Source organism: Methylocystis sp. S23, from assembly GCF_054106005.1.
In genome coordinates this window covers 1-55,402 of sequence record NZ_CM134185.1, presented here as the reverse complement: position 1 = coordinate 55,402, position 55,402 = coordinate 1, and the positions used below count along the sequence as shown (strand labels likewise).

Here is a 55,402-nt window from a genome sequence, read left to right as displayed (position 1 = left end):
GCCATAGGCCCAGCCGACCAGCGCGGCGCCGAGGAAGAAAATGACGCATCCAAAGGCGATGATCTTGAGAAGACCTTCAGGCATCCTTGAACCTTATCCTCAGCAAAACGGCCCGTCGCTACATCCGCGCTCGGGCCGTTTTTTCAGGCGACGCCTCAATCGCCGCCTTTTCAAAAGATAGGATCGCCGCGCCTTTCCGACAAGGGCGCCCGCAAGCGTCAGCTACATCCAGCCGTCAAAGCGCGAGACCGCCATGAGCGTCAGAATGCTGACGAGCTCCATGGCGAGGAAAAGGAGACTGGCTATCGGCGCGCTCATCTAGACGCTCCCTTAATCTAGCGGTTTCCGTCACTCGAATTGCTGGGCCTTTTGTTGATGTTTTCCGCCGTCATTGCTTCGCTTCGCTCGCAATGACGGCCGCGAATGAACGTCCGCCAAAAATCCGTCAATTCAAGTGACACAGGCGACTAGTCCCGCGCCGCCGCCTTGATTTCGGCCTTGGCGTCGAGCGGCCGATCGCTTTGGGCGACCACGGCCTTTGGCGCGAGCGAGGTCTTGACCGTTTTGCTTGCCTGGTCGACGCGGTGCTTGCCCGGCGCGCCAAGGCTGGTGGCGAAGCCGAGAGCCAGGAAGCCGACCCAGAAGGCCGCCGGGACGATTTTCGAATTTGCGAGCGTCATTTTAATCCTCCCGGTCCCAAATGCGTTTCTTGCGGCGAGTAGACTTCCGCAAGAACTGCCTGTGGAAAAGCGCCAGAGCGACGCTTGCCGGTGGCGCCAGTTAAAAGTTTTTTGACAAATGCGAGCGCGCCCCTGGTCGCGCGCTTGCGTGCTCGCCACATAAGTTCGTGGCTCCAGATCAGCGTCCGCACGTGGATCTATGAGGTTGCAAAAGACAGCCTTAATCGTCGTCTATGGCAGCCGCCGACATCAGCCAGCGGAAACCGTAAAATGACGAGCATCGCCTCAATCGGTCGTCCAACTCCGGTGGTCCGGAGCGGCCACGCGCAGTTGTCGATCATTCTAAAGGCGTCCGAGAAATCGACCCTCCAGACGCAGATCTTCGACCAGATCCGCACCATGATCCTCAACGGACAGCTACGCGGCGACGATCCGCTGCCCACGACCCGCGAGCTGAGCGCGCAGCTCGGCGTGTCGCGCAACACGGCGGTGCTGGCCTATGAGCGCCTGATCGCGGAAGGCTACATTCGCACCAAGCCCTATGTGGGCACATTCGTCTCGCCCGATCTGCCGGACACGGCCTTTCTGTCTTCCGCCGCCGAACGCGCGACGCCGGCGGCGCCTCGATCCGCCGAAGGCCCGCTGGCGGGCGGCGGGACCATTCGCACCATGCGCACGCACCGCCTCGCCGATCCCGAGCGACGGCGGCTCGCCGCGGACTTCTGGGTCGGCCGCCCCGATGCGCGCACCTTTCCGCTCAAGGCGTGGTCGCAGCATATAAAGGCGCGGCTGAAGTCGGCGGGCGCGAAGCTTACGAGCTACAACGATCCCGCCGGGCTGCTGGAGCTTCGCCAGGCGATCGCCAAGCATCTGGCGCCCGCGCGCGGCGTCGTCTGCGACCCCGAGCAGATCATCATCATCGGCGGTTGCCAGGACGGCTTCAATCTCGTCGGCCGCCTGCTGCTGACGCCGGGCTCGACGGCGGTTGTCGAATCGCCTTGCTATCAAGGCGCGGCCTTTGTGCTCGAAAGCTTGGGCGCGAAGCTGCATCCCGTGCCGATCGACCGCGACGGCCTCGACGTGACGCAGCTTCCGCACGTGACGGGGGCGCTCGCCTATGTCACGCCGTCGCATCAATATCCGATCGGCGTGACCTTGAGCCTTCAGCGGCGCATCGAGCTTCTCGCCTGGGCGACGCAATATGACGCCTATATCATGGAAGACGACTATGACAGCGATTTCCGTTTCGTCGGCTCGCCGCTCACCGCGCTGAAAGGCCTGGACCGCAACGAGCGCGTCATCTATCTCGGCACATTCTCGAAATGCATGGGACCCGGCCTGAGGCTCGGTTACGTCGTCGCGCCGCCGAGGCTCGTCGAAAGCTTCCGCCGCATGAAAATGTTGATGAACAACGGCCAGAGCTGGCTGGAGCAGGCGGCGATGGCGGACTTCATGGCGAGCGGCGAGTTCGGCCGTCATCTGCGCCGTATCCGCCAGCTCTATCGCGAGCGCCGCGACGCGCTGCTCGGCGCGCTGCACAAGAATTTCGGGGAATGCGAAATCTTCGGCGAACAGGCCGGCATGCATCTCGTCTGGAAGCTGCCGGAAGGATTCCCGAGCGCCGCCGAGGTCGAGGCCAAGGGCCTGGCCGCGGGCGTCGGCGTCTGCTCGCTGGCGACGGGATCGGCGCTGCGTTTCGATCCAAATGACGGCGGCGACCGTTTGCTGATGCTCGGCTTCGTCGCGCTGACCGAGAAAGAGATCGAGGATGGCGTCGCCCGGCTCGCGGGAGCGCTGAGGGGATGAAAACGCCTCTCGCCGTCAAACGGGGGCGGAGGGTCGGCGCGCGCGAAGCAAATTAGTCGCTGAGGAGGGCCCTGTCGACGCGCTGGCGCAAGGCGCGGCGGAGCGGCGGAAATCTCGGCGTGAAAACCGCGCCGTCGATACATTCCAGCCGTCCGAAGCGGTTGATGGTGTGGAGCCGGTTCCCCGGCCATCGCCCGCCGGGCGAGAGATAGCGCAGGAGCGACTGCCGGAACGTGTCGGGATCGAGCGCGTCTATGCGCATGATGGCGAGGTCTTTCCCGTAGCTTTGCGAGCAATCCTGCACCGGCCGCAGCAAAGCCCCGTTATGAAGCACGACCTTGCCGGCGGGCCGCGCATAACGCGGATCAATGAGCGCGGGCGATTGTCGGTGCGGCGTCCAGGGGCCGAACAGGCTCGGCGCGTGATGGATGGCGAGCACGTCCGAATAGCCGCCATATTGGTCGTGGACGACCGAGGTCATCCAATAGCGGCCGCCATGCCGGAAGATCGTCGCGTCGGCGGCTTCGACATTCTCGACGAGATGGGCGGCGGGCTCCCATTTTGCCGGAAAATCGACGCAGCGATAGAGGGTGATCGCGCCGGAGGTCGACGCCTCGGGGACCATATAGAGCTCGCCCGCTTCCTCGATCAGGAAGGGGTAGGAGAGATGCCAGCGCTCCTTCAGCGCGCAAATGGGCGCGCCGACCGGTCCGCAATCGTCGAAAGGCTGGTAGAAAATTTCGCCGAGACCCCGGCCGTAATCGAGAAGCTCGAAGAAGACGCCCCGCCGCCCGCGCCATTCGACCGGGAAAGGATCGGCGGAGAATGCGGTTTCCTGATCGGGCATGACGCGCCAGGCGGGTCCGGACAAGGAGCCGGTCTCGACGACGCCAGGGCCGTCAACATGCCGCCAGCCAATGCGCCAGTGCGGCGTGCGCGTGCATAGGCGATGAATCCACCTCAGGCGCTGAAAAACCATGTTGCGCGCGAAAAATGCGGCGGGGCGGCGCGGCGTCCTTTCGACGCGCCGCGCTGGCGCGTCCAAGGCCTCGTCGGGATTGGCGAGCGCCTTCTCGATCAGAAGACAGATACGGGAATAGACGGCGTCGAGGCCGCCGGTCAGGCCGTCCGCCGCTTCGAGGGAAGGGAGGCCTTCGGCGAGAAGGGCGCCGGTCGCGACGTCCTCCACCGCGAGGGCCGGCGCGGCGCCCGAGAGAATCGCCGCGACGGCGGCCTGATCCGTTGGATGTCCGTCGTAAAGCGGCCGCAAGACGCGCGCGTCGCCCGAGGCGGGCGCCTCGCCGGCGAGGTCGACGACGACGTCGGCGTCCGATCCGGGCGCGGCGTTCGCCGCGGGCCTTTCGACCTGGTCGCAAAGGGAGGGCTTTCCGCGCCGAAGCAGCATGCGCTCCAGCGTCAGCAATTGCGTCACGTCGCCGGGCTGGGCGTCGCTTCCCGGCTCGAAGCGGAACGAGACCGCCGCCTCGGGCCATCGCCGCGCCAGCGCTTTCCCCAGGCGTTCCTGCCAGCGCATGAACCGACTCGAGGAAGCGGCGATGACGATGTGTCGATAGCTCCGGCGGAAGGCCTTTGCGTCAAACGCGTCGGGCGCCTCGGGCTGGCCGCGATTTTCAAAAGCATGGCGGGATAGGGGATCGCAACGCGTCATCGGACAGCCTTCACCGAACGAAGCCGCGCCCGGCGGGTCGCCGCAACTCCCTTTGCATGAAAGGCGTCAGCCATGCCGCCCTCTCTCCCGCATTCGAGCGCGCATGAGGGCTAAATGCCGATCTCCGGCGGCAAAAGGCTATCTATCTTTCGTTATACGCCGCTTGAGAAAAGGATGGCTCCCCGAGTAGGACTCGAACCTACGACCTAGCGATTAACAGTCGCGTGCTCTACCAGCTGAGCTATCGGGGAATGTCGTGGTGGAGGGCGTATACAGGGCGTCGGTGGGTTTGCCAAGTCCTTTTGCGCCGCTTGTGGAGAACCCGATCAGGCGAAGGCTTCCGTCGTCATATTCTCCTGGAATTCCTTCCATGCGCGGTCGATGTCGGCGCGGCTCGGCAGGCCGGCTTCGTTGCCGAGATGCTGGACCTTGTGCGCGGAGGCGGCGCGGGCGAATTCGAAATGCGCGCGCCATGGGGCCTCGGGCCGGTCGAGATAGGAGGCGCAATAGGCGCCGTGAAAGACGTCGCCGGCGCCGGAAGTGTCGATGACGCGCTCCGGCGGCACATGGAGCGAAGGCAAATGCTGGGGCGCGCCGTCCTCGCCGTACCAGAAAGTGCCTTTCTCGCCGACCGTCACCGCGCCCACCCGGCATCCTTTCGACTTGAGCCAGGCCAGCATCTCCGGCTCGCTGAAGGACATCTGCTTGCAGAGCTGCTTCGACACGACGGCCACGTCGACGAAGTCGATCAGCTCCTCGATTCGAGGCCGCAACGCGCCGCCGTCGAGCGAGACGAGCACGCCGCGCTCTCGCGCCGCCTTGGCGTAATGGATGGCGGCGTCCGCCATATGCCCGTCGAGATGCAGCACGCGGGCGGTCGAGATGTCGAGGCGCACGAAAGTCTGGAGATAGTCGTCATCGCGGGCGCGCAGGATGGCGCGCTTGCCGTCATTGGGCAGCACGAAGGAAAGCGACGACCGCGCGACCTTGCGCGGATGCACCCGCACGCCATAGGCGTCGGCCATTTCCGCGAACATATGGCCGAGCCAGTCGCGCGCCTGCGTGGTGAGGATATGCACGTCATGGCCGAGCTTGGCGCAGGCGAAGCCCGCCGTGACGGCGTTGCCGCCAAAGCTCACCGCATAGTCGCGCGCGACCATCTTCTCGTCGCCGGCGGGCATTTCGTCCGCGAGCATGGTGACGTCGATATAGGCGTGGCCGAGAAAGAGCGCGTCCAAGTCGATCTCCGCTTTGCGGGAAGGGATTCCCCTAATCTCGCCGAACTGGATGGCGCGGGCGTGTCAGAGCGAGAAGCTCGCGCCGCAGCCGCAGGAGGCGGTCGCGTTCGGGTTCTCGACGCGGAAGGACTGGCCCATCAGATCGTCGACGAAGTCGATCCTCGCCCCCGCGAGGAAACCGATCGAGGCCGGGTCGATCGCGACGCGCGCGCCGTCGCGCTCGACGAGCGCGTCCTCAGTCTTCGGCGCGGCGTCGATGGCGAACTGATACTGGAAGCCCGAGCAGCCGCCGCCCTCGACCGACACGCGGAAGACGGCGCCGGGGGCCTCCTTCGACAGGAGCGCGACGATTCGCTTCGCCGCCTGTTCGGTAAGGGCTACCTCATTGACGATCGTCGCCGTCATCCTTCGTCCTCGTTGAATCCTTGCGTCCGTCCGGAATTGCGGGCTATGGGCCAAGATAGGCTCGATCTTCCGGCCTTTCAATGACTGGAGCCCGACCGTGGCCCTGCGGCAGCCCCTCGCGCCTTACGCCTGCGATGCGACGAATTCGCGCGGACGCCTCTACGCCGTGTCGCCCTCGCCGACGCGCAGCGCTTTCCAGCGCGATCGCGACAGGATCATTCATTCCACGGCCTTTCGGCGCCTCGCCCACAAAACCCAGGTCTTCGTGCCGCTCGACGGCGATCATTTCCGCACGCGGCTGACGCATACGATCGAGGTCGGCCAGATCGCCCGCGCCTTGGCCCGGGCGCTCGCCGCCGATGAAGATCTCGCCGAGGCGGTGGCGCTGGCGCACGATCTCGGCCACACGCCTTTCGGCCATGCGGGGGAGGAGGCGCTCGAGGCCTGCATGAAGCCTTATGGCGGATTCGATCACAACGCCCAGGCGCTGCGCGTCGTCACGCTTCTGGAGCGGCGTTACGCCGATTATGACGGACTCGATCTTTGCTGGGAGTCGCTCGAGGGCATCGTCAAGCATAACGGGCCGCTACTGGGGCCCAAGGCGCTCAGGCCGCTGCCGCGTTACGTGCGCGAATTCGACGCGCTCTATCCGCTGGAGCTCGCGACCTTCGCGAGCGTCGAGGCGCAGGCGGCGGCGCTCGCCGACGACATCGCCTATATCGGCCACGACATAGACGACGGCCTGCGCGCCGGTCTGTTTTCGCTGGAGCGGATCGCGGCCGGCGCGCCCTTCGTCGCCACGCTGCTGGAGGAGGTCGCGGCGAAACATCCCGGCCTCGAACGCGGCCGCGTGATCCACGAATTGGTGCGCCGGGTGATCACCCGCTTCGTCGAGGACGCCATCGCGACCGCGAAAGCGCGTCTTGAGCGGTTGGAGCCGCAAAGCGCCGCGGAGGCGCGTAACGCCGGCGAGGCGATCGTCGCGCTCTCGCCGCAAATGACGGAGGCGGAGCACGACCTCAAGCGCTTCCTCTTCGCCAATATGTATCGCCATGCGCGCATACTCGGCGTCTGGGAGCGCGCGCGCGACGCGATCTCGCGGCTCTTCCCGGCCTTTCTCGAAACGCCCGCCCGCATGCCGCCCGAATGGGCGACGCTCGCCGCCGCCGCGCGCGACGAGGCGGCGCGGGCGGTGGTGGTGGCGGACTATATTGCAGGAATGACGGACAGATATGCGCTCGGAGAAGTGAAGCGGCTATTTGGCGCATGAGCGCCCATTGCGCCGGGCCTGTGGCGGCGCTTATCCTCCCATTCGCTCTTTCGGCCTTGCGCCGCCGCACATTTCCAGGCGCGCGCTCCGCCAATGTTTTACCCGGGCTGATTTTCACGGAGGAATTGTCATGCTTCTCAAGTTCGAAAACCATCTGCCGCTTGCCGCGCTCGACGTCGTCACGACCGGACAGACCGGCGCCTGGGGCTCCGTCACCTTCAGCGCCGAGGCGCGCAGCGTGAAATATACCGACGCCGTCGCCGCTCCCGCCGAGCCGAACGCCTGGTGCTATATCCGCGCCGGATCGCAGCAAGAGCGGGCGTCCGCGCTCGAGAATTATCTCGGCCCGGTTCTCAACGTCGAACGCGGGCGTCCGCTCAAGACGGTATGGATCAACAAGCTTCCGTCGATGGACGCCGAAAAGCCCGGAGACGCGCGTTCGCTCGCCGCGCCGCCGATCAATCCGCTGCCGATGGATCTCTTCAACGACATCCCGCAGTTCAGGTCGATGAATTATCCGCTCGGCGTCGTGACGCATCTTCACGGCGGCAAGGCGCCGCCGACGTCGGACGGCTGGCCGCTCCATCCGGCGGGCTTCGAGGGCAATCCATTCGGCATGCCGTCGCATCGCACCTATTTTTATCCCAACGATCAGCGCGCCGCGATGCTCTGGTTCCACGATCATGGCATGGACAACACCGCGCAGCAGGTTCATGCGGGCCTCGCCGGGCTTTATTTCGTACGCGACGAATCGGACGCCGACATTTTCCATCTGATCGGCGGCGAGACGCAGGAGCTTCCGCTCGTCATTCAGGATCGCTGCCTGGAGGCGGACGGCGCCCATGTGAATTACCGGAAGGGCGTGCCGATCCAGACCGACGCCGGGACCGGCAAACGCAGCTTCAAGCGGCCCGAATTCCTTGGCGACGCTATCTTCGTCAATGGCCGGCCGTGGCCGCATGTGCATGTCAACCCGAAAGTCTATCGACTCCGCCTGCTCAACGGCTCCAACGCGCGAACCTATGCGCTGACGCTTGCAGATCCCGAGGGCAAGGAGGGCGGCAAGATCTGGTATGGCGATCTGCTTACGGCGATCGGCAATGACGGCGGGCTGTTTGGCCGGGCCGAGGCTTTGGCCGCGACCGACTATCTGCTGCTGGCGCCCGGCGAGCGTCTCGACCTGCTGCTTGATCTCACGCAGCTCGACCCCGCCGCGACGCCGTCGCTCAACCTCGTCAATCTGGCGCTCGCGGGATACGACCCCGCTGACCCGGAGGGCGAGCCGATCTTCCAGACCGACGCCGATTCGGCGCTGCCGCCCGGCGACGCCAAAGCGCTCGCCGCCATCGGTTTCACCCAGCAGGCCGACGGGCCGCACGCCAATCTGCCGCTCGCCAATGTGCTCCAGTTCAAGATCGTGCCGGCCGCGCATGCGCATGGCGCCGTCGATCCCGGCATGCCGCCCTTGGCGGGGCCGGCTCCGGCGCTGGATCAGGCGACGCTGAACAAGATCCTCCGCCGTCACGCCGATGACGACAGCTTCCACTGGGACGCCGCCGCGCCCGCGCTTGTCTCGAATCCCGCCTCCGCGCCGGTTGCGCGCAACCGTTTCGTGCTGCTGATGAACGACACGGCCGGGCTGGGCGATCAGAACAACCCGCCGACGTCGCCTTACACTGGCGGGCCGTGGCGCGACACGCAGATCTGGGAGCTTCGCCCCTCGACGGAGCCGGGCGGCGCTTCCAACTTCGTCGTCCCATTCGACGCCAAGCTTGCGGACCCCACCCAGAAGGGCGCTTCGGCCGCGGGCGTCGCCTATCAGGTGGCCCGCGCCTTCTTCTTCGAGCCGGAGGACCCGACGCCGCCGCATTCACGCCGCCATAAAGACCCGCTCTGGTCGCTCGCGACCGAGAATGTCAATCCGGCGGGCTATCCCCCGGTTTTCCGCTATGCGCATCTCTACCGCCACGCGCCGGGGCAGGGGCGCAAGGTCATCCAGCCGACGGAAGGGACCTATGAGCGCTGGTATGTCGCGAATATCGGCAACGATCCCGGCGACCTCGCCGACGGACAGCCGGACATGCATCCTTTCCACATGCATCTCGTGAATTTCGTCGTCACGAGCCGCTACAAGCTCGGCAAGGACGCCGGTGGCGGATCGGTCTTTCAGCCAATCCAGCGCCGGCTCGATTTCGACGGGATCGTGCGGCACGACACGGTGCGCGTCCAATCGAATGAATTGGTCGAGCTGCTCGTGCATTTCCCGGAAGGCTACGCCGGCCGCTATCCCTATCACTGCCACCTCGTCGAGCATGAGGACATGGGCATGATGCTGCATTTCGACGTTCAGCCCCGGCCGGGCGCCTGAGGCGGCGGAGATGCATTCGCGCGCGGGGTCTGCTAGACCCGCGCGCGAAGACCTCTCGGCCGGACCTCCATGAACATTTTTGACATCTTCCACGCCCGCATCGCTTCGATCCTCGACGGCCTCCAGGCCGACGGCCGCCTGCCGCCGCTCGATCTCGCGCGTTTCGTCGTCGAGCCGCCGAAGGACGCGGCGCTGGGCGATCTCGCCTGCAATGCGGCGATGGTCTACGCCAAGGAAGCCAAGGCGCATTTCGCCAGTCCGCGCGAGCTGGCGGTGGCGATCTGCTATGCGCTCGCGCAGTCGGAGGGCGTGGCGACCGCCGAGGTCGCGGGGCCGGGCTTCATCAACATCCGCCTGAAGCCCGGGATTTTCTCGCAAGTGCTGCGCGCCGCGCTGACCGACCCCGAGAATTTCGGCCGCGTCGAGAAGGGCAGGGCGGGGGCGCTCGCCGGCAAGGTCAATGTCGAATATGTCTCGGCCAACCCAACCGGCCCGATGCATGTCGGCCATGGCCGCGGCGCCGTCTTCGGCGACGCGCTCGCCAATCTCCTCGCCTTTTCCGGCTGCGAGGTGACGCGCGAATATTACATCAATGACGCCGGCGCGCAGGTCGATGTGCTCGCGCGCTCCGCCTTCCTGCGCTATCGCGAAGCGCTGGGCGAGACGATTACGATTCCCGAGGGCCTCTATCCCGGCGATTATCTCAAGCCCGTGGGCGAGGCGCTCGCCAAGGCGCATGGCGAGGCGCTGCTCGGCAAGAGCGAAAGCGAATGGCTGCCGATCGTGAAGAACGCCGCGATCGACGCCATGATGGACATGATCCGCGACGATCTCGCCGCGCTCAATATCCGCCATGACGTCTTCTTCTCCGAGCGCACGCTGCATGACCGCTCAAGCGGCCCGTCGAAGATCGACGCGGCGATCGAATGGCTGCGTGGGAAGGGACTCGTTTATGAAGGCCGCCTGCCGCCGCCCAAGGGCCAATTGCCCGACGACTGGGAAGATCGCGAGCAGACGCTTTTTCGTTCGATGGATTTCGGCGACGACGTCGACCGCGCGCTGAGGAAATCCGACGGCTCGCCGACCTATTTCGCCGCCGACATCGCCTATCACAAGGACAAGATCGACCGCGGCTTCGACACGCTCATCGACGTCTGGGGCGCGGACCATGGCGGCTATGTGAAGCGCATGGGCGCCGCCGTCGCCGCGCTTTCGGACCGGAAGGTCGCGCTGGACGTGAAGCTTTGCCAGCTCGTGAAGCTGATGCGCAATGGCGAGCCGGTGAAGATGTCGAAGCGCGCCGGCGACTTCGTCACGCTGCGCGAGGTTGTCGACGAGGTTGGCGTCGACGCGGTGCGCTTCATGATGCTTTACCGCAAGAACGACGCGCCGCTCGATTTCGACCTCTCCAAGGTCATCGAGCAGTCGAAGGACAATCCCGTCTTCTATGTCCAATATGCGCATGCGCGGGGGAAGTCGGTTTTGCGGCAGGCGCTGGCGGCCTTTCCGGACCTCGACGTCTCGCCGCAGGCGCTCGCCAACGCCAGGCTGGAGCTCTTGACCGACGAGGGCGAGCTTCAGCTTTCGCGCATGATCGCGCAATATCCGCGCGCGATCGAGGCGGCGGCGGCGGCGCACGAGCCGCACCGCGTCGCCTTCTATCTCCATGAGCTGTCGAGCGTTTTCCACGCCCATTGGAATCGCGGCAAAGATCAGCCACAATTACGCTTTGTTAATGCAACCGAGAGAGATTTAACGAGCGCCCGGGTCGCGTTGGTTTTATCCTTAACCGCCGTCCTGGGGTCGGGCCTGAGGCTTCTCGGCGTGAGCGCCCCCGACGAAATGCGTTGACGCGTGATTCCCGGCCGCCGGCCCGCCGCGCGACGCTTGACGATGAGCTCCGCGAACGGGAAGACGATCGAGGTGGATCATGCGTGAATCGTCCGTCAGAGGCCCCGCCATCGACCTCTCGGAATTCGAGCGGCGCATGCGGGGAGGGGAGCCGCCCAAGGCCGCCCCGAAAGCCGATCCATTGAGCGAGCTCGCCCGCCTCATGCAGGGCGAGCCGGCCGAGGCCGATCCGTTCCGCGAATTGCTGCCCGATCCGCGGGCGCGCCGCGCCGCCCCGCCGCCGGCGCCGGAATGGGACGCGCATCTGCGCGGCTCCTATGACGCGCCGCCGCCGATCCCGCCGGAGCCGCGTCACTATGACGAGAGCCAGCAACATTATGTCGCGCATGACGCGGCCTATCAGGATCAGGAATACGCCGATCAGCAATATGACGCCGCCTATCACGGCGGCGCCGAGGGCGGCTGGGCGGACGACTCGCAATATCTCGATTATGGCGCGGAGGAAGCGCTCGAGACCGGCGACGAGAGAGGCAATGGCGTCCGCAAATTCCTGCGGCCCTGGCACGCCGTCGCCGCGATCGCCGTCGTCGCCGTCGGCAGCATCGCCTGGGGCTTCATTCATCGCAATGGCGGGAGCGGCTCCAAGGAGATCGCCGTCATCAACGCGCCGGAAGGGCCGGTGAAAGTCAAGCCGAGCGCCGACGCCGACCAGGAAGCGCCGAACGCCAGCGGCGCCGCGGTGCTGGACCGCAAGGATTCGACGCCGGTGAAACAGGTCGTCACGCATCAGGAGCAGGCGGTCGATCCGACTGTCGCGCCCAAGGTCGTGAAGCTCGGCGCCGGCCCCGTCGACGCGCCGCATGAGCCCGCGCTCGGCGCGCAGCCCAAGAGGGTGAAGACCGTCACCGTGCGTCCGGACGGCAGCCGCGTGGACGACGCGGCGTTGCCGCCGGCCGTCGCCAAGACCGCCAATCCGGCCCCGGCCGATCCGTCGCTCGCCAAGGGCGCGACGCCCAAGCCCGAGGCCAGGACCGCCACGACCCCCGCCGCCAAGCCGAAACCGGCGCCCAAGCTCGCCGCGACCGAGCCGCCGCCTGCGGATGACGCCGCCGCCGCGCCGGCCGCGACCGGCGGCTACGCCGTGCAGTTCGGCGCCGCCAATTCGGAGGACGAGGCGCGCGCGCTGCTCAAGACGGTCGCCGCGAAATATGGCGTGAAGCCCACCTTCAAGCCCGCCAAGGTCGGCGACAAGACGGTCTATCGCGTCCGCGTCGCCGGCGTCAGCAAGGACTCGGCGAACGCCATCTGCAACAAGGTCAAGGCCGCCGGCGGCAATTGCTTCGTGGCGGGGAATTAAAGCCTTTTTCCCTCTCCCGCTCGCGGGAGAGGGTGCCCCTGCGTCAGCAGGGGTCGGGTGAGGGCCGCCCTCATCCGTCACCGCTTCGCGGCGACACCTTCTCCCGCAGGCGGGAGAAGGGAGGACTCTTTCCGAAAGAAAATCATGCGCGCCTTCATCTGCGGCCTGAAAGGTCTTTCCCTCGGGGCCGAAGAGCGCGCCTTTCTGCGCGACGCGAGCCCCTGGGGCGTCATCCTTTTCCGCCGCAATGTCGAGAGCCGCGAGCAGGTCGCGCGGCTGACCGCCGAATTGCGCGACGCGCTCGGCCGCCATGCGCCCGTGCTGGTCGATCAGGAAGGCGGGCGCGTGCAGCGGCTCAATACGCCGAACTGGCGCGCTTATCCGAGCGCCGCGCGCTTCGAGGCGGCGGGGCGGGACGCGGCGCAAGCCGAGCGGCTCGCCTGGCTCGGCGCGCGGCTGATGGCGCATGATCTGCGCGAGGTCGGGATAGACGTCGACTGCCTGCCGGTGCTCGACGTCCCGGCGGAAGGCTCCCACGCCATCATCAGCGACCGCGCCTATAGCTCCGATCCGGCGCGCGCCGCGAGGCTCGGCCGCGCCGCCGCCGAGGGGCTGATGGCCGGCGGCGTCGCGCCGGTGATGAAGCACATCCCCGGCCATGGCCGCGCCAGAGCGGACAGCCATCTGGAGCTGCCCGTGGTCGAGGCGGGCCGCGCCGAGCTGGAGGCGGTCGATTTCCCGCCTTTCGCGGTGAACGCCGACCTGCCGATGGCGATGAGCGCCCATGTCGTCTACATCGCGATCGACCCCGCCGCGCCCGGCACGCAATCGAAGACGGTGGTGCGGGAAATCATCCGCGGCCTGATCGGCTTCGATGGCTTGCTGATGACCGACGACCTTTCCATGAAGGCTTTGACCGGCAGTTTCCGCGAGCGCGCCGAGCGCGCCATCGCCGCCGGCTGCGACATGGTCCTGCATTGCAATGGCGACCTCGCCGAGGCTGGCCCCGTGGCCGAAGGCGCGCCCGTGCTGGCCGGCAAGGCGCTGGAGCGGGCGGAGAAGGCGCTTGCCTGCGTGCGGGAGATCGAGCCGTTCGACGTCGCGGCGGGCGTCGCGGAGTTCGAGGCCGCGATGGCGACGGTAGCCTGATGAAGTCTTCAGTGGCGCCGCGAAATAAGCGCGCCAATGGCGCTGTCACCCTCTCCCCGCTCGCGGGGAGAGGGCAGGGTGAGGGGCAAGGGATCGCCGCGAACTATCAGTAAAGTCAGAAAATTTCTAGTGTTCTTGAGAGATCGGCGCCCCCGACCCCGCCCCTCGCCCCAACCCTCTCCCAGCTCGCAGGGAGAGGGGGCGCTGTGATCCGTCAGTTACTTCGCCGCGCCGCCTTAGTGGCGCGCGCCGCTCGGCGGCGCTATCATTTCCATATGTCCGCCGTCGCCCTTCCGAAGCAGCGCATGAGCGCAGAAGAGTTCCTCGCCTGGTCGCAGACCCAGGCGGGGCGTTATGAGCTCGCGGGCGGGGAGGTGTTCGCGCAGGCGTCGGAACGCGCCGCGCACGCGAAGATCAAGGGCCGCGTCTACATGGCCCTCCATAATGCGACCCGATCCAAAGGCCTGCCCTGCCATGTCCTTCCCGACGGCATGGCCGTGCGCGTCGACGCCGACACCGTCTTCGAACCCGACGCCCAACTCTATTGCGGGCCGGAACTGCCGCCCGACACGATCATCGTCGAAAGCCCCGTCATCGTCGTCGAGGTTCTCTCTCCCTCGACCGGCAAGAACGACGCGCTCGGCAAGCTCGCCGCCTACTTCCGGCTGCCGAGCGTCGCGCATTACCTCATCGTCTCGCCCGACGCGCGGCTGATCTTCCATCATGCGCGGGGGGAGGGAGCGACGATCCTGACGCGGATCATCCGCGAGGGCGCGGTTTCGCTTGATCCGCCGGGGCTCGAGATCGCCGTCGCGGACATCTACGGAGAGTAGCGGCCGAGGTTATCCACCTCTCTATCTTGTGGATGGAGACGCCGAAGGCTCCGCCGCGCTTGCGGGGCCGCCGCAAAGGCCGCAATTTCCGGCGGACACGTGGTAAACTGCCTCGAGTCGCCGGAGAATCAATGGCCCAGGAACTCTCCTTCGATCTGTCCGACGAGCCGCGCGCGGAAGGCGAAGCCTTTCTCGTGGACGTCGACGGATTCGAGGGGCCGCTCGATCTGCTGCTGGAGCTGGCGCGACGCCAGAAGGTCGATCTCTCGCGCATTTCCATCCTCGCGCTCGCCGAGCAATATCTCGCCTTCATCGAGGCGGCGCGGCGAGTGCGGCTGGAGCTCGCGGCGGACTATCTCGTCATGGCCGCCTGGCTCGCCTTCCTCAAATCGCGCCTGCTCCTGCCGGAGCCGCCCAAAAACAGCGACGAGCCTTCCGCCGCCGATCTCGCCGCCGCGCTGGCCGAGCGCCTGCGCCGGCTGGAGCTGATCCGCCTCGCCGCCGACAGGCTGACCCAACGCGCGCAGCTCGGGCGCGACATGTTTCTGCGCGGCGGGCCGGAGGGGTTGGAGACCATCTCGCAGGCCCGCTATCAGGCGAGCCTCTTCGATCTGCTCTCGGCCTATGCGCGCCAGCGGCAGAAGAACGCCGTCGCCCGCGTCGTGCTGAAGCAGCGCGCGGTCTGGTCGCTCGCCGAGGCCCGCGAGGCCTTGGAGCGGCTCGCGGGCGTCGCGGCGGAATGGACCGTGCTCGACGATTATCTGCTTCAATATTGCGTGGACATGCAGACGGCGCGCACCGTCCGCGCCTCGTCCTTCTCAGCCTCGCTGGAGATGGTGCGGGAGGGACATTTCGACATCCGCCAGGACCAGCCCTTCGCCCCGCTCTGGCTGCGCCGCCGCGCGCCCGGCGCCGGGCCGGCCGCGGAAACGCCGTAACAGGAGGACGCGCATTGGCGCAGCCCGCTGAGAAAATCGAGCTTTTCGACGTCAATAGCGACGAGGCGCTAGCGCGCAACGAGGTCGCTTTGCGCGAGGCCGAGCGCATCGTCGAGGCCATGCTCTTCGCCGCGTCCGAGCCGCTGGACGAGACGGAGATGGCGCGCCGCGTCGCGGACGAGGTCGAGCTGCCGCAGGTGCTGGAGCGGCTGAAAGCGCATTACGCCAATCGCGGCGTGAACCTCACCCGCGTCGGCAGGAAATGGTTCTTCCGCACGGCGGCGGATTTGAACTGGATTCTCGCCCGCGAGCAGATCGAGGAGAAAAAGCTCTCCCGCGCCGCGCTGGAGACGCTCGCCATCATCGCCTATCACCAGCCCGCGACGCGCGCCGAGATCGAGGAGATTCGCGGCGTCGCCATCTCCAAGGGCACGCTCGACACGCTCTTGGAGACCGGCTGGATCCGCCTGCGCGGCCGCCGCAAGGCGCCCGGCCGGCCGATCACCTATGGCACGACCGACAGTTTCCTGATGCATTTCGGCTTGGAGCAGATCGGCGACCTGCCGGGCCTCGACGAGCTGAAGGGCGCAGGCCTCTTCGACGGCCGCCTGCCCAAGGGCTTCGGCGTGCCGCAGCCCTCCGACGACACGGCGCTGCGCGACGACGAGGAGCCGCTGGAGGACGACGCCCCGCAGGCGCTGGAAATGGATTTCCCGGAGGAGCCGGAGCCTCTCAACGATGATTGAATGTCCCCTCTCCCCGCGAAGCGGGGAGAAGGCCGGGGTGAGGGGCGAAGCCGATATGACAAGGGTTTCCAGGGCTTGATGCGATCACCGCAAATGACGAGCGCGCGCCGGCGTCGCCTTGCCCCTCACCGTGACCCTCTCCCCGTTGCACGGGGAGAGGGAAGCGGGGACGCGGGTCAGAAACCTATCACTTCTGTAGTCATTCGCCTTGTTTTTGCGGTCGGGGCCGCATAGTTTCCCGGTCAGGCGGCCGGCAGTCCCGGTCCATCTCGTAACCGGAGGTTCCCGCCATGGGCGGTCTGTCGATCTGGCACTGGATCATCGTCGGCGGCGTGGTCTTCATTCTGTTCGGCGGCAAGTTCAAGATCTCCGATGTGATGGGCGACGTCGCCAAGGGCATCAAGGCGTTCAAGAAGGGCATGGCCGAGGACGACGTGGCCGCGGCGCCGAAGGCCGTCGAGGAGACTCGCGCCATCGAGGCGGACAAGCCGGCGGACGGCAAGAAGGTTTAGCTATTCACCCTCCCTGGCGGGGAGGGTTGCGCTGAAAGCGCGGCGGGCGTGGAGCCTCGACCCGCGCCGTCGTCACCCCATTCCGAAGCGCCTCGCGCTTCGACCCTCCCTCGAGGGAGGGTAGGGCTGCAAAATGTTCGATCTCGACCCCGGCAAGCTCATCGTCATCGGCATCGTCGCGCTTATCGCGATTCCGTCGAAGGACCTGCCGCGCGTGCTGCGCACGCTGGGGCAGGCGACGGGGCGCATGCGGCGCATGGCGGCGGAGTTCCAGGGCCAGTTCATGGAGGCCATGCGCGAGGCCGAGCTCGCCGATCTCAAAAAGGAGATCGAGGAGACGAACAAGGCGATCATGGCCGACGCTAAGCTGGACGGCGCCTTCGATCCGCTGACTGAAGCGCGCAAGCAGATCGTCAATGCGATAGAGGGCGAGCCGAGGGCGCGGACGCCGGCCGAGGCGGTAAAGGACGACGATCCGGACGACGTCATGGCCGCCTTCGGCGCAGCGCCCGTTCCCGAACCTCATCCTGAGGAGGCGCGCGGCGCCGTCTCGGAGGATCGTTCGGATGGCGACTCGGCCGCACCCTCCAAGACGGCGGCTTCGCCGCCTCCTCCGGATGAAGGGGTTGGATCGGGCGAACGGGGCGCTTCGGAGAAGCCAAGAGAATGAACGAGGCCGACGAAGCGGAAATCGAGGCCAGCAAGGCGCCGCTGATCGAGCATCTGATGGAGTTGCGCGAGCGACTCATCAAGGCGCTGCTCGCCTTCCTCGCGACGTTTGTCCTGTCCTTCTTCTTCGCCAAGGACATCTACAACATCCTCGTCATCCCCTATACGCAGGTCGCGGGGCCCGAGGCGAAGCTGATCTATACGGCGCCGCAGGAATATTTCTTCACGCAGATCAAGGTCGCGCTCTTTACGGCGGCTTTCCTGTCCTGCCCGATCGTGCTGTCCCAGCTCTACGCCTTCGTCGCGCCGGGCCTCTACCGGCACGAGCGCGCCGCCTTCCGGCCCTATCTCTTCGCGACGCCCGTCTTTTTCGCCATCGGCGCGCTGGTGGTCTATTTCCTCGTGATGCCGAACCTTCTGCATTTCTTCATCGGCATGCAGCAGGCCAATGAGCCGGGCAAGGCGCAGATCGAGCTGCTGCCGCGCGTCTCGGAATATCTTTCGCTCATCATGACGCTCGTGCTCGCCTTCGGCGTGGTCTTCCAGATGCCGGTGATCCTCACGCTTCTGGGGCAGGTCGGAATCGTCTCGTCCGAGTTTCTCAGGGAGAAGCGCCGCTACGCCATCGTCATCGTCTTCGTCGTCGCTGCGATCCTCACGCCGCCGGACGTCTTCTCCCAGCTCGCCCTCGCGATTCCGGGGATGCTGCTCTATGAGGCGTCGATCTATTCGGTTCGCATGGTGGAGAAGAAGCGGGCCGAGCAGGAGGCCGCGGCGCAGGAATAAGCGGCGTCGCGCCGCTTGACCCTCTTTCGCGGCTGCGGGACAAAGACGCCCAACAGCCCGCCGTCATGGCCGGGCTTGTCCCGGCCATCCACGCGGCTGCGCCGTCATTGCGAGCGAAGCGAAGCAATCCAGAGCCATAATGACGCCCCTGGATTGCTTCGCTTCGCTCGCAATGACGGCCGCAGCGTGGATGGGCCTTTACCTTCATCCGCCCGGTAGCCCGACATGTACGACATCAAATGGATTCGCGAGAACGCCGAGACTTTCGACAATGGCCGCAAGCGCCGCGGGCTCGCGCCATTGTCCGCCGAGCTTCTCGCGCTCGACGAGGCGCGGCGCGCGGCGATCGGCAAATTGCAGCAGGCGCAGGAGCGGCGCAACGCGGCGTCGAAGGAAATCGGCGCGGCGATGAAGGCGGGCGACGCCGCCAGGGCGGAGGCGCTCAAGGCGGAAGTCGCGCGGATCAAGGAAAATTGGCCCTCGCTGGAGCAGGCGGAGCGTGACGCCGTCGCCGCGCTGGACGCCGCGCTCGCGAGCATCCCCAACACGCCGCTCGACTCCGTCCCGGACGGCGCCGACGAGAACGACAATGTCGAGGTTGCGCGCTGGGGCGAGCCACGCAAATTCGACTTTACGCCGAAGGAGCATTTCGAGATCGGCGAGGGCCTGGGGCTCATGGATTTCGAGACCGCCGCCAAGCTCTCCGGCGCGCGTTTCGTCGTGAACAAGGGCCCGCTCGCGCGGCTGGAGCGCGCCCTCGCGCAATTCATGCTCGACCTGCATACGGGCGAGCACGGCTATATCGAAGTGGCCCCGCCATTACTCGTGCGAGACGACGCCATGTTCGGCACCGCGCAATTGCCGAAGTTCCGCGAGGACCAGTTTTCTGTAATGGCAGGTCGGCAGGTCGGCAATCGGCAGTCGGAAGACGCGACTGCCGATTACTGGCTCATCCCCACAGCCGAAGTTCCGCTTACGAACCTCGTGCGCGAATCCATCCTCGACGAGTCCCAGCTACCGCTGCGCATGACGGCCGGCACCTATTGCTTCCGCGCCGAGGCGGGCGCGGCGGGCAAGGATACGCGCGGCATGATCCGTCAGCATCAGTTCTACAAGGTGGAGCTCGTCTCCGTCACGACGCCCGAGCAATCGCTCGACGAGCATGAGCGCATGACCGGCTGCGCCGAGAAAATCCTACAGGCGCTGGAACTGCCCTATCGCAAGGTCGTGCTCTGCGCGGGCGATATGGGCTTCGCCTCGCAGAAGACCTACGACCTTGAGGTCTGGCTGCCGGGACAGGGGAAATATCGCGAGATTTCCTCCTGCTCGGTCTGCGGCGATTTCCAGGCGCGGCGCATGAACGCGCGCTCGCGCGGGCCGGACGGCAAGCCGCGCTTCGTGCACACGCTCAACGGCTCCGGCGTCGCGGTCGGCCGCGCCATGGTGGCGGTGCTGGAGAATTATCAGGAGGCCGACGGCTCGGTGAACGTGCCGACTATGTTGCGACCCTATATGGGCGGGCTGGCGCGGATCGGCGGGAAATAAGCGGCGCTGCGTTAAGTTAGTTCGTGATGGCGCCCTCGCGCTTCGAGACGCCCGCTGCGCGGGCTCCTCCGCATGAGGGGCCTCTTCTTGCTCTCGTGTGGCGATTTCTTCTTGCGCTGGGAGAGAAGGCGTCCGCTCGCGCGAAAAAGCAGTTAGGCCTCATCCTGAGGAGCGAGCGAAGCTCGCGTCTCGAAGGACGAGGCCGCCGTCGTTATTTATCAGCAAAACGTCGCGGGCGGCGTCTCGAAGCGCGAGGGGCGTCAGCCCGCCGCTCACAATTCCTTATGTGTTCCGTCGCAGAGCGGCTCCTTCCTCGTGGCCTTGCAGCCGCAGAAGAAGGCCTTGCCGGTAGCTTCGGCCGTGTAGGCCACAGGCTCGATCCCCGTGCCCTTATGGGCGCCGTCGCAAAAAGGCTGCGTGGCGCTGCGGCCGCAGGCGCACCAGTAATAGGTCTTGCCCGCCTCGACATCGACGGGCATGGCTTTCTTCTGGAAGACGACGCGTTCGGTCATGTTTCTCCTCAGGCGGTTTCGAGCGCCGGCGCGTCGAGCAGGAATTTCTCCACCTCCAGCGCCGCCATGCAGCCGAGGCCGGCGGCGGTCACCGCCTGCCGATAGACTTCGTCCGCCACGTCGCCCGCCGCATAGACGCCGGGAATATTGGTGCGCGTCGAACCCGGCTCGACGGCGATATAGCCATTGGGCTTTACATCGATCTGGCCCTTGAAGAGCTCGGAGGCCGGCGCGTGGCCGATGGCGACGAAGACGCCGTCGGCGTCGAGCGTCCGCGTCTCGCCGGTCTTGACGTTCTTCACCCGCGCGCCGGTGACGGAAAGCGGGCCTTCCGTTCCGACGACCTCGTCGATCACGTGATCGAAGAGCACCGAGACGTTCGGCTGCTTATGCAGGCGATCCTGCAGCACGCGCTCGGAGCGCAGCGAGTCGCGGCGATGCACGAGCGTGACATGCGTGGCGAGTTTGGAAAGATAGAGGGCCTCTTCGACCGCCGTATTGCCGCCGCCGACGACGACGACCTTCTTGCCGCGGAAGAAGAAGCCGTCGCAGGTGGCGCAGGCGGAGACGCCGAAACCCTTGAACTTCTCCTCGCTCGGAATGCCGAGCCATTTCGCTTTGGCGCCCGTCGCGATGATCAGCGCGTCGCAAGTATAGGTTGCTCCCGAATCGCCGATGAGCGTGAAGGGCCGCTTGTCGAGCCGAGCCTCGACGATATGGTCGGAGACGAGCTTCGTTCCGACATGCTCCGCCTGAAGGCGCATTTGCTCCATGAGCCACGGGCCCTGCACCGGCTCCGCGAAGCCCGGGTAATTCTCGACGTCGGTGGTGATCATAAGCTGGCCGCCCTGATCGAAGCCCGCGATCAGCATCGGCTCCAGCATGGCGCGCGCCGTATAGATCGCCGCCGTATAGCCGGCCGGCCCGGAGCCGATAATGATGACGCGCGTATGGATGGGGGCGGACATTGGGAAGCTCGTGGGGTTGCGTCGTAATTTCCCTCTCCCCGCGCTTGCGGGGAGAGGGCCAGGGTGAGGGGCGAAGCGGACGATGACAAGGATCGTCTCTTCACGTCGCCTTTATGGAGGCTCGGGATCGCAGCCCGGCCCGGCCCCTCACCCCAACCCTCTCCCCGCTTGCGGGGAGAAGGGGGTCGAGCGCAATCTAGTCATTATGCGCCGCGCTGCAAGGCGCGGAAGGCGGCGTAGGCTTCCGCGATCCTTTGCGCGATGAAAGGCGTCGAATCGATCGGCTCGTATGTCCAATCGTCGAACCGGCAAGGCCACAGGCGAATGGCGCCGGCCTGCTCCAGCGCCTTCAGATAGGCCGTGACTTTCCGCCGCGTCACATAGGGCTCGATGACATGGACCGGGACGCCGGTCGCGACGGCCTCCCCCACCATATTGACGCTGTCGCCAGTGACGATGATCCGGTCGGCGTTGGCCAGCATCGAAAAGTAAGGATTTTCCCCGTCGCCCTCCCAGAACCAGCAATATGGCCGCGCAAGGGCGGCGCGCATCGCCGCGCGGGTTTCGGCGGATGTTCGTCGCGACGGCGTCGCCATGACGCTCGCGCCGGAGGCGATCAGGACGGCGGCAATATAGTCGAGGTCCTGCACGATCCCGCTGGCGTCGCCGAGGAGAAAGGCGACGCGCGGACGGGGCAGGGCGGCGATGCGCAAGTCCGGCGCGGCGCGCGCTTGCGCGAGGCGTTCGGGGGTGACGCGATTGGGGGGCGTGAGCGTCGAGACGACATTCGCGCCCGAGAGGCGGTCGTGGCGCGGGGCGACGATGAGGTCGGCCGTGTCGAGGCCGGTAGCGGGCGCGTTCACATAGACGGTGAAGGTCCGGCCGCCGGAATCGCGCTTGAGGCGGCGTAGCGCGGGGATCGTCCGCCGCCCGGCGGCGAGGGCGATGTCGGGAAAAGGCGGCGCGAAGGCCGTCGCGTCCCGTGGGTCGGGCGGGCCGAAAGGAGCGGCGAGATGGTAAAGCTTTCGTGGCGCCACGCGGCGGATGTCGGGCGCGAGGCCCAGGGCCTCGGCGAGACCAAAGGTCTGCGCCTCATGGCCGGCGCGGCCGTCGGAGAGGATACGGAGAGAAATTCCATGCGGGAGACGCGCCGACCCCCTCTCCCCGCTTGCGGGGAGAGGGCTGGGGTGAGGGGCGAAGCCGATCACGAAATCTTTTCCGTTGGCCCTGCAAATTGCAGGCGTTGCGCCTGTAGCCTTGCCCCTCACCCTAGCCCTCTCCCCGTTTCACGGGGAGAGGGAAAAGTGCCTGAAGCGCCATGAGGATGGTCTCGCAAACCGCGTCGATGTTGTGAAAGACCTCGTTGTTCGAGAAGCGCAGAATTTGAAAGCCCGCTTCCCGCAAGACCCTTTCGCGATGCGCATCGTAGGCAATTTCCTCCGCGGTGGAATGGGTTGCTCCATCCACTTCCACGACGAGGTTGCTTTCCCGGCAGACGAAATCAGCATAATAAGGTTCGACAGCTTCTTGGCGCACGAATTTGTAGCCCGCAAGCCGGCGCCCGCGCAGCTTGCTCCATAGGATCGCTTCGGCGGGCGTCTGCTCCTTGCGGAGATCGCGGCTGCGGGTGCGCTCGAAATGGCGGGCGCCGCGCATCGCTTACTCCCTCTCCCCGTTTCACGGGGAGAGGGGACGCCGCCCTTAGACGAATGCCACCTTCAAAATCTCGTAGCTCTTGCCGCCGCCCGGCGTTTTCACCTCGACCGTGTCGCCGACCTTCTTGCCGATCAGCGCGCGGGCGATGGGGCTCGTCAGCGACACGCGGCCGCTTTTCACGTCGGCTTCGCTCTCGCCGACGATCTGATAGGCCTTCTCCTCCTCCGTGTCCTCGTCCACGACGGTCACGGTCGCGCCGAATTTGACCGTCGCGCCGGAGAGCTTGGAGACGTCGATGACTTCCGCGCGGGAGAGCTTGTCCTCGAGCTCGGCGATGCGGCCCTCATTCAACGACTGCGCCTCTTTCGCCGCGTGATATTCCGCGTTTTCCGAGAGATCGCCATGGGCGCGCGCTTCGGCGATCTGCTGGATGATGCGCGGGCGGTCTTCCTGCTGCCGGCGGCGCAATTCCTCTCCGAGCGCCGCATAGCCGGCGGCTGTCATAGGCACCTTCTCCATTGCTTCGCTCTTCGCCTTTCCGATCAGTTGCCGGGAATAGGAACCACGCCCGCGGGTTTGACGCCGGCGCGGGTGGTCCCGAATCATATGTCCGTCGGTTTCGCCGCAAAAGCAGCGCCGGCGCCGGCTCCGGAGCGCTTCGCCGCCCCTGAAGCGGCGCGCTCCGGCGCCTGCCTCATAACTTCCTTGTTCTCAGTCGGTTGCGGGTTGAAAATAGTCCTGCAGCGCCCGCGCCTCTAGGTCTCCCGACACATAAGCCCGCACGCCCTGCGCCGCCGCGACCGCGCCGGCGAGAGTCGTATAATAGGGAACCTTATGCAGAAGCGCCGCGCGGCGCAAGGAACGCGAGTCGGCGAGCGCCTGGGCGCCCTCGGTCGTGTTGAAGACGAGCTGGATCGCGCCGTTCTTGATGGCGTCGACAATATGCGGCCGGCCTTCCGAGACCTTGTTGATCTTCTGCGCGGAAATGCCCTGCTCCTGCAGATAGCGGGCGGTGCCGCCGGTCGCGACCACGCTGAAGCCGATCTCCTTCAGGATGCGGACGGCGGGAAGAATGCGCGCCTTGTCGACGTCGCGCACCGAGACGAAGACCACGCCCTCGCGCGGCGCCTTGGTCCCGCCGCCGAGCTGGCTCTTCACGAAGGCCGCGTCGAAGGAGGTGTCGAGGCCGATCACCTCGCCGGTCGAGCGCATTTCCGGGCCGAGCACCGTGTCGACGCCGGGGAAGCGCGCGAAGGGGAAGACCGCCTCCTTCACGCCGATATGGTTCGGCCGGGTCGAGGGCAGCTTGAAGCTTGAGAGCTTCTCGCCCGCCATGACGCGCGCGGCGATCTTGGCGAAGGGCGCGCCGACGACCTTGGCCACGAAAGGCACGGTGCGCGAGGCGCGCGGATTCACTTCGAGGACGTAAAGCTCGCCGTCCTTGAGCGCGAATTGCACATTCATCAGGCCGACGACGCCGAGCGCCATTGCGAGGCTTCGGGTCTGCTCCTCGATCGCCGCGACGGTCTCCGGCGCGAGCGAGCGCGGCGGCAGGGAGCAGGCCGAGTCGCCCGAATGGATGCCCGCCTCCTCGATATGCTCCATCACTCCGGCGATGATCGCCTGCTCGCCATCGGCCACGCAATCGACGTCCACCTCGATCGCATCAGTGAGATAGCGGTCGAAGAGCAGGGGGTTCTTGCCGAGCACCATATTGATCTGCCCGGTCTTGTCGTTGGGATAGCGCGTCTTGATCTCGGACGGCACCAGGCTCGGCAGCGTGCCGAGGAGATAATCGTCGAGCTCGCCATTGTCGCGGATGATCGCCATGGCGCGGCCGCCGAGCACATAGCTCGGGCGCACGACGAGCGGCAGGCCGAGCTCGCCCGCGACGATGCGCGACTGCTCCACCGAATAGGCGATGCCGTTCTTGGGCTGTTTAAGGCTGAGCTTGTCGAGCAGGCGCTTGAAACGGTCGCGATCCTCCGCGAGGTCGATCGAGTCGACCGGCGTGCCGAGAATGGGCGCGCCCGTCGCGGCGAGGCCATGGGCGAGTTTCAGCGGCGTCTGCCCGCCATATTGCACGACGACGCCGACGAGCGTCCCATTCGATTTCTCGACGTCGAGAATCTCGGCGACGTCTTCATTCGTCAGCGGCTCGAAATAGAGGCGGTCCGACGTGTCGTAGTCCGTCGAGACCGTCTCCGGATTGCAGTTGATCATGATCGTTTCGAAGCCGGCGTCGTCCAGCGCGAAACAGGCGTGACAACAGCAATAGTCGAATTCGATGCCCTGGCCGATGCGGTTCGGGCCGCCGCCGAGGATCACGATCTTCCTGCGGTCGGAGGGTGCGGCCTCGCTGACCGGCGCGCCGATGAAAGGCGCCTCATAGGTCGAATACATATAGGCGGTGGGCGAGGCGAATTCCGCCGCGCAAGTGTCGATGCGCTTATAGACCGGCCGCACGCCGAGCGCGTGCCGCGCCTGGCGCACGGCCGATTCCTCGACGCCCGCGAGCGTGGCGAGACGCAGATCGGAGAAGCCCGCGAATTTCAGCTCGCGCAGGTTCTCGGCGTCCGTGGGCAGGCCGAATTTTCTGACCTTCTCCTCGAGCGCCACGATCTCCGCGATGCGCGCGATGAACCAGGGGTCGATCTTGCTCGCCTCGTGAATTTCGAGCTGGCTCATGCCGAGGCGCAGGGCCTGGCCGAGGACGAGAATGCGGTCCGGCGTCGGCGTGCCGAGCGCGCCGCGCAGCACGTTCATGTCGTCGCCCTTGCCGAGCCCCTCAATCTCGATCTCGTCGAGGCCGGAGAGGCCGGTCTCCAGCGAGCGCAGCGCTTTCTGAAGCGACTCCGCGAAATTGCGGCCGATCGCCATAGCCTCGCCGACCGATTTCATCGCGGTGGTGAGAACCGGCTCGGAGCCGGGGAATTTCTCGAAGGCGAAGCGCGGAATCTTGGTGACGACATAGTCGATCGTCGGCTCGAAGGAGGCGGGCGTCGCGCCGCCGGTAATGTCGTTGGCGATCTCGTCGAGCGTGTAGCCCACCGCCAGCCGTGCGGCGACCTTGGCGATGGGGAAGCCGGTCGCTTTGGAGGCGAGCGCAGAGGAGCGCGACACGCGCGGATTCATCTCGATGACGATCATGCGGCCCGTGCGCGGATCGACCGCGAACTGCACATTGGAGCCGCCCGTCTCGACGCCGATCTCGCGCAGCACGGCGAGCGAGGCGTCGCGCATGAGCTGATACTCTTTATCCGTCAGGGTCAGCGCCGGCGCGACGGTGATGGAGTCGCCCGTATGCACGCCCATCGGGTCGATATTCTCGATGGAGCAGATGATGATGCAATTGTCCGCTCTGTCGCGGACGACCTCCATCTCGTACTCTTTCCAGCCGAGAACGCTTTCCTCGATGAGCACTTCGTTGGTGGGAGAGGCGTCGATGCCGCGCTCGACGATCTCGATGAACTCCGCCTTGTTGTAGGCGATGCCGCCGCCCGTGCCGCCCAGCGTGAAGGAGGGGCGGATGATGGCGGGCAGGCCGATATCGTCCAGCGCGTCGAGCGCCGCGGTGAGCGTCTTGACATGGTGCGAGCGCGGCGTGTCGAGGCCGATCCGGGTCATGGCCTCGCGGAAGCGCTCGCGATCCTCCGCCTTGTCGATGGCGTGGGCCGTGGCGCCGATCATCTCGACGTCGAATTTCTTCAAGACGCCCATCTTTTCGAGCGAGAGCGCGCAATTGAGCGCCGTCTGGCCGCCCATGGTCGGGAGCAGGGCGAAGCCGCCGGGAACGGCGTAGCGCTCCTTCTCGATGATCTTGGCGACGAATTCCGGGGTGATCGGCTCGACATAGGTGCGATGGGCGAGATCGGGGTCGGTCATGATCGTCGCCGGATTGGAATTGACCAGAACGATCCGGTAGCCCTCCGCCTTCAGCGCCTTGCAGGCCTGCGTGCCGGAATAGTCGAATTCGCAGGCCTGGCCGATGACGATGGGCCCGGCGCCGATGATCAGGATGGTCGATATGTCGGTTCTTTTCGGCATGTTGGTCCGTAGCTGTCGCGGATCGCCCGCGCCCGCACCCCTCGCCCTCATGCTGAGGAGGCTCCGAAGGAGCCGTCTCGAAGCACGAGGGCGAGGGGTTGCGATCTTCGCCGGTTTCCTCCTCCTTCGAGACGCGAGCTTCGCTCGCTCCTCAGGATGAGGAAACCTTCGCCCGTCATTGACGCTCCCAAGCGCAAGGCGGGGGGCGCGCATAAAAAAAGGCCGCGTTCCCGGCCTTTTGGACCGGCACGCGTCCCGAGATGCCCGTCTTGCGGGCGGCGAGCGGGGCGCGCCCGGCTCGAAAGTCGAGGTCTGTCTAGACGAGAATGACGCGAGTGTGAAGGGGTGAGGCCGAGCTTTAACGGGCAAGCATGGGCGCGCGGGCGGGCTCGCCGCGTGCGCCGACGCACAAGACCTTTGACGTAACTGTGAAACAAGGGATTCATGGTTACGGCGCCGAAGGGTCCCGCCCGGAGAGAATTTATGTCAAGCCTGCTCGAGACCGGCCGGTGGACGGCCGTCGCCGTCGCGTTGCTCTCCACGAGCGGCGCGAGGGCGGAAGTTTTCAATGTCTGCTCGGTCCTGCCGACGCCGGACGGCTTCGTGGCCCTGCGGGACAGCCCGTCGCCCTCGGGCCGCCTCGTCGCGCGGATGCATCCCGACGAGGTCGTCGTCATCGATATGGCGCGCGGCGCTCCCGTGCGTTCCAGCGGTTGGCTCCGGGTCTCGCATTTTCCGGGCGCGGCGTTCCCCAATCCGGGCGACCCGGAATTCGCAAAGGTCCGCCGCGGCTGGGCGAAAGACAAGCTCGTCGACGAATGCGGTTAGTTCAAACCCAGGGAAATCCCGCCATGAAAGCGCATTCTCCATTCGTCGCGTTGGCTTTTGCCGGCGCGCTTTCGACGCTATCCGCGCCGGCCTCGGCGACAAGCTTCTGCAACCTCAAGAAAACGAAGGACGGCTTCGTCGCGCTGCGCGCCGGCCCGAGCCCCGATGCGAAGCTGCTCGCGAAAATGACGACCCGGGATGAAGTGATGGTCGGCGAGGGGCAGGACGGCAAATGGGTCGAGGTGACGTGGTGGCGCGGCGATGATCGGCTGAGCAAGAAATATGGCGGCCAAGGGCGGCGCGGCTGGATGAACGGCGCCCTGCTCGGCGAGCTTTGCGGCTGAGAAGGCGCCGCTGCGCAAGCGCGCGTCATGTCACAATATCAACATGATCGTCACAAGTTCGGAAAGAGTGTCGGCGGGCCGACTACTGTCGGAGCGCCGTCGAATATTTTCCTTTCGCACTTGCGAAAAAATCGAAAGGCGATAGCATCTTTCTCGCTGCTTCGGCGGCATTTCAATGACGCGCCGACAGACCGCGCGGGCGGTCCCCGCACAGGGAGTGTCTCGTCATCATGGCGTCGTCGGGCTTCGCGGCGTTTCTCAAGGATCCCAAACCCGTTGCGCGCGCTTTTGTCCGCCGCTACCGCATCGTCCTCTGGCTGGTGGTCGCGTCCATGTCCTTGACCGCGCTGATCATGCGGGAGAGCGAAGTCACGGTCGTCATTCTTGGCGTCAATCTCTTGCTGCTCTGGCTGGCGGTCGGCCTCTTCAAGAGCGGGCCGGCGGGCGTCTGGCTCGTCATTCTGGCCGAGATCCTCTCGGCGACGCAGATGCGGCCGAACCGGGGCGCGGCGCTGGCGTTGATCCTCAATCTGGCGCTGCTTCTCGTCGCGCTCATGGCCGCGCGTCTCGCCGCGGACAAGGACGCGGCGTAGCGGCCCGGAATCTCGGGCGGACGCCGGGACGCCCTTGCGCGGGCGCTCGCGCCCGCCCCATAAGCGGCTCGAAGGCCGCTTTGGAGACTGCCCCGATGAAATTGCCCGCCGCCTGCGCCGCGTTTTTGTTCCTCGCCTTGCCGGCTTCGGCGGAACAGAAATATGACCTCGCCAAAGTCGTCGCCGAATGCGCCGCCTGCCATGGGCCGGACGGCGTGGGGAACGACGTCGAAATCCCCAATCTCGCCGGTCAGCACGACCAATATATCTACATCCAGCTTCAGAACTTTAAATCCGGCAAGCGCCCGCACAAGGAAATGCGCTATGAGAGCCGCCATCTCTCGGATGAGGAGATGCGCGACCTCGCGCGCTATTACTCGCAACTGCCGTCGCGCTGATGATCCGCCAGCTCGCGACCTACGCCTCGGTCGGCGCCGGGGCGACGGCCGTCCATTACGCCATCCTCGTCGCGCTCGTGGAGGCGGGGGGCTGGGCGCCCGTTCCGGCGACGCTTTGCGGCTATGTCGCGGGCGGCGTCGTCGCCTATCTGCTCAACCGCCGGCACACTTTCGCGAGCGACAGGCCGCATGCCGAGGCGGGCTGGCGTTTCGGCCTCGTGGCTTTTGCCGGCTTCTGCGTCACTTTCGCGCTGATGAGCCTTTTCGTTGAGCGGCTCGGCGCGCCCTATCTGCCGGCGCAGGTCGTGACGACCGCGCTGGCGATGTTCGTGACCTTCGCGCTGAACAGGGTGTGGACGTTCGCCGAACGGTAAACCCGTCATTGCGAGCGGAGCGAAGCGATCCGGGGCCGCACCGCCGTTCTGGATTGCTTCGTCGGCTGCGCCTCCTCGCAATGACGGGCGATCGTATTGGGTTTCACCATGCTGGCGATGTTCGTGACCTTCGCGCTGAACGGGATATGGACGTTTGCCGAACGGTAAACCCGTCATTGCGAGCGGAGCGAAGCGATCCAGAGCCGTGATGACGCTCTGGATTGCTTCGTCGGCTGCGCCTCCTCGCAATGACGGGTGATCGTATTGAGCTTCACCCATGCGGAGCCCGAAGGCCGCGTCACGGCCACTTCACGGAAGGCGGCATCGACGAGAGAATCGAATCCACATTCCCTCCGGTCTTCAGCCCGAAGATCGTGCCCCTGTCGTAAAGGAGATTATACTCCACATAGCGCCCGCGGCGGACGAGCTGCTCCTCGCGCTGGGCCGGCGTCCAGGCCCTGGCGAAGTTGCGGCGCACGAGCTCCGGATAGATCGCGAGGAAGCTTTCGCCGACGTCCCGCGTGAAGGCGAAGTCCTTTTCCCAGCCGCTGGCGCCCGGATCGCCGGCGCTGTTGAAATAATCGTAGAAAATCCCGCCGATCCCGCGCGGCTCCTTGCGATGGGGGAGGTAGAAATATTCGTCGCACCATTCCTTGAAGCGCCGATAGTCGGCGACCGGATGGCGCTCGCACGCGGCCCGCATGGCCGCGTGGAAGTCGATCGTGTCCGGATCCTCCTGCGTGCGGCGGGCGTCGAGCACGGGCGTCAGATCGGCGCCGCCGCCGAACCAGGCCTTGGTCGTCACGACGAAACGCGTGTTCATATGCACAGCGGGAACGTTGGGGTTCCACGGATGGGCGATGAGCGAGATTCCGGTCGCGAAGAAGCGCGGATCTTCCGCCGCGCCGGGAATCTGCTTGGCGAATTCCGGCTGGAAGGTTCCGAAGACCGTCGAGCAATGGACGCCGGCCTTTTCGAAAACGCGGCCGTGGATCATGCCCATGCGCCCGCCGCCGCCCGGCGCGCCGTCATGGTTCTCGCGCGCCCATGGCGTGAGCTCGAAACGGCCCGGCGCGGTCGCCTCGGCGAAGGGGCCCGTCGCTTCGTTCTCCAGCGCCTCGAAAGCCGCGCAGATGCGCAATTGCAGCGACTCGAACCATTCGCGCGCTTCCTGTTTGCGGGATTCGAGCTGATCCTGCGCGGCGTCCATGAGCGTCTCCTTTTTGGCGCCCATCAACGCCGCCGACCGCGCCTTGTCAAATCTCAGCGATCCGGAACGTTGGCGACCTTCATCGGATGCGGCGCATGGGCCTCGGGAGAGGCGGCCACGGCTGCGAAGGCGGCGCCAAGGAACTCGGCCAGAGCGGTTTTCACATTGGCGCCGCGCCAGGTGAGCTTGGTTCTGTAGCAGGAACGCGGCTCGCCGATCGTCCAGGCGTTCCCCTCGGCCTTCGCCTTGCGCATCGCCTCCAGGGCTTCCGCTCTTAGACGCGGATCCTCGGTCATCTCGATCAGGCCGTCGGCCGCGAGATGCCGATCGGCGGCGTAATTCGCCTTCATCTCCGGCGTCGGGTTGGCGTAGTCGCATTTGAGGCCCGAGCCCTCGACGTAGAGCAGGCGGATCACCCAATTTTCCTTGAGCGACAAAATGTCGTTGGACAGCAGAAGCCCTTTCATGCTCTCCGGGATTTCCTTGCTCTCTTGCCCCGCCGCCGCAATATTCTCCGGCGACAGCCCGACCTTCACCGACGTCGCGCTCACCTCGAATTGCGCCAGTCGAGCGACGAGGCGGCCCGCGCCGTCGCGAAGGTCGCCGAAATTCGCGACGAGCGCATAGAGCCCGAAGCCCATGGCGAGGGTGAAAATTGCGCCGCGCAGCGAGTTGAAGAAGCGCTCGGCAATGAATAGCGAGACGCGCGTCGCCTGATAGGTCATCTCCGCCTCCGATGATTTATGAACGCCGCCTTAAAATCCGGCGGGCCATCGCACGCTAGGAGGCGGATTGCGTTTGCGCTGTGCGCGGACGCACAAGGCGGCGGAGGCTACAGGCGCCCGAGCTGGCGCAGCGCTTCTCCCATGACCATCGCCGCCGAGACCGCGACGTTGAGCGAGCGCGCCTGGGGCTGCATGGGGATTTTCACGGCGAGATCGGCGGCGGCGAAGACCTCGTCGGGCGCGCCGGCCGATTCGCGCCCCACGAGCAGTATGTCTCCGGGCTGAAAACCGCACCGGGCGTAGGACGCCGTCGCGCGGGTCGAGAGGAGAATGAGGCGCCGGGCGGCGCCCTGGGCGGCGCAAGCCGCGCGCCAGGACTGAAAGGCCTCGAAGGAGGGGTGCCGGCGGATCGTCGCCTGGTCCAGATAGTCCATCCCGGCCCGCCGGAAGGCGCGGTCCGTCACGGGAAAGCCCGCCGGGCCGATGATGGCGGCCTCGACGCCGAGGCAGGCGCACATGCGCAGCATCGTCCCGGCGTTCTGGGGGATGTCCGGCTGATACAAAGCGAGCGTGAGCGTCATGGAGGGAAACCGGCTGAAGTCCCAGAGAATTTGCGGCAAATCGCCGCGATTGTGCGTCGCAACGGAAAAGTCGCTGGAAGGGGTGAAGAATCCCGAGGTCGGCTTGTGGACATGCTGGCGGATTGGCGCCACATAAGCCGCGCGCGGAGAAGGCTTAACTATCGCCCGCCGCCCTGCCGCAAGGCCCCAGACTGGCGTGCGGAGCGAAAAAGTGGAACCATTGCTCCGAGTGGAGCTTGCGCTTGTCTTTGGAGCGCTCTTTATTCGTAGCGATTGGGAGAGGTCAGGCGTGAGCACCAGGAACGTCACAGAAAATACGCCGGCGGAGCCGAGCCGTCGAGACATTCTCTATATCGCGACGGGGGCGGCCGCCACGGTCGCCGCGGGCGGCATGGTCTGGCCGCTGATCTCGCAGATGAACCCGGACGCCTCCACCCTGGCGCTCGCCTCCACCGAAGTGGATTTGTCGGCCATCCCGGTCGGCCAGATCGTCACCGTCAAATGGCGCGGCAAGCCCGTTTTCATCCGTCATCGCACCCCCGAGGAGATCAAAACGGCGGCGGACGTGCCGCTCGCCGAACTCCCGGACCCCGAGCCCGACTCAAAGCGCGTCCAGAAGCCGGAATGGCTCGTGGTGATCGGCGTCTGCACGCATCTCGGCTGCATCCCCACCGGCAAGTCGGGCGAATATGACGGCTGGTTCTGCCCCTGCCACGGCTCGACCTACGATGTCTCCGGCCGCATCCGCAGCGGTCCGGCGCCGACCAATCTGGAAGTGCCGAAATACGCCTTCGTCAGCGACACGAAAATCAAGATCGGATAGGCATCGAGGCCTGCCCGCATTTCCCGCGCGCCTTCCGTCGCCATCGACGCATTCGAGAAAGTTCCATGAGCGGACATTCCCAATACACGCCCAAAAGCGGCTTCGCCCGTTGGCTGGAGCGCCGGCTGCCGATCATCAGCTTCATGCACGATTCCTTCGTCGCCTATCCGACGCCGAAAAATTTGAACTATATGTGGACGTTCGGCGCCATCCTGTCCTTCATGCTGGTGGCGCAGATCGTCACGGGCGTCGTGCTGGCGATGCACTACACGCCGGAGACGACGCTCGCTTTCGACTCCGTCGAGAAGATCATGCGCGACGTGAACTGGGGCTGGGCGCTGCGCTATGCGCACGCCAACGGCGCCTCCATGTTCTTCCTCGCCGTCTATATCCATATCTTCCGCGGCATGTATTACGGCTCCTACAAGGAGCCGCGCGAAGTGCTGTGGATCCTGGGCGTCATCATCTTCATGGCGATGATGGCGACGGGCTTCCTCGGCTATGTCCTGCCCTGGGGCCAGATGTCCTTCTGGGCGGCGACGGTCATCACCAATCTCTTCTCGGCGATCCCGGTCGTCGGGACCTCGATTACGACATGGCTGCTCGGCGGCTATTCGGTCGACAATCCGACCCTCAACCGCTTCTTCGCCCTGCATTACCTCCTGCCCTTCATCATCGTCGCCATCGTCGCGCTGCATGTCTGGGCGCTGCATGTGACGGGGCAGAACAATCCGACCGGCGTCGAGGTGAAGGACGTCAAGAAGGACACGGTGCCCTTCACGCCCTATGCGACGCTGAAGGACGGCTTCGCGATCGGCGCCTTCCTTGTCCTCTATGCCTGGATGACCTTCTTCGTGCCGAACTATCTCGGCCATCCCGACAATTACATCGAGGCGAACCCTCTGGTGACGCCGCCGCATATCGTGCCGGAATGGTATTTCCTGCCCTTCTACGCGATCCTGCGCGCGATCCCGAACAAGCTGCTGGGCGTCATCGCGCTATTTCTCTCGATCCTGATCACGGCGGCGCTGCCCTGGCTCGACAAATCGCCGGTGAAATCGGGCAGCTATCGCCCGCTGTTCCGCAAATTCTACTGGGTTTTCGTCGCGGTCTGCATCGGGCTCGGCTATCTCGGCGCGCAGCCGGCGGAGGGCGTCTATCTCTGGCTCGCCCGCTTGTTCTCCTTCTACTACTTCCTGCATTTCGTGATCGTCCTGCCCTTCATCGCGAAATATGAGAAGCCGGAGCCCTTGCCCGAATCGATCGACGCGGCCGTTGCGACGGGGAGCGCCTCCCATGCGTAAGGCGCGCCCCTTTTTGGCTCACCAGGACTCTTCGATGACGCGCAGACCGTTCTTGTCTTTCTTTTGGGGAGCGGCCCTGCTCGCCGCGGCTGTCGCGGCGGCGCCGGCTTATGCCGAATCCGGGCATCACGAGAAGAAGCCCGAGGTCCACGCCTGGAGCTTCGCGGGCGTTTTCGGCAGCTACGACAAGGGGCAGCTTCGCCGGGGCTTCAAGGTCTACAAGGAAGTCTGCTCGACCTGCCATTCGATCAAGATGCTGGCCTTCCGCAATCTCGGCCAGCCGGGCGGTCCGGAATTTTCCGAGAAGGAAGTCGCCGAGCTCGCCGCGACCTACAAGGTCAAGGACGGTCCGAACGATTCCGGCGAATATTTCGATCGTCCCGCGCGACCGAGCGACCGCTTCCCCCCGCCCTTCGCCAATGAGCAGGCCGCGCGCGCGGCCATGTCCGGCGCCTATCCGCCGGACATGTCCGTGCTCGTGAAGGCGCGCGGCTATGGGCGCGGTTTCCCGACCTTCCTGCTCGACGCATTGCCGGGCTTGGCTTATCAGGAGCATGGCTCGGACTATGTCGCGTCTCTGCTCAAGGGCTATTCCGAGCCGCCGCACGGCGTGACCGTGCCGGAAGGGCAGTTTTACAACGCCTATATGCCGGGCAATCGAATCGGCATGCCGCCGCCGCTCTCGGACGGCGCGGTGACCTATGACGACGGCGCGCCGCAGACGGTCGACCAATACGCCAGAGACGTGACGGCCTTCCTGATGTGGACCGCCGAACCGCATCTCGAGGCGCGCAAGCATATCGGGCAGGCCGTGCTCGCCTTTCTGATCGTCTTCGCGCTGCTGCTCTACTTCACCAAGCGCAAGATCTGGTCGAACGTCGCGCATTGAGGCGGCGCTTGTCATGCGAGGGGCGAAGCGACGAAGCAATCCTGAGCCGTGATGGCGCGTCTGGCGCAAGGGCCGTATCGCGCCCAGATTCCGGTCAGGAAAACAAGCTCCTCGCGCCGTCCACGACATATTGGACGGCGAGCGACGCCAAAAGCACGCCGACGAGCTTCTCCATCACGACGCTGGCCGAGGCGCCGATGAGGCGCTCGATGCGCGTCGCGAGGCGGCAGACGGCCCAGCAGATCAGGGTCACCGCCAAAATCGCGCCGATCAGCGCCGCGAGCCGCATGGGGTCGCCATGCGCCTCGCCGGCGATGAGCAGCGTCGCGGTAATGGCGCCGGGGCCGGCCATGAGCGGAATGGCGAGCGGGAAGGCGGCGACGCGTCCGCCATTTTCGCCGACGGCTTGCGCGGCGGCGGCCGCGTCGCGGCCGATGCGCACGCCCAGCACCATTTCCGAGGCGATCGAAAAGAGCAGCAGGCCGCCGGCGATGCGGAAAGCGGGGATTGTGATGCCGATCGCCCGCAGCAGGGCCGCGCCGCCGAGCGCCGCTCCCGTCAGGATGCAGAAGGCGTAGACGCAAGCTCGCGCCGCGACGCTGGCGCGGGCGGCGCGGCTATTGCCGGCCGTGGCGGCGAGGAAGATGGGCGCGAGCCCGAGCGGCTCCACGACGACGATCAGCGTCGCGAAAGCCGCGGCAAGCTCGTTGAAATCCGCCGCCGCCATGGGCCCTCCCGGCGGCGGCGCGCTGAAACGGGAGCCGCGCCGGGCGGGTGCCCGGCGCGCAGGTCCGCCGCTACTTGACCTTCTTCATCTCAGCTAGCGCGGCGCTCGAATGTTTCACGGCCCCGTCGGCGTCGCCGAACCGCGCCCGCGCCTCCGCCTTTTTGAGCAGGCGGATGGCGTCGTGAATGATCTTGTTCCCGGCGCGGTCGGCTTCTATCGCCTTCTCATGCAGCGCCTCGCGGGCGTGTCCCAACGCGTTGCGCAGATGCGCGACGATTTTCTTCGCGTCCGACTTTGCTTCGCCGGAAATCGCCTCCTCGGTATGCTCGATCGCGGCGGCGAGATGCGCTCCCACCCCGGCCTCGGCCGTGACGGGCGCGAAAGCGAGCGCGAGGCCGACAAGCGCCGCGGCGGTGAATTTGCTCATGTGCAACCCTCCCTTTCAGGCTTCGCATGGAGCGCGGCGAAAAAAGCGGAAGCCGGCTTTCGCCCGAAGCGCGCTCTGAACCTTTAATCAATCATTTTCCGTGATCGGGCGACTCCGCTCGATCGCTGCGCGATCAAGGGTGGGGCAAGCCGCTCTGTCCGGCAAGAGCGAAGCCTCTTCCTTGATCCCCCGGTCGGAATCGTGCACAAGGCTCCCCTTCAAGGCCCCGTTATCCCCGGGGTTCGTCGCTTTTCCCGGAAGGGCTGAAATGTCGGAGATTTTGCGCGTCGGCATCGCGGGGCTCGGCACCGTCGGCGCGGCGGTGGCGCGGCTTCTCCATCGGCAGGCGGCGGCGCTCACGGCGCGCACGGGCCGCCGCATCGTCGTCACGGGCGTCTCGGCGCGCGATCCGGACAAGAAGCGCGACGCCGATTTCTCCGATGCGGAGTTCTTCGCCGATCCGGTGAAGCTCGCCGCCTCCGGGAAGATCGACCTTTTCGTCGAGCTGATCGGCGGCTCGGAAGGGCCGGCGCGCGCCAGCGTCGAAACCGCGCTCGCGCACGGAAAATCCGTCGTCACGGCCAATAAGGCGCTGCTCGCGGCCCATGGCCTCCATCTGACGCAGCTTGCGGAGGAGAAGCGCGTCGCGCTCTCCTTCGAGGCCTCGGTCGCCGGCGGCATACCGATCGTCAAGACGCTGCGCGAGGGCCTCGCCGGCAATTCGATCGAGCGCGTCTACGGCATTCTCAACGGCACCTGCAATTACATCCTCTCGCGCATGGAGCGCGAGCAGCTTTCCTTCGAGGAGTGCCTGAAGGAGGCGCAGCGGCTCGGTTACGCCGAGGCGGACCCGACCTTCGACATTGGCGGCTTCGACACGGCGCATAAGCTCGCCATCCTCGCCTCGCTCGCCTTCGGCGTGCGTATCGCCGCGGAGTCGATCGACATCGAGGGCATAGAGCGCGTTTCGCTCGCCGATATCGAGGCGGCGGACGAGCTCGGCTTCCGCATCAAGCTGCTCGGCGTCGCGCAGCGCACGGCGGACGGCATCGAGCAGCGCGTGCATCCGACCATGGTCAGCAAGAATTCCGCCATCGCGCAGGTGATGGGCGTGCTCAACGCCGTCACCATCGACGCCGACGCGGTGCATGAGCTCACGCTCGTCGGCCCGGGCGCCGGCGGCGACGCGACGGCCTCGGCCGTCGTGGCCGATATCGCCGACATCGCCAAGGGCGTGCGCTCCGCGCCCTTCGGCCTGCCGGCGCCGCAGCTCTCGGAGCTGAAGCGCACGCCGATGCGCCGGCATGAGGGCGGCTATTACATCCGCATGTCGGTGAAGGACGTCGCCGGCGCCTTCGCGAAAATCGCGACGCGTATGGCCGAGCGCAAGATTTCGCTCGAGAGCATCATGCAGCGCGGGCAGCGCGGCGCGCCCGGCGCCTGCGTGGACGTGATCCTCATCACCCATGCGACGAGCGAGCATCTGGTGCGCGAGGCGCTGGAGCTGATCTTCCAGGACGGCACCATCGTGTCGCGCGCGCAGGTTATCCGCATCGAGCGCGAATAGCGCGCGGGAAACGCCCCATGCCTCTCGACGCCGCATCGATCGAAAGATTGCTCACCATCGAACTCGCGCGCGCCACCGAGCGGGCCGCCGTCGCCGCCGCGCGGCTGCGCGGGCGCGGCGACGAGATGGCCGCCGACCGCGCCGCCGTCGACGCCATGCATGAGGAATTGGCGCGGCTGCCGGTTCGCGGCCGTATCGTCATCGGCGAGGGCGAGGAGGGCGATTCGGCCAGGCTCCATGTCGGCGAGGAGATCGGCTGCGCCGCCGGGCCGCATGTCGAACTCGCCGTGGCGCCGCTCGAAGGGGCGACGCTCTGCGCCAAGGACCAGTCCGGCTCGATCGCCATCGCCGCCGCCGCGACCTCGGGGTTGCTGCTGCATGCGCCCGACAGCTACATGGACAAGATCGCCATCGGACCCGGCTATCCCGAGGGAGTCGTGGACCTTGATCGCGATCCGGCCGACAATGTCCGCGCGCTCGCGGAGGCGAAGGGCGTTCCGCCGGGCGAGATCACCGTCTGCGTGCTGGATCGGCCGCGCCATGCCGACATCATCTCCAAATGCCGCAAGGCGGGCGCCTGCGTGCGGCTGATCTCCGACGGCGACGTCGCCGGCGTCGTTTTCGTCACTGATCCGGCCGAGACGGGCGTCGATATGTATCTCGGCCGCGGCGGCGCGCCCGAGGGCGTCCTCGCCGCCGCCGTGCTGCGCTGCGCCGGCGGCCAGATGCAGGGTCGGCTGGTCTTGGAAAGCGCCGAGCAGCGCGCCCGCGCCGCGCGTCACGGCCTCACCGATCCGCGCAAGAAATACGGGGTGGCGGATATGGTGACGGGCGACGTCGTCGTCTGCATCACCGGCGTCACCGACGGACCCCTGGTCGACGGCGTCGTTTTCGGCAAGGACGGAACCGAGACGGAGACGCTCGTCTACCGCTCGGCGACCGGCACGGTGCGCCGGATCGGCGCGCGGCGGGGCGGCCGGCGATCCTAAAGCGCGCTGCGAAAAAGCGGAAATCCGCCTTTCGCGAAAAGCGCGCTCTTAACCTTTAGAATCCACCGCGTTATCGGCGTTCAGGCGATACAGCCCGAACGCCGCGTGATCTGTTGGCCCGAGCGGCGGCGCGCGTCAATGCATGGCGCTCGAACGGCCGTCGTCCGGATAGAGCGCGCGCGGGACGGGCGCGGATCTTGGACCCGGCGCGCCGCCGCGGGGCGCGAATCCGCCGCCGGGCGGTCCGGCCATCGGACCGGGGCCGGCCGCCGTCGGCCCGATGCTCGGGATGGGCGCGGGGCCGCCGGGCGGCCCCATCGGCCGCCCGCCCGCCGAAGTTCCGTCCGGATAGCCGCCCCCCGGTCCGCCCCCGGGAGGGGGGCCGTAGGGCGGCGAGCCGCCGGGACGCGGGCCGTAGCCCGGCCGGCCATAAAGGGGCGGGCCGCCATAGGGGCGCCGCCAATAGCCGCCGGGGCGGTAGCCATATCCATACCCGTAACCGGCATAGCCGTAGCCGGGGCCGTAGCCCGGCCCATAGCCGCCGTAATAATAGCCGGCGGTCGGTCCGCAGCCGGCGAGGCCTATCGCCGCCAGCAGTGTCGTCCAGCGCAAATGTTTCATCGTCCCCGCGTCGCTCCGTTGCAATCGACCGCCATGCTATGGGAGACAATCGCCAATCCAGAATGAACCTCATCTGAATGGCGACGCGAACCGGCCATGGCCCATCCGGGCCGATTCGCCTCCCGGAAAGCCGATCCTACCTTATGACGCCCGCCGCCCAACTTTCCGCTGCGATCGAAATTCTCGCAGATTTGTCCGAACGCCGCCGCCCCGTCGCCGAGGCGCTGAAGGATTGGGGCGCGTCCCATCGTTTCGCGGGCTCCAAGGACCGCGCCGCCATTGCGAGCCTCGTCTTCGACGCATTGCGCAAGAAGGCCTCCGCGGCCTGGGTCATGGGCGACGATTCTCCCCGCGCGGTCATGCTCGGGGCGCTGCGCGAGGCGCGGGGCCAGGACGCCGCGACGATCGCCGCGCTCTGCGCCGGCGAGCGCCACGCGCCGGCGCCGCTCACGGACCATGAGCGCGCAAGGCTCGAGACCGCGACGCTCGACGGCGCGCCGGACCATGTGAGGGGGGATTATCCCGAATGGCTCGCCGAGCGCTTCGCGGCGGCCTTCGGCGCGCGCGCGGCGGAGGAGGGCGCGGCGCTCTCGGCGCGGGCCCCCGTGGATCTTAGGGTCAACATTCTCAAAGGCTCGCGCGAGCAGGCGCTCGCCAAGCTCGCCCATCTCGATCCCGTCCCGACGCCGCTTTCGCCCATCGGGCTGCGAATCGAGGCCGGGCAGGGCAGGGGTCCCGCGCTGGCCGCCGAGACGGCCTATGTGAAGGGCTTCGTCGAGCCGCAGGACGAGGCCTCGCAGCTCGCCTCGCTGCTTTGCGCCGCCGCGCCCGGCGAGCAGGTTCTCGACCTCTGCGCCGGCGGCGGCGGCAAGGCGCTGGCGCTCGCGGGGCAGATGCACAACAAAGGGCAGCTTTACGCCTATGACGCCGACGGCCGGCGCCTCATGCCGATCCATGAGCGCCTGGAGCGCGCCGGCGCCCGCAACATCCAGGTGCGCCAGCCCAAAGGCAAGGCCGACGCGCTGGCCGATCTCGAAGGCCGCTGCGATCTCGTGCTGATCGACGTCCCCTGCACGGGAACGGGCGCCTGGCGGCGCCACCCCGACGCCAAATGGCGCCTCGCCCCCGGCGCGCTGGAGCTGCGGCTGAAGGAGCAGACCGCGCTGCTGGAACAGGCCCTGCGCTTCGTGAAGCCGGGCGGGCGGCTTGTTTATGCGACCTGCTCGCTGCTGCGGGACGAGAATGAGGATCAAGTCGCGGCGTTTCTGGCCGCGCATCCCGGCTTCGCGGCGCTTTTGGGGAAAGAGATGGCCGAACGAGCGGGACTCCCCGAACTTGCGCGCTTCGCCTCGCCGCACGGGGCGGGTATAAGGCTGTCGCCGGCGACGAGTGGAACGGACGGGTTTTATGTTGCGATTTTGCGCCGGTCGTGATTGCGCTGTGAGCGCGCGCCACTCCTTCTCCCCGCAAAGCGGGGAGAGGGTTAGGGTGAGGGGCGAGGGGTTCGAGCGGCCTCTCCGCCTGGAAGTCCGCCTTTCATCCGGCGCCGCCGTCGCAGCCTTGCCCCTCACCCCAACCCTCTCCCCGCAGGCGGGGAGAGGGGGCGTTTCAGGATCCCGATGACCACCGCCGCAGACGCCTTCCACCACGACATCGCCGACCGACACGACAAGGTTCTCATTGTCGACTTCGGATCACAGGTCACGCAGCTCATCGCGCGGCGCGTGCGCGAGGCGGGGGTCTATTGCGAGATCGCGCCTTTCCAGAGCGCGGAACGCGCCTTTGCCGAGATCCGTCCCAAGGCGGTCATCCTCTCCGGCGGCCCCTGCTCGGTGACGGACGAAGGCTCGCCGCGCGCGCCGCAGGAGATTTTCGACTCGGGCGTGCCGGTGCTCGGCGTCTGCTATGGCGAGCAGACCATGGCGACGCAGCTCGGCGGCGAGGTCGAGGCGGGGCATCACCGCGAATTCGGCCGCGCCGAGATCACGGCGCTCGAACATAGCGCGCTCCTCGACGGCGTCTGGGAGAAGGGCGCCTCCGCCACCGTCTGGATGAGCCATGGCGACCGCGTCACAAGGCTCCCGGGCGGCTTCCGCGTCATCGCGGCGTCCGAGAACGCGCCCATGGCCGCCATCGCCGACGAGGCGCGCCGCTATTACGGCCTGCAGTTCCACCCGGAGGTCGCGCATACGCCGGACGGCGCGAAGCTTCTGGCGAATTTCGTGCACAGGGTCGCCGGACTGAAGAGCGACTGGACCATGGCCGCCTTCCGCGGCGAGGCGGTCGCCGCGATCCGCAAGCAGGTCGGCGACGGCCGCGTGCTCTGCGGGCTTTCGGGCGGCGTCGACAGCGCCGTGGCGGCGGTGCTGATCCATGAGGCGATCGGCGACCGGCTCACCTGCGTCTTCGTCGATCACGGCCTTTTGAGGCTCGGCGAGGCGGAGGAGGTCGTGCGCCTCTTCCGCGACCACTATAATATCCCGCTGCATCACGTCGAAGCCGAGGAACTGTTTCTCGGGGCGCTGGAAGGGGTCGACGATCCCGAAGTAAAGCGCAAGACCATCGGGCGCCTCTTCATCGAGACATTCGAGGCCGAGGCGAAGAAGATTGCTGAGGACGGCCGCGGCGCCCCGCAATTCCTGGCGCAGGGCACGCTCTATCCGGATGTGATCGAGAGCGTTTCCTTCACCGGCGGGCCGTCGGTGACGATCAAGTCGCACCACAATGTCGGCGGCCTGCCGGCGCGCATGAACATGGCGCTGGTGGAGCCGCTGCGCGAACTCTTCAAGGATGAAGTGCGCGCGCTCGGCCGCGAGCTGGGCTTGCCGGAGGCTTTTGTCGGCCGTCATCCATTCCCTGGCCCCGGCCTCGCCATACGCTGCCCCGGCCTCATCACGCGCGAGAAGCTCGACATCCTCCGCAAGGCCGACGCCGTCTATCTGGACGAAATCCGCAAGGCGGGGCTCTACGACCAGATCTGGCAGGCCTTCGCCGCGCTGCTGCCCGTGCGCAGCGTGGGCGTGATGGGCGACGGCCGCACTTATGATTACGTGCTGGCGCTCCGCGCCGTGACGTCGAGCGACGGCATGACGGCGGATTTCTATCCCTTCGACATGGCGTTTCTGGGCCGTGCGGCGACACGGATCATCAACGAAGTGAAGGGCGTGAACCGCATCGTGTACGACGTGACGTCGAAGCCGCCGGGGACGATTGAATGGGAGTGACGGGTAGTAAAAGCGGCGGCTATAGAGTGCAGGAGAGGGCAGGGAGCTGTGCTTTCATACCGAACGTCGGCGATAGTTGTTGTTGGGGCTCCTTTTTCTAGTCTCGACAAGGCGTGGCGGCGTTCTGCGAGGGAGCACTGATTGCGCCAGCCTCCTAATCTTAGGCGTGCGCGCCTCGGAGAAGCGAGTCCAGAGAGGCAATGCCAAAAGGGAAGCCTTCATGACGAAGGCTTCCCAACGAGCGGCGCGTGAAAGGCGAGCAAATGCTCGACAACTGCATCGGGCCTATCGAGCGGCAGGAAGTGCCCCCCATTCACGACGGTCGCCATTTTTGCGCTGGGCACGATCTGGCGATCGTGTTCTCGTTCGTCCGGTCTCGACCAGTCGCGATCGCCCCAGAGCAGCAGCACGGGAATCTTGATGTTCGAATAGGCCATGGTCGCCGTTTCCCAACTCTCTGCGTTGCGGAGCAGACTGAGAAAGGCGCGATAATGACCGCGTCGGTTGCCGACCAGATACATCTCCTTCAGCAGTTCCGGCGAAATATGCCGCGGGTCGGATACGCCGCCGTCGAGCGCCGATTTCATGATGACGAATTGGCGCAGGCGCATCACTGTATCGCCGAGGATCGGCAGATCCGCGGAGGCGACGATAAGGCGCGCGAGAAGTGAGCTGCGCGCCATCCCGCGCCCCTTCGCGTAATCATAGGGATTGATCGCCACAACGCGCGAAACCCGCGGATTGTTGCGCGCTGCGAGAATGAGCGAGATCGAGGCGCCGATCGAAACGCCGGCAAGCGTCACATCGTGGAGATCTAAAGCTTCGAGAAAGCCTTCTATCGTCTCGACGAAATAGTCCGCGTCGTATTTCGCGGCCGGTATGTCGGAATAGCCGTGGCCGGGATAATCGACCGCATACACGGTGAAACTCTTCGCCAGCTCGGGGACGACCTTCTCGAAGAGGTCGAGTTGCGTCCTCAGCGTGTGCAAGAGAACCAGCGCAGGACCTTCGCCCATCTTGATGTAGCGAAGGCGGACGCCATTGACGCTGACATATCGGATCGGGATGTCCGGCGCCCAGGAGAGACGCTCCGGAGTTGGGGGAACGGGCCGCATTGCCTCGACGAGGAACGAAACTAGCATGGTCGCCGCCGCCACGACAACAAAACCGACGAGGGCGAAGATTACAATGTTCGACATGGCGTCCTCCTATGACTCGACGACGACGTCGCTCTCGGCGAGCGCTTGGCAAGCGAGAATGTAGCCGCGGGTTTTCTCTTCCTGCGTCAGTGAATCCTCGACCAGCATACGCACCTTGCCGGAGAGCAGCTTGACGCGGCAGGCGCCGCATGTGCCCGATCGACAGGCGCTGTCGATAAAGACATGCGCCTGGTCGGCGGCGTCGAGAACGGTGGCATTCTCGGCGATCGGGGCCGAGATCTGCGACATCTGAAACGTGACGCGCCCGATGATCCTGCCGGCCGGCACCGCCTTGCGGGTGGGATCACGCGTCTCGGTTCCAAACGCTTCCTTCTTGATCCGCTCGGGTGGCACGCCGAGATCCTCCAATGCGGCTGTGACGGCGCTCATCATCGCGAGGGGGCCGCAGAGATGGACGCGGTGCGCCGAGATATTCGGAACCGCCGAGGCGAGGAACGCTTTATCGATGCGGCCCCGCGCGCCGGTCCACTCTTCGATGTTGGGATCGCTCATCGTGGCCACGACCCGCAGGCGGCTGTTGCGCGCTCGCAGCGCCGCAATCTCGTCTTGGAACGGATATTCGCGCGGGTTGCGGAAGCTCAGCAGCAGATGGATGTCGCCTGGCCAATTTGTGTCGGTGAGATAGCGCGTCACGCTCATCATCGGCGTCACGCCGACGCCGCCGCCGATCAGGACGATGCTTTGTTCCTCCTCGCCCGTGAAAGTGAAGGTTCCGTTCGGAGCCACGACTTCAAGGAGGTCGCCCGGCGTGGCCGCGTCATGGAGCCACCGCGAAACGAGGCCATTCGTTTCCCGTTTCACCGTGATCTCGATCGAGTCCCGACAGGTCGGCGAGGACGCGATGGTGTAGGAGCGCTTGGTTGGAACGCCGAAAGGCTCGATTGCGAATGTCAGGAACTGCCCCGGCAGGAATTCGAACGGAATCCTTCCTCCCGCCGGTTCGACGAGGCGGAAGGTTTTGATGTTTTGCGCAACCTCGATGATCTCCGCCAACCGCAGGGCGCCCGACCATTTGATTTTTCCGGTCGCCGCGTCGTTTTGACGATAGGGAGCCGCGTTCGGCCGCAGCCTTGACGCCACCGGAGGGACGGGCGTCGGATCATGGCGAATGGCGGGGCTCGGGAAGCATTTACCGAAAGCGAGAAGCAGCTTGGGCGAGCCGCCGACGCGGATTTTTCTCCGCAGCAGCGCCCACACCAGACTGTGCTCCCTCGCCAGAAAGCCGAGCCAGGTCGAGCTGTCCGCTGTAACCCGAAGGTTGGCTGAGCCGATGTGGCCCTCCTGGAGGCGGATGACGCCATCGTGAATAACAATCGTCGCCTTGCGCTGCTCGTTGCCGGTAAATTCGAAATGATAGGTTGCGCGCAGGTCGCGCGCCTGGTTCGGCTGAAATGCGACGGGCAAGAGTTGCAGCATTGCGTCGATGCTCCGCGGTCGTAACGCGTTGCCGACGGTCTTGACGGTCTTGTTCTTCCATCTTTTCTTGGCGTACGCCTCGGCGTCCGAGCCTTTTACGACATAAATCGGTTCTTCTTTCTCTTGAAGCGGCTTGAGGATTTCCTGAATGTGGCGCGCGCGATCCGCAAGATAGGTCCCGATGACGTCTTCGCCGGCGGGACACACCGCCATGCAATAGGCCGCCTTGTAGTTCGCCCCATGGGAGAGGCTCTGCCACATCGAGGCGGTTTCGGGCTCGCTCACGCGGCTGCGATAGTCGAGCGCGTTCTTGCTGTCTGCGATCTGCTCAACCCAATCCGTGAAGCCCCCCATGAATTCGCGATAGTTGTGGGTGAAGCAAGCGGAGAAATTGAACCCTCCGTCGGGGGCGATGGCCCCGACTGGACAGGCCGTCACGCACAACCGGCATTCCAGACAGGGGTTGTAATCGAGCGGCGCGTCATATTCCGTCGCCTCCGCCCCGATCAGAACGGTTCCCAACAGGACGAAGTTGCCGAACTTGGGGTGAATCAAATTGCGATGGACGCCCATGTGGCCGAGCCCGGCGGCGACTGCGACTGGCTTGTGCGATACGATCCATATGGCGCTAGGGAATTGATACATCTCCATCGGAAAGCCCATCGCCGGGCTGACGGCGCGAATTCCTTTCGCCTCGAGCCGCTGCACCAGGCGACGACCAACTTCGTCAACCTCGAGTCCCGAGTGGTGAAACTCGATGTTGGCGACAGAGCGCGCCGGACTGCGGATCGGCTCCCTGTTCATCCGGACGACGAAGCTCAGCAGTGTCTTGGTCCAAGGGTAGTGGTGAAGAAGCTCGTCTCTCTGGGAGTCGAGCGCGGGCCGCTTGATCTCCACCAAGCCGGCGTCATCGGCGCCGCATTCCAGAGCCAGTCGGCGAAGCCAACCGGCGTCGATCCCGCCCTCTTCGATCTCAATACGGGCGCCGGCAGTTGCGCGCATACGCTTGACGGTCGGATGGTCCTCGATGTTCATGGCGCTTCCTCGCGAAAATCAACCGGCATGGTCGGTCGCTACTAGCGACCGTCGAACGCAGGCTCTGCGTTCGCCACTTGCGGATCCATTCGCTCGCCCGAAGGGGCGTGTGCATGGACGTCGTCTGCTGTTGGTTTGATCCGGAACCACGCCGCGTAGAGCGCAGGAAGGAAGAGCAGTATCAGCACCGTGCCGACCGCCGTGCCGCCGATGAGCGTATAAGCCATCGATCCCCAGAAGACGGAGTGCGTGAGGGGGATGAAGGCCAACACGGCGGCAAGCGCGGTCAGAATCACAGGCCTCGTGCGTTGCACCGTGGCTTCGATGACGGCGTGATAGTCGTCGAGGCCCGCGGCACGGTTCTCCTTGATTTGTTCGGTCAGGATCAGCGTGTTGCGCATCAGGATGCCAGCCAGTCCGATCAGGCCGAGAATGGCGTTGAATCCGAAGGGCTGGTTGAATGCGAGCAACATAGGCACGACGCCGACGAGGCCGAGCGGCGCGGTCAGCATGACCATGCCCATTGTCGAGAAGGATCGCACCTGGAGCATGATGACGATCAGCATGGCGGCGATCATGGCCGGGAAGATCTTACCCAGCGCGACGTTGGCCTTAATCGCCTCCTCGATTGAACCGCCCGTATCGATGCGGTAGCCGGATGGAAGGGCTGCGATCATCGGCTGGAGGGCCGTCATGATCTCTTTGGAGACCTCTGGAGGCTGGGTCGCTTCATTGACGTCAGAGCGGATCGTGATAGCGGGCGTGCGATCGCGGCGCTTCAGGATCGGCTCTTCCAGACGGATTTCCGAGTGACCGATCTGGTCGAGCGGAATCTGGCGGCCGTCCCGGCTCATCAGCGAGAAATCTGCCAGACGCGTTGGGTCCAAACGCTCGCCGCCGGCGCTGCGCGCCACGATGGGAACATTGCGGATGTCCTCGCGAACCTGCGTGACGGCGATGCCGGTGAGGAGGAATTGGAGCTGCTGGCCCACCTCCGCCGGCGAGAGACCAATAAGGTTCAGTCGGTCCTGATCCGGGATGAAGCGAAGCACGGGCGTGCGATTGCCCCAATCGCGGTTCGCTTGCCGCACATCGGGCACGCCGCGCATGATGCCGAGGGCTTTTTCAGAGATATCGTACAATTGCGCGGGATCAGGCCCCATGACCCGGAACTCGACCGGGAAGGGCGTGTAGGGCCCGAACACGAGCTGCGTGACGCGCACATAGGCCTCGGGCGTCAGCCCCTGTGACACCGCCTCTCGGAGCCGGCGCTTCAACGACTCGCGGGCCTCAGCATCGGGGGTCAGCACGACGATCTTGGCGAAGGCGGGATCTGGCAGTTCCGGCGACATCGCGAAGAAGAAGCGGGGAGCGCCCTGACCGACATAGCTCGTGACGATCTTTGCCTCGGGCTGGCCGTTCAGCCAATGTTCGAGCTTCTCGACCGCGACTGTCGTCGTCTCAATGCTGGCGCCTTCCGGCAGGCGAACCTCCACCAGCACTTCGGGGCGATCGGATGTCGGGAAGAACTGCTGTTTGAGGGCGCCCATGCCGGCGCCGGAAAGCGCGAAGGCGATGCCGACGACGCCGCAGGTTACGAACTTGTGGCGCACGGCGAATGTGATGAGCCGTCGCAGACGCTGGTAGTTTGGCGTGTCGTAAATCGCGTGGGAGCCGCCCTCGATCGGTTTGAACGCGGGCAGCATCTTGACGCCGAGATAGGGCGTGAAGACCACCGCGACGATCCAGGAAACAATAAGGGCGAACCCCACGACCCAGAAGATGTTGCCGGCGTATTCGCCGGCCGACGAGCGCGCGAAGCCCACCGGCAGGAACCCGGCGATCGTCACGAGCGTGCCGGACAGCATTGGCGCCGCAGTGTGGCTCCACGCATAGGCCGCAGCCTTGATGCGGTCCATGCCTTCTTCCATTTTCACCACCATAACTTCGATGGCGATGATGGCGTCGTCGACCAGAAGGCCGAGCGCCAGGATGAGGGCGCCGAGCGTGATGCGGTCGAAGAAGCGGCCCGTTTCCAGCATGATGAGGAACACGACGGCAAGCGTCAGAGGGACGGCAGCCGCCACGACGATGCCGACGCGCCAGCCGAGGCTGAGCAGGCTCACCAGCAGCACCACGCCGAGCGCCATCGCGAACTTCATCATGAATTCATCAACCGCCGAGGTGATGTTGACGGCCTGGTCGCTGACCTTGGCCAGCGTCATCCCGAGCGGCAGGGTCTGTGCGATGGCTGCGGACCTCTCCTCAAGCGCCTTGCCGAGCGCGAGACCATTCCAGCCCTCCTGCATAACCGCCGCGAGCATGATGGTGGGCTCGCCCTGGTGTCGGATAAGGTAGGTGGGCGGATCCTCGTAGCCGCGACGAACCTCGGCGACGTCGGAGAGCTTCAGCGTGCGCCCCGCAGCCACGATAGGCGTGTCGGCGATCGTCTGGACGCTGTCATAGGCCCCGTCGATCCGGATGAAGACCTGCGGCCCCTTTGTGTCGATCGAGCCTGCCGGCGTGACGGTGTTTTGTCTCTGCAAGGCGGCGACAATATCCTGCGCCGACACGCCGAGGGTCGCCAGTTTGGCGTAGGAAAACTCAACGAATATCTGCTCGGGACGTTCGCCGAGAATATTGATCTTCTTGACGCCGGGCACGTGCAGGAGGTCCTGGCGGATGGTCTCGGCTTGCCTTGCGAGCTCCCGCATCGGCATGCCCTTCGCCTTGAGAGCGTAGAGGCCGAAGCTCACGTCCGAATATTCGTCATTGACGAAAGGGCCAAGCACGTTGGGAGGCAGCTTGCGGGCCTCATCCCCAAGCTTTTTACGGGCCTGGTAGAACTCCTCCTGCACGACTGATGGCGGCGTGCTGTCCTTCAGCGTGACCGTCATATAGGCATAACCGGGCCGTGTGGTCGTCTCCACGCGGTCGTACCAGGTCAGCTCTTGAATCCGCTTCTCCAACGGTTCGGCCACCAGGTCCTGCATCTCGCGCGCCGTCGCCCCCGGCCATACCGTTGTGACCGTCAGGGTCTTGATGGTGAAGGAGGGATCCTCCGCCCGCCCGAGCATGACAAAGGCGTAAGCGCCCGCCGCGGCCAGCAGGAGGATGAAGAAGAGGGTGACGGCCCGTTCGCGAACGGCGATCGCAGAGAGATTCATCGGGCGCCCCTGCTTTCAGACGCAGTCCTGACGCGAGCGCCGTCTTGCAAAAGATGCGCGCCGAGCGAAACAACTGGGTCGCCAGAAGTAAGTCCGGAAATCACGGCGGTTTCGCTGGCGACGCGCACGAGCTTGACGGGTCAAAAATGTACGGTCGAGGTGGCGTTGTCGAACACCCAAACGCCGGTCTTCCGGCCGCCGTCGAACACAGCTCCGAGCGGCACTTGGACTTCCGGCCGATTTGCCGTGCTTGCCAATCGAATGGTCACCGTGGCGCCGAGGGGCGCCGCTGAAGCCGCGCCGTCGAGCACGTAGCGCGCTTCGTAAGTGCGGGTCCGACCATCGGCGGAATCCGACAACTGCCGGAGATGCGCCGTATAGCGGCGCCCGTCGCCCCCATACACGCTAGCCTGGGCTGTCGAGCCGATCGCCGGTCGGATCGTTTCGGGAAGCGCGACCACCGCTTCGCGGGGGCCGGCTTGTGCAAGCCGAACCACAGTCTGGCCGGCGGAGACGACCTGTCCCGGTTCGCCAAGCGTTTCCATCACCGTTCCATCGGCGTCGGCCACCAGGACGGAATAGGCCGCCTCGTTCTCGGAAACCCGCGCCTCGGCTTCGGCGGCCGCGAGTTGCGCTTTGGCTGCGTCGGATGCGGCTTTTGCCTGCTCGTAGCGCTGTCGGGTAACCCATCCTTGGCTTAACAACTTGGCGTATCGCCGCTCATCCGGGACCAGCTGGGTGACGGAGGCGCGGGCCGCTGCGGCTGCGTTACGCTTTGCGGTGGACGCATGGCGTAGGTCGGTTTCGTCGATCCGCATCAGCGGCTGACCGGCTTTGACCTGCTGGCCCGCATTCACCAGCCGTTGCACGATCTTACCGGCGACGCGAAAACCAAGATCGCTCTGCACCCGCGCCCCTAAGACGCCCGTAAAGCCGCGGTCGGATCCGCTCACTCGCGTCGCCGTCGCCAGTCGAACGAGCGGAGGCTCCTGTCTCGGGTCGTTCATGGCCGAGGCTTCCTGCGTGCGCATGGAAACTGTGATGAGCGCGACCGCCCCAGACACCGTGAGAAGGCCCCCCAGCACGACAGCGGGTCTCTTTTTCATGCCCGTCTCCTCAAACCAAAATTAGATTGCGTTTGAACTCTATCTCGGATAGATTTCTAACGCAATCTAAATAGGAGGTCGGGGATGCGCGTCAGTCGGACTCAGGCAGCGGAAAACCGCGAGACGGTGATCAGCGTGGCAAGTCGTCTCTTTCGGGAGCACGGCTTTGAGGGCATTGGCCTTAAGGATCTGATGAAGGGCGCAGGGCTGACCCAAGGCGCCTTTTACAAGCAGTTCGCATCAAAGGAGGACTTGGCTGCACAGGCGTCGAGGCGGGCCTTTGAGAGCGCCTTCAACCGATGGGCGACCGCGCTCTCGGCCAAACCCGAAGATCCGCTTGGTGCGGTGATGGCGTTCTACCTCAGTATGGGCCATCGCGAAGAAAAGATGGATGGCTGCCCACTCGTCGCGCTCGCCGCAGACGCCGCCAGACAGGGCGGTGAGGTGAAGGCGTCATTCGAAGTCGGCATTAAGGCGCATCTTGAAGTTCTTAGCCGCCTGCTTGCCAAAACCGAGGATTCGGAGGCCAAGGGCAAGGCCATGGCCGTTCTCTCGCAGATGGTTGGCGCGGTGACTCTATCGCGCGCCGTCAACGACCCTGATCTCGCCCAATCCCTTCTGGACGCCGCAGCCGAACAGATTCGCGAAGTCGCCACTTCGGCGGAACGCAGGCGCTGATCAGGGCGTCCGCCTCGAGAGCCAGCCTGCGCTCAAGTGAAACTTCAGGGAAAGACATGTTCAAGAAGACTGGGGTAACGACCATCGGGTCTGTTTCCCGTTTGGTCCACCCCGAGCGGATGTGCTTCTTCGTCACGGCGCTCGGCGGCTTGTTGCTTGGGATGACGGAACCTCTTTCGGCCGAAACGCTTCTCTCCGCGCTGGCGCGGGCCTATGCCGGCAATCCGGACCTCAACCAGAGCCGCGCCGCCGTCCGCGTCCGGGACGAGGACATGCCCAAGGCGCTTGCCGGGATGCGGCCCAAAGTCAATATCCAGGCTTCCGCTGGTCCCCTTTACGGCAATTTGCGCTTGCCGGCCGGGAGAAACGCAATGACCGGTCAGCGCCAGTTCTCGCAGGAGGAATATACGGGCTATCCACGCGGCGCGGCGCTCAACGTGTCGCAAAGCATTTTCGACGCTGGCCGCACGACCAATTCGGTGAGACAGGCCGAGTCGAACGTCTTCGCAGCGCGCGCGACCATGCGCCTCACCGAGCAGGCGACCCTGCAAAATGGCGCCACCGCCTATATGAACGTGCTGCGCGACACGGCGGTCGTGAATCTGCGCAAGAACAACATCGCCGTGTTGGAGCAGCAGCTCAAGCAGACTCGGGACCGTTTTCAGGTCGGCGAGGTGACGCGCACCGACGTGGCGCAGGCGGAGGCCTCCGTCGCTCAGGCGCGGTCTGAACTCTACGCCGGGCAGGCGCAGCTGAAAAACAGCGTCGCCACATACCGTCAGATTATCGGCCTCGAGCCCACGCATTTGGAGCCGGGGCGCTCGCTCGAACATTTGCTTCCGCGCTCTCTGCAGCAAGCGATCGAGATTGCGCTCGTGGAACATCCGGGCGTCATCGCGGCGCTGCATCAGGCGGATGCGGTCGCATCCGCTGTGAAAGTCGCCGAGAGCGCGCTGGCACCCACTCTGTCCGTGAACGCTCAGGTTTCCCAGCAATGGGATTCCTTCCTTGGCGTCCCGGGATCGCGCCAATTCTCCGCCGCTGCCTTCGCTCAACTCAATGTGCCGCTATATCAGGGCGGCTCGGAATATGCCTCGATCCGCCAGGCGAAAGAGCAATTGAGCCAAGCGCGGCTCAACGCTGATTTGCAGCGCGACAGCGTGCGAGCGAGCGTGGTGTCGAGCTACGGACTGCTCGAAACCGCCAGAGCCTCGATCATCTCCAGCCGGGCGGCGGTGAAAGCGGCGGAAACCGCGCTCACCGGCGTGCGTGAAGAGGCGAAGGTCGGCCAGCGCACGACGCTCGACGTGCTCAATGCGCAGCAGGCGCTGCTCAATGCGCGCGTGAGCTTGGTGACGTCGCAACGAGACCGCGTGGTCGCCTCTTATGCGGTGCTCGGCTCGATTGGCCGCCTCTCGGCGCAGGAATCGCGCCTCGACGTCGCCCTCCATGATGCCGGCGTCCATTTTGAGCAGGTAAAAACCAATTGGTTCGGCGTCGATACGCCCGACGGGCGATAATGTGCCTGCGAATGAGGGGCCGCGGCATACTAAAGTCAGCCCCCCGGAAGGTCGGCAATCGCTGCAACATTCCAAATCGAACTTGGAGCCTCTGTAAGGAGGCGTATCGATCACGGAGGACGCGGTCCTATCGGTAAATCTCATTACAGCGCGCGGCCCATGTCGTAACCGCTGTTTTCAGGCCACGTGTTTGAGAGCGACCGGCTGCGCGTAGGCCCATGGCATGAGCTCGTCGAGTTTGCTCGCGAGATGTCCGTCGACGATCTTCGCGAGGACATCGGCCATATAGGCCATCGGATCGACGCCGTTCAGTTTGCAGGTCTCGATGAGCGACGCGACGATCGCCCAGTTTTCGCCGCCTCCGTCCGAACCCGCGAAGAGCGCGTTCTTGCGATTGAGGGCAATGGGACGGATCGCGCGCTCGACGATATTGGAGTCGATCTCGGTGCGCCCGTCGTCGATAAAGCGCGTCAAGCCGTCCCAGCGTGAAAGCGCGTAGCGGATCGCCTCGGCGAGCTTGGTCTTCTGGCTGATCAGCGCGAGCTTCTCGCGCAGCCATGGCTCGAGGGCGTCGAGGATCGGGCGGGATTTTCCTGTCGCGCTGCGCGCCGGTCGTCCGGGTTCTGCCCGCGGATGTCGCTCTCGATGGCGTAGAGCGCGCCGATGCGCGCCAGAGCCTCACTGGCGATCGGCGCGGGACCTGCTGCGGCGAGTTCGTAGAAGCGCCGGCGGACGTGAGACCAGCAGAAGGCGAGCGACACGCTGTTCTTCTGCGTCAGCGCGCGATAGCCGGCGTAACCGTCGACCTGCACGACGCCCGTGAAGCCGGCAAGATGCGTGAGCGGCTGCTCGGACTTTCGGTTTTGCGCATAGACATAGACTGCGATTGGCGGATCGGCGCCGCCCATGGCCGGTCGTCACGCGCATAAGCCCAAAGTTGGCCGGTCTTGGTGCGCCCGCGCCCGGGGTCAAGCACCGGCGCCCTTGTCTCGTCGGCGAAGATTTTTGTCGACGATCTGATGTGTTCCAGAAGCCGCTCGTGCACGGGCCGCAAATGCCAGGCGGCGCGGCCAACCCAGTCGGCGAGCGTCGAACGGTCGAGGGCGATCCCCTGCCGGGCGTAGATCTGTGCTTGGCGATAGAGCGGCAAGTGATCGGCGTATTTGGAGACCAGCATGGGCGATTGTCGCCTCGGTCGGCAGGCCGCCCTCGATCAGCCGCGCCGGGGCCGACGCCTGCACGATAGCGCCCTCGCAGGCGCGGCAGGCGTATTTGGGACGCCGCGTCACCAGCACGCGGAACTGCGCCGGCACGACGTCGAGCCGCTCGGAGACATCCTCACCGATCTGATGGAGCGCCCCTTGCAGCAGGGACAGGCTTTATCCTCGATGTCGACGATGGTTTCGATGCGCGGGAGATGCGCAGGCAGCGCGCCACGGTTCGTGCGGCGCTTTCTGGACGCCTTCTCGCGTTCGGTGGCGGACTTGGCTTCCTCCTCCGCGGCGGCGCCGCTTCCGTCTGTTCGACCTCTTCGAGCGCGAGCAGCATCTGGTCTTCGGGAAGGGTCTCGGCGCGTCGTCCAAAGCGATGGCGCTGCATCTCCTTGATGATCTGCACGAGACGATCGTTGCGCGCCCGCTCGGCGAGGAGCATCGCCTTCAGTTCGTTAGGATCGTCGGGAAGCGTCTCGACCGCCTGCGCCATAGACGCAGAAGACCATATTTTGTGCCGTCTTTCGACGCTCTCCGACGCCCTGATTCACTGTGTCGCATCATCCCGACAAGGCCGGCGCCGACGTCTCCTTCGCGCAGTGACGCGCCGCCAGTCTAGCCCCTCCAGCAGCGCCGAAAATTGCGCCGCCGACAACCGCATCACCCCGTCTTCGATCTTCGGCCAGCGGAACTCGCCGTCCTCCAGTCGCTTGGCGAAGAGGCACACACCCGTGCCGTCCCAGAAGACAAGCTTGATGCGGTCCGCCCTCTTCGCGCGAAAGACGTAGATCGCGCCGTCGAAGGGATCGCACTGTATCGTCTCGCGCACCAGCGCCGCGAGACCCTCCGCGCCCTTGCGGAAGTCGACCGGCTTCGTCGCCACCATCACGCGCACCGCGCCCGTCGGACCGATCATTTGGCGGCTTTCAACGCCCGGATCACCGCAGCGATGGTCTTTGCTTGCGCGCCGCGTCCGACCCGAACCGTGACGCCATCAACTTCAAGTTCGATCGTCGGCGTCGAATCGACTTCCTGGCGCACAGCGCGTCGTTCGCGTTTGGTGAGCGGCGCGGGCGCAGGCCCTTGCGTGACTGCGGGAACGAACAATGGCGGCGCGCCTACGTCCTCGCGAGCCTCGGTCTCTTTGCGCGCCTGACGACGCCACGTAAAGCTGCTGCGGCGTCAGACCATGCCGCCGCGCCACTTCACAAACGCTCGCGCCCTCCGCGAAGCTCTCAGCGACAATCGCCGCTTTCTGATCCGCGCCCCACGTCCTCCGACGCCCCGAGCCCGTGAAGACCTCGATCCGCCGCGCCGGAAACGCTTCAGGCTCCGGCATATGTTTACGCTCTGAAATCGACATGTGTCGGAGCCCTCTATCGCTCCGATTATCGTCCCTACCGCTCGCTCAAAACAGGTG

General features: G+C 65.6%; 52 protein-coding genes, 1 tRNA gene and 2 pseudogenes. 27 read left to right on the top strand and 28 right to left on the bottom strand.

Going from position 1 to position 55,402, the window contains the following annotated elements; translation table 11 throughout:
* Positions 1–467 precede the first annotated feature (467 nt).
* Positions 468–680, bottom strand: coding sequence for a hypothetical protein (locus tag ACV7JP_RS00275; protein ID WP_457797289.1), 213 nt, complete (start codon positions 678–680; stop codon positions 468–470).
* 270 nt (positions 681–950) lie between these two features.
* Here ACV7JP_RS00275 and pdxR point away from each other — a divergent pair, with 270 nt between their 5' ends.
* On the top strand, positions 951–2,486 hold the full coding sequence (gene pdxR, locus ACV7JP_RS00270) for a MocR-like pyridoxine biosynthesis transcription factor PdxR (protein WP_457797288.1): 1,536 nt from the start codon (positions 951–953) through the stop codon (positions 2,484–2,486).
* A gap of 52 nt (positions 2,487–2,538) precedes the next feature.
* On the opposite strand, the gene ACV7JP_RS00265 is transcribed toward pdxR, so the two are convergent.
* The 4 genes from ACV7JP_RS00265 to ACV7JP_RS00250 form a co-directional block, all read right to left on the bottom strand.
* On the bottom strand, positions 2,539–4,020 hold the full coding sequence (locus ACV7JP_RS00265) for a glucosamine inositolphosphorylceramide transferase family protein (protein WP_457797287.1): 1,482 nt from the start codon (positions 4,018–4,020) through the stop codon (positions 2,539–2,541).
* Positions 4,021–4,330: 310 nt separating this feature from the next.
* A tRNA-Asn gene (locus ACV7JP_RS00260) sits at positions 4,331–4,406 on the bottom strand.
* A gap of 75 nt (positions 4,407–4,481) precedes the next feature.
* Complete coding sequence (locus ACV7JP_RS00255) at positions 4,482–5,393, bottom strand: sugar kinase (protein ID WP_457797286.1); 912 nt, start codon at positions 5,391–5,393, stop codon at positions 4,482–4,484.
* A gap of 63 nt (positions 5,394–5,456) precedes the next feature.
* A complete protein-coding gene (locus ACV7JP_RS00250; protein ID WP_457797285.1) occupies positions 5,457–5,798 on the bottom strand; it encodes a HesB/IscA family protein in 342 nt (113 codons plus the stop codon).
* Positions 5,799–5,895: 97 nt separating this feature from the next.
* On the opposite strand from ACV7JP_RS00250, the gene ACV7JP_RS00245 reads away from it, so the two are divergent.
* The 12 genes from ACV7JP_RS00245 (at position 5,896) to serS (ending at position 19,822) form a co-directional block, all read left to right on the top strand.
* The gene (locus ACV7JP_RS00245; RefSeq protein ID WP_457797284.1) at positions 5,896–7,068 is read left to right on the top strand and encodes a deoxyguanosinetriphosphate triphosphohydrolase; all 1,173 of its coding nucleotides are present in this window, start codon (positions 5,896–5,898) and stop codon (positions 7,066–7,068) included.
* A 130-nt stretch (positions 7,069–7,198) separates the two neighbouring features.
* Positions 7,199–9,436: a multicopper oxidase family protein gene (locus tag ACV7JP_RS00240; RefSeq protein ID WP_457797283.1), complete on the top strand. Its 2,238-nt coding sequence runs from the start codon at positions 7,199–7,201 to the stop codon at positions 9,434–9,436.
* 69 nt (positions 9,437–9,505) lie between these two features.
* Positions 9,506–11,287 carry an arginine--tRNA ligase gene (gene argS / locus ACV7JP_RS00235; protein WP_457797282.1) on the top strand — a complete coding sequence of 594 codons (1,782 nt, stop codon included), beginning with the start codon at positions 9,506–9,508 and terminating at the stop codon, positions 11,285–11,287.
* Between the two features lie 79 nt (positions 11,288–11,366).
* The gene (locus tag ACV7JP_RS00230; protein WP_457797281.1) at positions 11,367–12,644 is read left to right on the top strand and encodes an SPOR domain-containing protein; all 1,278 of its coding nucleotides are present in this window, start codon (positions 11,367–11,369) and stop codon (positions 12,642–12,644) included.
* A gap of 144 nt (positions 12,645–12,788) precedes the next feature.
* Positions 12,789–13,793: a beta-N-acetylhexosaminidase gene (gene nagZ / locus ACV7JP_RS00225; protein ID WP_457797280.1), complete on the top strand. Its 1,005-nt coding sequence runs from the start codon at positions 12,789–12,791 to the stop codon at positions 13,791–13,793.
* A 305-nt stretch (positions 13,794–14,098) separates the two neighbouring features.
* Positions 14,099–14,626 (top strand): Uma2 family endonuclease, encoded by a 528-nt coding sequence (locus tag ACV7JP_RS00220; RefSeq protein ID WP_457797279.1) that lies wholly within the window; start codon positions 14,099–14,101, stop codon positions 14,624–14,626.
* Between the two features lie 131 nt (positions 14,627–14,757).
* The gene (locus ACV7JP_RS00215) at positions 14,758–15,564 is read left to right on the top strand and encodes a segregation and condensation protein A (protein WP_457797278.1); all 807 of its coding nucleotides are present in this window, start codon (positions 14,758–14,760) and stop codon (positions 15,562–15,564) included.
* Between the two features lie 14 nt (positions 15,565–15,578).
* Positions 15,579–16,310: an SMC-Scp complex subunit ScpB gene (scpB, locus tag ACV7JP_RS00210; RefSeq protein ID WP_457797277.1), complete on the top strand. Its 732-nt coding sequence runs from the start codon at positions 15,579–15,581 to the stop codon at positions 16,308–16,310.
* A gap of 290 nt (positions 16,311–16,600) precedes the next feature.
* Positions 16,601–16,822: a twin-arginine translocase TatA/TatE family subunit gene (locus tag ACV7JP_RS00205; protein WP_457797276.1), complete on the top strand. Its 222-nt coding sequence runs from the start codon at positions 16,601–16,603 to the stop codon at positions 16,820–16,822.
* Positions 16,823–16,955: 133 nt separating this feature from the next.
* Positions 16,956–17,492 carry a Sec-independent protein translocase subunit TatA/TatB gene (locus tag ACV7JP_RS00200; protein ID WP_457797275.1) on the top strand — a complete coding sequence of 179 codons (537 nt, stop codon included), beginning with the start codon at positions 16,956–16,958 and terminating at the stop codon, positions 17,490–17,492.
* Positions 17,489–18,277, top strand: a complete 789-nt coding sequence (gene tatC, locus ACV7JP_RS00195; protein ID WP_457797274.1) for a twin-arginine translocase subunit TatC — start codon at positions 17,489–17,491, stop codon at positions 18,275–18,277. Before ACV7JP_RS00200 ends, tatC begins: the two co-directional genes overlap by 4 nt.
* 225 nt (positions 18,278–18,502) lie before the next feature.
* On the top strand, positions 18,503–19,822 hold the full coding sequence (gene serS, locus ACV7JP_RS00190; protein ID WP_457797273.1) for a serine--tRNA ligase: 1,320 nt from the start codon (positions 18,503–18,505) through the stop codon (positions 19,820–19,822).
* 272 nt (positions 19,823–20,094) lie between these two features.
* On the opposite strand, the gene ACV7JP_RS00185 is transcribed toward serS, so the two are convergent.
* The 6 genes from ACV7JP_RS00185 to carB form a co-directional block, all read right to left on the bottom strand.
* Entirely contained in the window at positions 20,095–20,334 is a 240-nt protein-coding gene (locus tag ACV7JP_RS00185; RefSeq protein WP_457797272.1) for a CDGSH iron-sulfur domain-containing protein, read from the bottom strand.
* Positions 20,335–20,342: 8 nt separating this feature from the next.
* Positions 20,343–21,302: a thioredoxin-disulfide reductase gene (gene trxB / locus ACV7JP_RS00180; protein ID WP_457797271.1), complete on the bottom strand. Its 960-nt coding sequence runs from the start codon at positions 21,300–21,302 to the stop codon at positions 20,343–20,345.
* 203 nt (positions 21,303–21,505) lie between these two features.
* Positions 21,506–22,510, bottom strand: coding sequence for a mitochondrial fission ELM1 family protein (locus ACV7JP_RS00175; RefSeq protein WP_457797270.1), 1,005 nt, complete (start codon positions 22,508–22,510; stop codon positions 21,506–21,508).
* 61 nt (positions 22,511–22,571) lie between these two features.
* Positions 22,572–22,958: an endonuclease domain-containing protein gene (locus ACV7JP_RS00170; protein ID WP_457797269.1), complete on the bottom strand. Its 387-nt coding sequence runs from the start codon at positions 22,956–22,958 to the stop codon at positions 22,572–22,574.
* A 45-nt stretch (positions 22,959–23,003) separates the two neighbouring features.
* Entirely contained in the window at positions 23,004–23,477 is a 474-nt protein-coding gene (greA, locus tag ACV7JP_RS00165; RefSeq protein WP_457797268.1) for a transcription elongation factor GreA, read from the bottom strand.
* Between the two features lie 192 nt (positions 23,478–23,669).
* On the bottom strand, positions 23,670–27,005 hold the full coding sequence (carB, locus tag ACV7JP_RS00160; RefSeq protein ID WP_457799127.1) for a carbamoyl-phosphate synthase large subunit: 3,336 nt from the start codon (positions 27,003–27,005) through the stop codon (positions 23,670–23,672).
* A 483-nt stretch (positions 27,006–27,488) separates the two neighbouring features.
* Between carB and ACV7JP_RS00155 the strand changes: the two genes are divergently transcribed.
* The 5 genes from ACV7JP_RS00155 to ACV7JP_RS00135 all read left to right on the top strand — a co-directional run bounded on the left by ACV7JP_RS00155 (position 27,489) and on the right by ACV7JP_RS00135 (position 29,542).
* Positions 27,489–27,833, top strand: a complete 345-nt coding sequence (locus ACV7JP_RS00155) for a hypothetical protein (protein WP_457797267.1) — start codon at positions 27,489–27,491, stop codon at positions 27,831–27,833.
* Positions 27,834–27,856: 23 nt separating this feature from the next.
* The gene (locus tag ACV7JP_RS00150) at positions 27,857–28,177 is read left to right on the top strand and encodes a hypothetical protein (protein WP_457797266.1); all 321 of its coding nucleotides are present in this window, start codon (positions 27,857–27,859) and stop codon (positions 28,175–28,177) included.
* Positions 28,178–28,407: 230 nt separating this feature from the next.
* Entirely contained in the window at positions 28,408–28,770 is a 363-nt protein-coding gene (locus tag ACV7JP_RS00145) for a hypothetical protein (protein WP_457797265.1), read from the top strand.
* 95 nt (positions 28,771–28,865) lie between these two features.
* Complete coding sequence (locus tag ACV7JP_RS00140; protein WP_457797264.1) at positions 28,866–29,168, top strand: c-type cytochrome; 303 nt, start codon at positions 28,866–28,868, stop codon at positions 29,166–29,168.
* On the top strand, positions 29,168–29,542 hold the full coding sequence (locus tag ACV7JP_RS00135; RefSeq protein ID WP_457797263.1) for a GtrA family protein: 375 nt from the start codon (positions 29,168–29,170) through the stop codon (positions 29,540–29,542). Before ACV7JP_RS00140 ends, ACV7JP_RS00135 begins: the two co-directional genes overlap by 1 nt.
* A gap of 298 nt (positions 29,543–29,840) precedes the next feature.
* Here ACV7JP_RS00135 and hemF read toward each other — a convergent pair whose 3' ends face one another.
* The 3 genes from hemF to ACV7JP_RS00120 form a co-directional block, all read right to left on the bottom strand.
* Positions 29,841–30,776: an oxygen-dependent coproporphyrinogen oxidase gene (hemF, locus tag ACV7JP_RS00130; protein WP_457797262.1), complete on the bottom strand. Its 936-nt coding sequence runs from the start codon at positions 30,774–30,776 to the stop codon at positions 29,841–29,843.
* A 29-nt stretch (positions 30,777–30,805) separates the two neighbouring features.
* A complete protein-coding gene (locus tag ACV7JP_RS00125; protein WP_457797261.1) occupies positions 30,806–31,477 on the bottom strand; it encodes an rRNA methylase in 672 nt (223 codons plus the stop codon).
* Positions 31,478–31,584: 107 nt separating this feature from the next.
* Complete coding sequence (locus tag ACV7JP_RS00120; RefSeq protein WP_457799126.1) at positions 31,585–32,058, bottom strand: tRNA (cytidine(34)-2'-O)-methyltransferase; 474 nt, start codon at positions 32,056–32,058, stop codon at positions 31,585–31,587.
* A gap of 289 nt (positions 32,059–32,347) precedes the next feature.
* Between ACV7JP_RS00120 and petA the strand changes: the two genes are divergently transcribed.
* The 3 genes from petA (at position 32,348) to ACV7JP_RS00105 (ending at position 35,074) form a co-directional block, all read left to right on the top strand.
* A complete protein-coding gene (gene petA / locus ACV7JP_RS00115) occupies positions 32,348–32,881 on the top strand; it encodes a ubiquinol-cytochrome c reductase iron-sulfur subunit (protein ID WP_457797260.1) in 534 nt (177 codons plus the stop codon).
* A 65-nt stretch (positions 32,882–32,946) separates the two neighbouring features.
* Complete coding sequence (locus ACV7JP_RS00110) at positions 32,947–34,185, top strand: cytochrome b (protein WP_457797259.1); 1,239 nt, start codon at positions 32,947–32,949, stop codon at positions 34,183–34,185.
* A gap of 34 nt (positions 34,186–34,219) precedes the next feature.
* A complete protein-coding gene (locus tag ACV7JP_RS00105) occupies positions 34,220–35,074 on the top strand; it encodes a cytochrome c1 (RefSeq protein WP_457797258.1) in 855 nt (284 codons plus the stop codon).
* A 94-nt stretch (positions 35,075–35,168) separates the two neighbouring features.
* Here the strand turns inward: ACV7JP_RS00105 and ACV7JP_RS00100 are convergent, their stop codons facing one another.
* Both ACV7JP_RS00100 and smbP read right to left on the bottom strand, forming a co-directional pair.
* A complete protein-coding gene (locus ACV7JP_RS00100; protein ID WP_457797257.1) occupies positions 35,169–35,801 on the bottom strand; it encodes a MarC family protein in 633 nt (210 codons plus the stop codon).
* Between the two features lie 70 nt (positions 35,802–35,871).
* Positions 35,872–36,228 carry a small metal-binding protein SmbP gene (smbP, locus tag ACV7JP_RS00095; protein WP_457797256.1) on the bottom strand — a complete coding sequence of 119 codons (357 nt, stop codon included), beginning with the start codon at positions 36,226–36,228 and terminating at the stop codon, positions 35,872–35,874.
* A 268-nt stretch (positions 36,229–36,496) separates the two neighbouring features.
* On the opposite strand from smbP, the gene ACV7JP_RS00090 reads away from it, so the two are divergent.
* Both ACV7JP_RS00090 and glpX read left to right on the top strand, forming a co-directional pair.
* A complete protein-coding gene (locus tag ACV7JP_RS00090; protein ID WP_457797255.1) occupies positions 36,497–37,795 on the top strand; it encodes a homoserine dehydrogenase in 1,299 nt (432 codons plus the stop codon).
* A 17-nt stretch (positions 37,796–37,812) separates the two neighbouring features.
* Entirely contained in the window at positions 37,813–38,784 is a 972-nt protein-coding gene (gene glpX, locus ACV7JP_RS00085; RefSeq protein ID WP_457797254.1) for a class II fructose-bisphosphatase, read from the top strand.
* Positions 38,785–38,919: 135 nt separating this feature from the next.
* Here glpX and ACV7JP_RS00080 read toward each other — a convergent pair whose 3' ends face one another.
* Positions 38,920–39,405 carry a hypothetical protein gene (locus ACV7JP_RS00080; RefSeq protein ID WP_457797253.1) on the bottom strand — a complete coding sequence of 162 codons (486 nt, stop codon included), beginning with the start codon at positions 39,403–39,405 and terminating at the stop codon, positions 38,920–38,922.
* 143 nt (positions 39,406–39,548) lie between these two features.
* On the opposite strand from ACV7JP_RS00080, the gene ACV7JP_RS00075 reads away from it, so the two are divergent.
* Entirely contained in the window at positions 39,549–40,838 is a 1,290-nt protein-coding gene (locus ACV7JP_RS00075) for an RsmB/NOP family class I SAM-dependent RNA methyltransferase (protein ID WP_457797252.1), read from the top strand.
* A 186-nt stretch (positions 40,839–41,024) separates the two neighbouring features.
* Positions 41,025–42,629 (top strand): glutamine-hydrolyzing GMP synthase, encoded by a 1,605-nt coding sequence (gene guaA / locus ACV7JP_RS00070; RefSeq protein ID WP_457797251.1) that lies wholly within the window; start codon positions 41,025–41,027, stop codon positions 42,627–42,629.
* A 218-nt stretch (positions 42,630–42,847) separates the two neighbouring features.
* Here the strand turns inward: guaA and ACV7JP_RS00065 are convergent, their stop codons facing one another.
* The 4 genes and pseudogenes from ACV7JP_RS00065 to ACV7JP_RS00050 form a co-directional block, all read right to left on the bottom strand.
* On the bottom strand, positions 42,848–43,828 hold the full coding sequence (locus ACV7JP_RS00065) for an alpha/beta fold hydrolase (protein ID WP_457797250.1): 981 nt from the start codon (positions 43,826–43,828) through the stop codon (positions 42,848–42,850).
* Positions 43,829–43,837: 9 nt separating this feature from the next.
* Positions 43,838–46,300, bottom strand: coding sequence for a 2Fe-2S iron-sulfur cluster-binding protein (locus ACV7JP_RS00060; RefSeq protein WP_457797249.1), 2,463 nt, complete (start codon positions 46,298–46,300; stop codon positions 43,838–43,840).
* A gap of 41 nt (positions 46,301–46,341) precedes the next feature.
* Positions 46,342–49,467, bottom strand: coding sequence for an efflux RND transporter permease subunit (locus tag ACV7JP_RS00055; RefSeq protein ID WP_457797248.1), 3,126 nt, complete (start codon positions 49,465–49,467; stop codon positions 46,342–46,344).
* Positions 49,464–50,573 (bottom strand): annotated as a pseudogene (locus ACV7JP_RS00050) (efflux RND transporter periplasmic adaptor subunit). Before ACV7JP_RS00050 ends, ACV7JP_RS00055 begins: the two are co-directional and overlap by 4 nt.
* Before the next feature lie 84 nt (positions 50,574–50,657).
* Here ACV7JP_RS00050 and ACV7JP_RS00045 point away from each other — a divergent pair.
* Together ACV7JP_RS00045 and ACV7JP_RS00040 are read left to right on the top strand one after the other, a co-directional pair.
* Positions 50,658–51,251: a TetR/AcrR family transcriptional regulator gene (locus ACV7JP_RS00045; protein ID WP_457797247.1), complete on the top strand. Its 594-nt coding sequence runs from the start codon at positions 50,658–50,660 to the stop codon at positions 51,249–51,251.
* A gap of 119 nt (positions 51,252–51,370) precedes the next feature.
* Positions 51,371–52,771, top strand: coding sequence for a TolC family outer membrane protein (locus ACV7JP_RS00040; protein WP_457799125.1), 1,401 nt, complete (start codon positions 51,371–51,373; stop codon positions 52,769–52,771).
* Positions 52,772–52,948: 177 nt separating this feature from the next.
* Here ACV7JP_RS00040 and ACV7JP_RS00035 read toward each other — a convergent pair whose 3' ends face one another.
* From ACV7JP_RS00035 to ACV7JP_RS00005, 7 genes and pseudogenes are all read right to left on the bottom strand, one after another.
* Entirely contained in the window at positions 52,949–53,056 is a 108-nt protein-coding gene (locus ACV7JP_RS00035; RefSeq protein ID WP_457799118.1) for a transposase domain-containing protein, read from the bottom strand.
* 126 nt (positions 53,057–53,182) lie between these two features.
* A pseudogene (locus tag ACV7JP_RS00030) lies at positions 53,183–53,658 on the bottom strand (IS66 family transposase); the annotation flags it as partial.
* A complete protein-coding gene (locus ACV7JP_RS00025; protein ID WP_457797246.1) occupies positions 53,547–53,948 on the bottom strand; it encodes an IS66 family transposase in 402 nt (133 codons plus the stop codon). The gene ACV7JP_RS00025 and the pseudogene ACV7JP_RS00030, both read right to left, overlap by 112 nt.
* 161 nt (positions 53,949–54,109) lie before the next feature.
* Positions 54,110–54,475, bottom strand: coding sequence for a transposase domain-containing protein (locus ACV7JP_RS00020; protein ID WP_457797245.1), 366 nt, complete (start codon positions 54,473–54,475; stop codon positions 54,110–54,112).
* 54 nt (positions 54,476–54,529) lie between these two features.
* The gene (gene tnpB / locus ACV7JP_RS00015) at positions 54,530–54,898 is read right to left on the bottom strand and encodes an IS66 family insertion sequence element accessory protein TnpB (RefSeq protein WP_457797227.1); all 369 of its coding nucleotides are present in this window, start codon (positions 54,896–54,898) and stop codon (positions 54,530–54,532) included.
* The gene (locus ACV7JP_RS00010) at positions 54,895–55,023 is read right to left on the bottom strand and encodes a hypothetical protein (RefSeq protein ID WP_457797107.1); all 129 of its coding nucleotides are present in this window, start codon (positions 55,021–55,023) and stop codon (positions 54,895–54,897) included. The genes tnpB and ACV7JP_RS00010 overlap by 4 nt, the downstream gene beginning before the upstream one ends.
* Positions 54,983–55,321, bottom strand: coding sequence for a transposase (locus tag ACV7JP_RS00005; RefSeq protein ID WP_457799123.1), 339 nt, complete (start codon positions 55,319–55,321; stop codon positions 54,983–54,985). The genes ACV7JP_RS00010 and ACV7JP_RS00005 overlap by 41 nt, the downstream gene beginning before the upstream one ends.
* Positions 55,322–55,402: the final 81 nt, after the last annotated feature.

Excerpts from the sequence above, each read along its gene's own strand:
- ACV7JP_RS00065 (WP_457797250.1), bottom strand. The coding sequence starts at position 43,828 with ATGTCGAACATTGTAATCTTCGCCCTCGTCGGTTTTGTTGTCGTGGCG.
- argS (WP_457797282.1), top strand. The coding sequence starts at position 9,506 with ATGAACATTTTTGACATCTTCCACGCCCGCATCGCTTCGATCCTCGAC.
- carB (WP_457799127.1), bottom strand. The coding sequence starts at position 27,005 with ATGCCGAAAAGAACCGACATATCGACCATCCTGATCATCGGCGCCGGG.
- ACV7JP_RS00080 (WP_457797253.1), bottom strand. The coding sequence starts at position 39,405 with ATGAAACATTTGCGCTGGACGACACTGCTGGCGGCGATAGGCCTCGCC.
- pdxR (WP_457797288.1), top strand. The coding sequence starts at position 951 with ATGACGAGCATCGCCTCAATCGGTCGTCCAACTCCGGTGGTCCGGAGC.
- ACV7JP_RS00155 (WP_457797267.1), top strand. The coding sequence starts at position 27,489 with ATGTCAAGCCTGCTCGAGACCGGCCGGTGGACGGCCGTCGCCGTCGCG.
- ACV7JP_RS00090 (WP_457797255.1), top strand. The coding sequence starts at position 36,497 with ATGTCGGAGATTTTGCGCGTCGGCATCGCGGGGCTCGGCACCGTCGGC.
- ACV7JP_RS00140 (WP_457797264.1), top strand. The coding sequence starts at position 28,866 with ATGAAATTGCCCGCCGCCTGCGCCGCGTTTTTGTTCCTCGCCTTGCCG.
- ACV7JP_RS00215 (WP_457797278.1), top strand. The coding sequence starts at position 14,758 with ATGGCCCAGGAACTCTCCTTCGATCTGTCCGACGAGCCGCGCGCGGAA.
- ACV7JP_RS00125 (WP_457797261.1), bottom strand. The coding sequence starts at position 31,477 with ATGACCTATCAGGCGACGCGCGTCTCGCTATTCATTGCCGAGCGCTTC.
- ACV7JP_RS00240 (WP_457797283.1), top strand. The coding sequence starts at position 7,199 with ATGCTTCTCAAGTTCGAAAACCATCTGCCGCTTGCCGCGCTCGACGTC.
- ACV7JP_RS00100 (WP_457797257.1), bottom strand. The coding sequence starts at position 35,801 with ATGGCGGCGGCGGATTTCAACGAGCTTGCCGCGGCTTTCGCGACGCTG.
- ACV7JP_RS00105 (WP_457797258.1), top strand. The coding sequence starts at position 34,220 with ATGACGCGCAGACCGTTCTTGTCTTTCTTTTGGGGAGCGGCCCTGCTC.
- serS (WP_457797273.1), top strand. The coding sequence starts at position 18,503 with ATGTACGACATCAAATGGATTCGCGAGAACGCCGAGACTTTCGACAAT.
- ACV7JP_RS00035 (WP_457799118.1), bottom strand. The coding sequence starts at position 53,056 with ATGGCCGATGTCCTCGCGAAGATCGTCGACGGACATCTCGCGAGCAAA.
- ACV7JP_RS00040 (WP_457799125.1), top strand. The coding sequence starts at position 51,371 with ATGTGCTTCTTCGTCACGGCGCTCGGCGGCTTGTTGCTTGGGATGACG.
- ACV7JP_RS00250 (WP_457797285.1), bottom strand. The coding sequence starts at position 5,798 with ATGACGGCGACGATCGTCAATGAGGTAGCCCTTACCGAACAGGCGGCG.
- tatC (WP_457797274.1), top strand. The coding sequence starts at position 17,489 with ATGAACGAGGCCGACGAAGCGGAAATCGAGGCCAGCAAGGCGCCGCTG.
- ACV7JP_RS00055 (WP_457797248.1), bottom strand. The coding sequence starts at position 49,467 with ATGAATCTCTCTGCGATCGCCGTTCGCGAACGGGCCGTCACCCTCTTC.
- ACV7JP_RS00145 (WP_457797265.1), top strand. The coding sequence starts at position 28,408 with ATGGCGTCGTCGGGCTTCGCGGCGTTTCTCAAGGATCCCAAACCCGTT.
- ACV7JP_RS00075 (WP_457797252.1), top strand. The coding sequence starts at position 39,549 with ATGACGCCCGCCGCCCAACTTTCCGCTGCGATCGAAATTCTCGCAGAT.
- ACV7JP_RS00185 (WP_457797272.1), bottom strand. The coding sequence starts at position 20,334 with ATGACCGAACGCGTCGTCTTCCAGAAGAAAGCCATGCCCGTCGATGTC.
- ACV7JP_RS00220 (WP_457797279.1), top strand. The coding sequence starts at position 14,099 with ATGAGCGCAGAAGAGTTCCTCGCCTGGTCGCAGACCCAGGCGGGGCGT.
- ACV7JP_RS00205 (WP_457797276.1), top strand. The coding sequence starts at position 16,601 with ATGGGCGGTCTGTCGATCTGGCACTGGATCATCGTCGGCGGCGTGGTC.
- smbP (WP_457797256.1), bottom strand. The coding sequence starts at position 36,228 with ATGAGCAAATTCACCGCCGCGGCGCTTGTCGGCCTCGCGCTCGCTTTC.
- ACV7JP_RS00265 (WP_457797287.1), bottom strand. The coding sequence starts at position 4,020 with ATGCGCTGGCAGGAACGCCTGGGGAAAGCGCTGGCGCGGCGATGGCCC.
- ACV7JP_RS00275 (WP_457797289.1), bottom strand. The coding sequence starts at position 680 with ATGACGCTCGCAAATTCGAAAATCGTCCCGGCGGCCTTCTGGGTCGGC.
- ACV7JP_RS00135 (WP_457797263.1), top strand. The coding sequence starts at position 29,168 with ATGATCCGCCAGCTCGCGACCTACGCCTCGGTCGGCGCCGGGGCGACG.
- nagZ (WP_457797280.1), top strand. The coding sequence starts at position 12,789 with ATGCGCGCCTTCATCTGCGGCCTGAAAGGTCTTTCCCTCGGGGCCGAA.
- ACV7JP_RS00060 (WP_457797249.1), bottom strand. The coding sequence starts at position 46,300 with ATGAACATCGAGGACCATCCGACCGTCAAGCGTATGCGCGCAACTGCC.
- ACV7JP_RS00045 (WP_457797247.1), top strand. The coding sequence starts at position 50,658 with ATGCGCGTCAGTCGGACTCAGGCAGCGGAAAACCGCGAGACGGTGATC.
- hemF (WP_457797262.1), bottom strand. The coding sequence starts at position 30,776 with ATGGGCGCCAAAAAGGAGACGCTCATGGACGCCGCGCAGGATCAGCTC.
- ACV7JP_RS00110 (WP_457797259.1), top strand. The coding sequence starts at position 32,947 with ATGAGCGGACATTCCCAATACACGCCCAAAAGCGGCTTCGCCCGTTGG.
- glpX (WP_457797254.1), top strand. The coding sequence starts at position 37,813 with ATGCCTCTCGACGCCGCATCGATCGAAAGATTGCTCACCATCGAACTC.
- guaA (WP_457797251.1), top strand. The coding sequence starts at position 41,025 with ATGACCACCGCCGCAGACGCCTTCCACCACGACATCGCCGACCGACAC.
- trxB (WP_457797271.1), bottom strand. The coding sequence starts at position 21,302 with ATGTCCGCCCCCATCCATACGCGCGTCATCATTATCGGCTCCGGGCCG.
- ACV7JP_RS00170 (WP_457797269.1), bottom strand. The coding sequence starts at position 22,958 with ATGCGCGGCGCCCGCCATTTCGAGCGCACCCGCAGCCGCGATCTCCGC.
- ACV7JP_RS00150 (WP_457797266.1), top strand. The coding sequence starts at position 27,857 with ATGAAAGCGCATTCTCCATTCGTCGCGTTGGCTTTTGCCGGCGCGCTT.
- tnpB (WP_457797227.1), bottom strand. The coding sequence starts at position 54,898 with ATGATCGGTCCGACGGGCGCGGTGCGCGTGATGGTGGCGACGAAGCCG.
- ACV7JP_RS00230 (WP_457797281.1), top strand. The coding sequence starts at position 11,367 with ATGCGTGAATCGTCCGTCAGAGGCCCCGCCATCGACCTCTCGGAATTC.
- ACV7JP_RS00005 (WP_457799123.1), bottom strand. The coding sequence starts at position 55,321 with ATGCCGGAGCCTGAAGCGTTTCCGGCGCGGCGGATCGAGGTCTTCACG.
- greA (WP_457797268.1), bottom strand. The coding sequence starts at position 23,477 with ATGGAGAAGGTGCCTATGACAGCCGCCGGCTATGCGGCGCTCGGAGAG.
- ACV7JP_RS00020 (WP_457797245.1), bottom strand. The coding sequence starts at position 54,475 with ATGGCGCAGGCGGTCGAGACGCTTCCCGACGATCCTAACGAACTGAAG.
- ACV7JP_RS00200 (WP_457797275.1), top strand. The coding sequence starts at position 16,956 with ATGTTCGATCTCGACCCCGGCAAGCTCATCGTCATCGGCATCGTCGCG.
- ACV7JP_RS00120 (WP_457799126.1), bottom strand. The coding sequence starts at position 32,058 with ATGACGCTCACGCTCGCTTTGTATCAGCCGGACATCCCCCAGAACGCC.
- ACV7JP_RS00025 (WP_457797246.1), bottom strand. The coding sequence starts at position 53,948 with ATGCTGGTCTCCAAATACGCCGATCACTTGCCGCTCTATCGCCAAGCA.